A 55,115-nucleotide genomic window follows, 5' to 3' on the forward strand; every position below is an offset into this window, starting at 1 on the left:
GGCTTTGCCGGCCGAATGCTCCGATTCACGCCGATTCACGAATGCGATTCACGGGTGAATCACGCGCAAAAGAATCATCGGACCCGTCGATCGGATGGGGATTCGGCGCGCTTTCCTCGTCCCGCCCTCGCGCGCGCATACGCGCGTACGCGAGAAGTGATGTATCGGCGAAGGTCTAAACGGCCTGGATATATTCGCGCATCGCCTCGGCCTCGGCGGCCATATTGTCGATGCGATACTGGACGAGGTCGCCGATCGAGACGATGCCGACCAGCTCTCCGTCGTCGACCACGGGCAGGTGGCGGATCTTGCGCCGCGACATCAGCGCGAGCGCGGGCAGCACCTGGTTTTCGCTCGAGACCGTCACCGCGGGAGAGCTCATGATCCTTGCTGCCGTGCAGCCGAGCAGGTCGTCCTCGCGGCAGATATTGGCGATCACGTCGCGTTCGGACAGGATGCCCGCAATCTCGCCGCCATGATCGAGCACGACGACCGCGCCGATCTTCCGGTCGGCGAGCAGGGTCACCACTTCCTTGACGCTACTGGTGCTCGCGACGGTCACCACGTCGCGGCCCTTCTTGTCGAGGATTGCTGCGATGGTCATCGCGCCTCTCCTTCTTCCCCGTTTAGGCCTTGATGCTGTCACAACGCGCGGCCAAAGGGAAGCGATGCGTGAACCCAAGCCCGAAACCGAAGTGCGCGCGGCGCGCCTGATGGCCGCCCGGCGCATGATGAAACGGATGGCGCTGCTGGCGCTGGTCGCCGCCATCATCGCGGTCGTGCTGGTGGCGCGTGGCAGCGAAAGTCCGTCGATCCACATCTTGATCGCGACCGCGATCGGGGTCGGCGGGACGGTGCTGATGGGCACTGCGCTGATGACCCTGACCTTCTTCTCGTCCAGCTCCGGCCACGATGCCGAGGCGGGCGAAAAACTTCATGAAAGCGACGACGACCAATGAATCTCGAGGGTATGGACCCGATCCTGCGCGTGATGCCGCGCCCCGCCGACATCAATGCCAACGGCCACATCTTCGGCGGTTGGGTATTGAGCCAGATGGACATTGCCGGCGGCATCGTCGCCGCGCGGCGCGCGCAGGGCCAGGTCGCGACCGTCGCAATCGACGCGATGGAGTTCATCGCCCCGATCCTGCTCCACGACCTGATCAGCGTCTATGCGCGCATCGAAAAGGTCGGCACCAGCTCGATGAAGATTCGCATCGAAGTCGTCGCCACGCGCGACGGGGGCAAGACCAACGTCAAGGTTACCGAGGCGATCTTCACCTTCGTGGCGATTGACGACGAAGCGCGTCCCCGCCCTGTCGACCAGCCATAAGGAAAAGGGCCCCGCTCTTTCGAGCGAGGCCCCACGGACGTCCCGGCAAAGCTTCGGGACGCGCGATTAGAAGTCGATCTGACCGCGCAGCCCGATGACGTCGACCGAATAGCTGTCGTCGCCATCGACGGTCACGATCGCCGCGTCGTCATAGACCATGTGGCCATAGTTGAGGCCGAACAGGACATAGTCGACCGGCTTCCACAGGATCGAGGCCTGGTAGCCATTCTGCGTGCCGCCGATGATTCCGGCATCGTTGAGGTCGAGATAGTCGTAGCGCGCGTTGAACTGGAGCGAACCCCAGCCGCCTTCGCCGACCGGATTGTTGGGCTTCACGCGGTCGAACTTGCCACCCTTGTAGCCGCGCTTGTCCTCGGTCAGGAATACGCCCGCTTCGACATAGCCGCCCGCAAAGGTCGGATCGGGCTCGCCGATCATATTGGCGGTCAGGCGGTGTGCTTCACCCGCGACGTGGAAGCGGCCCAAGATGGCGGCGGCTTCGATGCCGTAGCTGGTTTCGCTGGTCGCATCGAAACGACCCGTGTTGATGAACCGCGTATCGGAGATGTGGATCGCCGGACGCTGGCGGTACCGGACCGACTGCACGCCGTCGCCAAGGTCGCGATAGTGGATCGAAGCTCCCAGGTGGACCAGCGCGTCGCCCATCTTCGGGGCGAAGACGAGGCGCGCATCGGCGCCGCGGGCATTGTTACCGTCGTCGTTGAGGTCATCGATCGACGACGTGAAGGCGCCGCCCTGCGCGATGAAATCGCCGGCCTTGTACTGCACCCGGACGCCGACGCGACGTTCGAACCCGAACGCGTCGGTAAAGGCGGCGCGCTCGATGAAGCTGGTGTTGAGCGAGCTGGTCAGTTCTTCCAGCGACTGGAAGTTGTTCATCTGGCCGATCATAATCTCCGCGTCGCCCAGTTCCTTGCTCAGGAAGGCGTCGGTGATCGCGACGTCATTGTCGGCGAAATCGATCTCGAACTTGTAGCCGAAGCCACCCGGGATATCGCCCGAAACGCCGATCCGGCCGCGACGCAGCTCGCTGGCGAAACCGAGGCCCGCATCGGTGATGCCGTCGGGCGAGCTGACCGAGCCCACGTCATACATGAGGCGGCCGCGCGGCTTGAAGCTCCAGCCATCTTCCTCGAGCTGCGGCGCGCCTTTCCAGCTCGCATCGAGCCCGGGCGTTTCCTGCGCTTCGAGCGTGGCGACGGTTTCGGCCTGGGCCTCCTGCACCGCCTTCATCGCGGCGACTTCGGCACGCAGCGCTTCGACCTCGGCGAGCAGCGCGTCGATGCGCGGGTCGCTGTCCTGCGCCATCGCGGGGGTGGCGGCCATCATCGCCGTGCCGAGCAGCGCGGTGCGAACAATCGTCTTCATCCTGTCCTCCAAGAGCAGATGAGCCGGATTCCCCCAATGGGCCGGTCCTCATCGCGTGTTGGAGTTTGCGCTAGGGGCGCCACATGACATGTTCGTTGATCGAATATGACAGCTGCGTGACGTTGCGCAGGTGCACCATCGCTGCAAACGAAGAAGGCGGCCCGAACGGACCGCCTTCTTCATTTCGCAGGATGACGTAGCCTAGGCGGCTTCGTCTTCCTCGTCGCCGCCGATGGCGGGCGGGAGCGCGTCGGCGATCGCTTCGCCGCCGTCATTCTCATCCTTCTTCGGCTTGCGGGTCGCGCGCTTAGGCTTGTCCTGCTGGCCGTCCTCGGCCTGCTCGTCCTTGCGCTTGCGCGGCTGGCGCTTGGGTTTGTCCTGCTGCTGGTCGTTCGACTGGTTGTCGTCGCCCTGCTGCTGCTTACCCTTGGGAGAGCCGCCGCGCTGTTGCTGCTGCTCTTCCTTCTTGGCGTTGAACTCTTCGAGTACGCGGAAATAATGGTCGGCGAACTGGAGGTAATATTCCTGCTGCACGCGATCACCGGACATCTGCGCATCGCGCGCGAGGCCCTTATACTTGTCGAGCAGCTGCGCCGCATTGCCCTTGTTGGGAGTATTGGGTCGATTCCCGCCGCGATTGCCCCCACGACGTCGGCGGTTCTGACTTCTACTGATCAAAATCTCGTCCTCACATGGACGCCGGCCTCCCGGCGCCGGACATGGCCAGAATTAAGTATTTCCGGCCGGTCGCACTTCCCGTTTTTGGCTATTTTGCGCGCCTGAAGAAGCGCACGAGACCAGCGTTCAATCGGGAAAAGGAAGGTTGGGAGCCGGCATTGCCCATGGCGGCAGCCCTCTTCCACCTCCATGCTTAGCGGGTCGAATCGATGATTCCAAGCTTTTTCAAGCTTCTGGGACGAGAAGAAGCGCCCGCGGACGGCCGGCCAGATCTCTCCGTAGCATGCTCGAAAGACCGGCTTTTCGCATAATCGCCAAGACCGTCTCGGCCTGGTCGTGCCCGATCTCGAGCGCGACGAGCCCCTCGGGGCGCACAAGTCGGGCGAGTTGGGGCGCCAGGTCACGATACTCTTCCAGCCCGTCCTCGCCGGCAAAAAGGGCCTCGTGGGGTTCGTACTCGGCTACGCCGGTGCCCAGATCGGGGGAATTGGCGGCGACATAGGGCGGATTGCACAGCACGAGATCGAAACGCTCGTCGATGTCCTCACCCCAGTCGCCGAGCCGGAACGCCGCGCGGTCGGCCATGCCAAGCCTGGTCGCGTTGCGCCGCGCATAGTCGAGCGCCACTTCGGAGGCGTCCACGCCCAGCCCGGTCGCCTCGGGCCACTGGTCGAGCGCGGCAAGCAGAAGGCTGCCGGGTCCGGTGCCAAGATCGAGGATCCGGCGCGGCGGGCTGGTTTCGAAATGGTCGAGCGCCCCTTCGACCAGCGCTTCGCTATCGGGGCGTGGAATGAGCACGCCGGGGCCGACCTCCAGCTCGATGGTCCAGAAGTCCCTGCGACCCAAAATGTAGGCAACCGGCTCGCCGGCCTCGCGGCGCCTCACCAATTCCTCGAACTCTCGGGGCACATCTTTGGGCGGGTCGAGCAGCAATCGGTTGCGCGTGATGCCGCAGGCGTCGGCCAGCAGCAATTCGGCATCGAGGCGCGGCGTATCGCTGACCTTGTCGAGCCGCGCGGTCGCGTCGCGCAGCGCGGCGGCAATCGGGCTCACGCCTCTTCGAGGCTGGCGAGCCGCTCGGCCTCGTCCTCGGAGATTAGGGCTTCGACCAGTTCGCCAAGACCCGGGCCTTCGAGGATCGCATCGAGCTTGTGCAGCGTCACGTTAATGCGGTGATCGGTCACGCGCCCTTGCGGGAAATTATAGGTGCGAATGCGCTCGGACCGGTCGCCCGAGCCGACCATCGACTTGCGCGCGCCCGAACGTTCGGCATCCGCGATCGCGCGCTCGTGTTCGTAGAGGCGCGTGCGCAACACCTTCATCGCCTTGGCCTTGTTCTTGTGCTGCGACTTCTCGTCCTGCTGCGACACGACGATGCCGGTCGGAACGTGCGTGATGCGCACCGCGCTGTCGGTCGTGTTGACCGACTGGCCGCCCGGCCCCGACGCGCGGAAAACGTCGATGCGCAAATCCTTCTCGTCGATCTGGACGTCGACTTCCTCGGCCTCCGGAAGCACCGCGACCGTCGCTGCCGAAGTATGAATGCGCCCGCCACTCTCGGTCGCGGGGACGCGCTGGACGCGGTGCACGCCGCTTTCGAATTTCAGCTTGGCGAACACGCCCTTGCCCTGCACCGAGGCGACGGCCTCCTTGTATCCGCCTTGGTCGGACTGCGAGGCGGAGATCAGTTCGACCTTCCACCCCTGCTCTTCAGCAAACCGCTGGTACATCCGCAGCAAATCGCCCGCGAACAGCGCGGCTTCGTCGCCGCCCGTCCCGGCACGGACTTCGAGCATGGCCGGCTTGTCGTCGGCATCGTCCTTGGGCAGCAGCCGAACGGCGAGGTCACGCTCGGCCTTGGGGAGCTGCTTTTCGATCGCGTGCAATTCTTCCTCCGCCATCGCGCGCATTTCGGCGTCGTTGTCGGCGGCCATTTCCTTGAGGCTGGCTTTCTCGTCGCGCAAGCGGCGCACTTCGGCAGCAGCCTCGGCGATGGGCTCGATTTCGGCATATTCCTTCGACAGGCGCACGAAGTCCTGCGGGTCGAGATCGGCGGACGCCATCGCGGTGCCAAGATCTTCCTTCTTGGCGAGAATGGCGGCGATCCGCTCGTCGGGAATCTGGCTCACTGCTGGTCTCCCATCATAGCCTCGATATCCTCCATCGCCTCGCGCCCGAGAATCTCGGTCAGCGGCGCGACGACCTCTTCGAGCTTCATCGCGGTCTGCTCGCCGGTGGCGAGGTCCTTGTACTGCACGACGCCGTTGGCGATCTCGTCGTCGCCGATAACGATGGCAGCGCGCGCCCCCGCCTCGTCGGCGCGGCCCATCCGCTTGCCGATCTTTCCGGTCGCGTAGATTTCGGCGGCAAAGCCTGCGCCGCGCAGATAGGCCGCCGCTTCGATCGCCTTGGCCAGCGCCGCCTCACCCATCGGCAAGATCGCGGCTTCGATCTTGTCGGTCACATTGTCGTCGACGAGCATCGCGAGGCGTTCGATGCCTGCGGCCCAGCCGACCGCGGGAGTGGGCGACCCGCCCAGCGCCTCGATCAGCCCGTCATAGCGCCCGCCCGCGAGCACCGTGCCCTGTGCGCCCAATTGGTCGGTCACGAATTCGAACGCGGTGTGGCGGTAATAGTCGAGCCCGCGCACGAGATGCGGGTCAAGCTCGTAGGCGATGCCGGCGGCGTCTAGCCCTTCGCGGACCTTGACGAAGAAGGCTTCGGCTTCGTCCGTCAGCACCATCTTGGGCGCGTCGGCGACGAAGGCCTGGTCGCGCGGATCCTTGCTATCGAGAATGCGCAGCGGGTTCTTTTCGAGCCGATCCTGACTGTCTTCGCTGAGCTCAGCCTTGTGGGCAGAGAAATAGTCGACCAGCGCACCCCGCCAATTCTCGCGGCTTTCCTGGTCCCCGAGCGTGTTGAGCTTGAGCGTCACACCCTCGATCCCGAGCGCCGCGAGCAAATGCGCACCGAACGCCAGCAGTTCGACGTCGGCGAGCGGGTCGGCGCTGCCGATGATCTCGGCGTCCAACTGGTGAAACTGGCGGTAGCGACCCTTTTGCGGGCGCTCATAGCGGAAGGCGGGGCCGTGGGTCGCGACCTTCATCGGTGCGTGCTGCTGCCATCCTTCGGACAGGAAGGCGCGGCTGATGCCCGCCGTGAATTCGGGGCGCATGGTCACGCTGCCTTCGCTGCGGCTTTCGAACGACCACATTTCCTTGCTGACGACGTCGGTCGTCTCGCCCATCGTGCGGGCGAAGACCGCGGTCTGTTCGAGCACGGGGACTTCGACTCGCTTGAAATTGTAGAGGCGGCGCACTTCCTCGAACGTTTCGACCACGTGGGCGAACCGGTCGGCATCCTCGCCGTAGAGACTCTGCATGCCCTTCACGGGGCGGATCTTGGCATTTCCATTCATCGTCTTGGCGCTTAGCGGGGCCGGTCGCCGCTTGGAAGGCCGCATTTGGCCGCGAAAGGGCTTTTCCTTGGGCGCTCAAGGGCCTAAGGGCGCGCCATCATGAATCTCGATCTCATCCCGCCCGGCACGAACCCGCCGGAAAGCATCAACGTGTTCATCGAAGTGCCGATCGGTGGCGAACCCGTGAAATACGAGTTCGACAAGGAAGCCGGCGTCATCAAGGTCGACCGCATCCTGCACACGCCGATGCGCTACCCGACCAACTATGGCTTCATCCCGCAGACGCTGTGCGACGACGGCGATCCATTGGACTGTTTGGTGATGACGCGCTGGTCGCTCTTGCCCGGCACGGTGATCGAAGCGCGCCCGGTCGGCGTGCTCTATCTGGAAGACGAGGCCGGCGGCGACGAGAAGTTGCTCGCGGTGCCGACCACCAAGATCTCACCCTATTACAAGGACGTCGTGAACTACACCGATCTGCCGCCCATCGTGCTGCAGCAGATCGAGCACTTCTTCACCCACTATAAGGACCTCGAGGCCGAAAAGTGGGTGCGGATCGGCACGTGGGGCGACCGCGAGGCCGCCTATGACGTGGTGCGCCAGTCGATCGAAAAGGCGAACAAGTAACGCCTATCTGCCGGTCCGGCGCCTGATCTCGTCGCGAATGAAGCGGCGGGGAACGATCAGCTTGCGGATCGACAGCGAGATGGTGCGGCCTTCCGGCTCGAGATAAGCGGGCTGGTAGGTGAAGGGCACGCTGCCGTCGGCAGCAGTCACCTTCGGGCGCGCGTCGAAGATATTGTCGATGCCGACGCGCACGCGCATGCCGCGCATCCACGGATTGTCCGCGATCAGGCCCGGCTTCTCGGCAAGATTATACCACAGGCGCAAGTCGAACTTGGCATAGTCGTCGAACCGGATCGGCCCCGCGGCGCTGTCGACGGTGGTCGCCGAACGCCAGTCGGCGGAGAGGCGCAGGCCGAGTCCGTTATTGTAGCGGAAGGCGCGCGCCTCGATTTCATGACGCGGTGTGCCGCCGAAGCGTCCGACCGCTTCGCCATCGAGATAGTCGAGCAGCGGCAGGCCCTCGGCAATCTCCACCTCGTTGGAGAAATTGACCGTGTGGAAGATGTTGACGCCGAGCCGCCCGCCATTGCGGCCGCGCCCAATGAAACCGCCCGGGCCTCTGCCGCCGCGGCGACGCTGCTGACCCTGCGGCGGACCCTCGCGTTCGGCCTGCTGCTGTCCCTCGGCTTGAGGCTGGGGCGGTGTCGGCGGTCCTTCGCCCTGCGGCTGTTGTTGCGCGCGCTCGCGCTGGCGCTCCTGGCGCATCTGGCGGAACCGTTCGCGCAGCTTCGCACGCGTCTCCGCGCTTGGCGGCTTGGTCTCGAGCGTCTTGCCCCAGCTCAATCCCCAGCGCAGCGAATCGCGGCTCTGGCGGGCATAGTTGACGGGGGTCAGGTCGACACCGACCAGCGTCCCGTCACCGTCGCGGAAAAAGCGGTCGGGGAACGCGGCCTCGAGCGCGGCGCTCGCGGCCGGGAAGCTGCCGATCGGGTTGTCGATGCGCTCGGTGATATATTCGGCGGTGAGGCGCAAGTCGTCCTTGGTGGGCAGCTGCCAGTTGCCGGAGATTTTCAGGACCTCGCGCGTGTCGGCAACGAGGTCGGGATTGCCGCCCGTGATCGCGTCGACCAGCACGGTCTCGCCATTGGTGAAGTCGAAAAAGCTGACCAGCGGCTCGACCACGCGCGCCTCGCCCAGCTGGGTCAGCGACGGCGATCCTTCCTCGCGGTCGAAGCTGGCAAGAAAGGAGAGTTTGCGCGTCGGGCGCCAGTTCACGCCCGCTCCGTAGCTGAACAATTCGCCGAAGTCGGACAGCGATTCGGCGACGCCGTTGGCGTTGAAGGACAGCTGGCCGATCGCGCTGTCGCGGTCGAGGACGGGCAGGTCGATCGTCGCGCGGCCGAGGAGGCGTCGGCGGGTGAGGTCGCTGTCGGGATCGGCGATTCCGAAGGTCGTGCCCTCGCTCTGGAAATTGGACCAGGTCAGTTGCGAGCGGAGCGAGAGGCCGATGGGTCCAGCGCCCGTCTCGCCCAGCTGGCCCGAGACCAGCCCGTCGACTTCGCCGCGGACCGAGCGGGAGCGCGAGATGTCCTGCGGGTAATCGCCAAGGGTCAATGAGCCGAACGGATCGAATGAGGGATCGAGCGCGTCGAGACCCAGCTGGAAAGCGTCGACGTCGGGGCCGCGGTCGCTGCGCGTGCGGCTGTTGGCGACATTGATGCTGCCGGTGGTCGACCAGCGCCAGTCGCCCCCGCCATTGAGCGCGGTGGCCAATTCCGCGGTCCGGCTGCGGCGGCTCCGGCCGAGCGCGTCGCCCGCGACGAGGCGCGACACCTCGCCCTCTTCACCGGGCGGGTCGGCGAACGGGCTTGCAGCGGGAATGTCGAAGCTCGCGATCGGTGCGCCGAAGCGCGAACGCGAAGTGCTCTGGTCGAGACCGAGCGTTGCGGTGAGCGATTTTTCGCCCAACGGACGGCTGTGCGAGACATTGAGCTGATAGTCTTCGGTAGCGGGGAGCAGCGTCCGGTAAGGGCGCGGATCGACCGGGTCGGGGAAGGCTTCGACAGGCTGGATCAGCACATCGCGCTCGTCCTCGGTCAGCGCGCTCTTGGCTTCCGCTTCGAAGGCGAAGGTGGTGCGCGTGCCGTTGCGGATCATCAGTCGGTCGAGCTCGATCTCGCCGCCCATGCGGCCGCCGCGCGTCGCGAATTCACCCTCCAGCTCGATGCCGGTGGAGTTGAAGGCCTCGCGCAGCACGAAATTCACGACGCGCTGGTCGGCGGCATAGCCATATTGGACCGCGACTTCCTCGGGCAGAATGTCGACGCGTTCGATCGCCTCGGTGGGTAGGTCGCGCAGTTCGCGCCAACCCGAGACGCGTTTGCCCTCGATGAGGATGATCGGGCGACCGCCGCCGCCGCGCCCGCCGCGCCCGCGTCCCGAGCCGATTTGCGGGCTCAACGCGTCGAGCAATTCGGCAACCGACGTCGCACCGGTCGCGAGAATATCGCGCGAATCAAGCACCTCCTCGGGCGGGATGTCTCCCGCGACCGAGCCGCGCGGGGCGGTGACGACGATTGCGGCATCGTCGCTGTCGTCCGCCTCGAAGGCGTCGTCCTGCGGCATGCGCGTCGCGGCATCCTGCGCGAGCGCGGGGGCGCCATGAAGAAGCAGGGCAAAGCTGCTGGCAGCAGTAAGCAGACGGGCGTGACGCATGAGACTGGCGATCCTTGGTTGAGGGTCTTCGCTAGGGACTTTCGCGCCGCACTAGCAACGACTAGCGTGTCGCAAATTGTCTTTCGATGAATGGAAGGGAAAATCGATGCGGACCTTCGCCCCTATGCTTCTCGCCTGTGTTGCAGCGATCCCGAGCGCCCACGCGCAGGACCGGATCGCCGGCCCCGCCGAACGCGCGACGATCGAAGCGCTCGAGCGGATCGAGACCATCGATCCCAAGATCAACTCGGTGCTGGCGGTCGATCCGACGGCGCTGGACCAGGCGCGGCACGTCGACCGGATCCGCCGCGCACCCACGGCGCTGACCGGCGTCCCCGTCCTTCTGAAAGACAATATCGAGGCGAAGGGGCCGCTGCCGACCACAGCAGGGAGCTTGGCGCTCAGGAACAATGTCACCGATCGCGACAGCCCGCTGGTCGCAGGACTTCGTTCGGCGGGCGCGGTGATCCTTGGCAAGACCAACCTCAGCGAATGGGCGAACTTCCGGTCCGAAAGCAGCAATAGCGGCTGGAGCGCGCTGGGCGGCCAGACCTACAACCCCTATGCGCTCGACCGCAGCCCCTGCGGCAGCTCGTCCGGATCGGGCGCTGCCGTAGCAGCGGGTATCGTCGACATTGCTATCGGAACCGAGACCAACGGATCGGTCACCTGTCCGGCAGCGATGAACGGGATTGTGGGGCTCAAGCCCACCGTCGGCATGGTCAGCCGCACGCACATCGTCCCGATCAGCGTGACGCAGGACACGGCAGGTCCGATGACGCGCACAGTCTTCCAGGCGGCGGCCGTCATGGATGCGATCGCGGGCAGCGACCCGGCCGACCCGGCGACCGCCGATGCCGACCGCTATGCCGGCACGTTCCTCACGGCGCTCGACGGCGCTAGCCTCGAGGGCGTGCGGCTGGGCGTGCTGGAATTTGCGACCGGCTTCGGCACCGACGAAGCCTTCGCGGCGGCCAAAGCGCAACTCGAGCGGCAGGGTGCGATCCTCGTCCCGATCAAGGAAATCGGGGCCGAGCCGCTCGAAGGCGGGATCAGCTACAATATCCTGCTCACCGAGTTCAAAGACGGGATCAACGATTATCTCGCAACGACGCCCGACGCCGTGACGGCGCGGACGCTTGCCGACCTGATCGAATTCAACAAAGCCTCGGACCGCGAACTGGCGGTGTTCGACCAGTCGATCTTCATCAAATCGCAAGAGACCGATATCGAGGATCCCGACTATGTCGAAGGGGTGAAGGCCAACGTGCAATGGTCGGGTCCCGACGGCATCGACCGGATGCTGGAAGAGCATGACGTGGTCGCGCTGATCTTCCCGACGGCGGCGCCTTCAATGCTGATCGACCACGTCCATGGAGACAGCTGGCATGGCGGCGGCGCGGGGTACCTCGCCGCCTGGTCTGGCTACCCGCACCTGACCGTGCCGATGGGTATGGCCAAGGGACTTCCCGTGGGGCTCAGCTTTGTCGGGACCAAATGGGACGATGCGCGGCTACTCGCGCTCGGCCACGCTTACGAAGAGGCGCGCCCCGCGCTTCCGGCGCCGCAATTTTACGACAGCGTGATGGATACTCCCGAGCTCGCGCCGCTGCTGGCCAAGGCCGACTAGGCGGTCAGCTTCAGCCCTGCGATGCAGGCGACGATGCCGAGGATGAGGAGCAAGCGCACTGTCGTCCCCGGCTCGTCGAAGAAGGCGATGCCGACGATCACCGTGCCGATGGCGCCAATCCCGCCCCACACCGCATAAGCGGTACCCATCGGGATGGTGCGCGCGGCATATTCGAGTAGCGCCATGCTGATCGCGACCGAGACGAGGAAGGCGAGCGTCCAGGGCAGGTTGCGAAATCCGTCGACGAAGCGCAGCGAAGTGGTGAATCCGACCTCGAACAGGCCACCGAGAATGAGCCAGAACCATGCCATGTCAGGCCGCCTCCATCGGATGTTCGATCACTTCGGGCCGGACCGCGATCCAGCAGCCGATGACGATGGCGACGGCGCCCGCCATCGTCCAGAGCGACGGCACCTCGCCGAATACGAGAAATCCGAACAGGGCCGCCCACAGGAAGCCCGAATATTCGCTGGTCGAGAGATAGGCGGCGGTCGCGCGGGCATAGGCCCAAGCCAGCCCAAGCATGCCGGCGATCGACAGGCCGGTCGCGACCAGTAGCGCCTGCACTTCGTCAGCCGGGAAAGGAGGAATCCCGACGACCAGCGAGACCAACCAGAAGCCGACACCGGCCACCGCGAAATAGAAAAAGGCGATTTCGACCGGGCCCGAGCCCTGCGACTGCTTGCGCATCAACAGCATGTTGAAGGCATAGAGCATGGCCGAGCCGAGGATCGAGATACTGCCCAGCAGCGCCTCTCGCCCGAGGTCCATCTGCGACTGGCCGAAGAGAATGGTGCTGACGCCGACGAAGGCGAGCGCCGAGCCGCCGAGAATTCGCTTGCCGACCTCTTCACCAAGGATCGGGCCCGCCAGGATGGCGGCGAGCAGCGGCGCGATGAACGCCAGCGCGATCGCCTGCGCCATCGGCACGTAGGTAAGGCCCCAAAAGAAGGTGAAGCTCATCGGCACCATCAGCGCGCCACGGATCAGGTGCAGCCGCATCGCCTGACGATCGGGCCAGGTCTTGCGGGTGAGCAAATAGGCCGCGCCCACGATCGGCGCCGCGATCAACGCCCGCCATGCCAGTGCGGACAGGGCGCCATAGTCGATGCTCACCGCCTTCATCGCCGCGTCCATCGCCGACAGGAAGCCGATCGCGAAAATCGCGCCGGCATAGGCCTTGATCGGAGTGTCGGTCGCATCGGACATGGGGATGCCATAGCCGCGCGTGCCGCCCCGACCTAGCCCCCTTCGTTGGCCAGTTGTACCAGCCGCATGAGGTTCGCGAATGCCGGCTGCGATGCGGCGCGCATGCGGCCAAGGATCGCCATCTTCTGCGTATCGTCCTGCGAAATCGACTTCATGGTCTCGCCGAACCCGTCGAGCCGCGCGGTCGAAAGCCATCTGCGCACGACTTCGTTTTCGGTCCAGGCGCGCTGGTTGAGCAGGTCGACCATCTTCACGAGCGGATAGCCTTCGAGCCCGTCGGGCAGCGGGATCGGGCGTGCGAGCGAATTCTTCTCCTCGTCGCTGTCGAAGCGGGCCTCGAGGAAGGCGGTCAGTGCGGCGCTGAAGGCGGGCTGTGGAATGCGCACCATCTGGAGCGTGATGCGGTCATCCTCGAATAGCGGCCGGGTGGGGCGACGGGTGACGGCGGGCGCCGTGCAATCCACGAACAGCGTATCGTCGGCGACTGCGACTTCACCGTCATCGAAGCGCATCACGCCGGCGGTGATCGAGCGAACGTGACCCTTTCGGACAACGTTCTTCACGCTCCCCGAAAGCGTGACTTCTGCAGGCGCGGCCGTCGCGAAATGGAACATGGTCGGAGTGACCTCAGGGTCGATGCGGAGCATCGCGCCGGCCTTTTCGTAGCGCGCGAACAGGTCGTGCACGTCGCTTGCCGCCGCGCGCGCCTCCATCATCGCCGCCTGCGCCCCAAAGGTTGTCTCGAAATGCGCGATGCCCGGCTGGACGGTTGCGCGGTTGATCCACCAAGCATCGCGTGGCCGGACCCAGGTGATGGAGTCGGGAGCAACGCCCTGTCCGAGCAGGAAGTTGACGCTGTCCATCGCCGTCTTGCCACCCCCGAGAACGGCGTAATGGCTTGGCACCCCATCCTTCCACAGGAAGGGCAGCTCGTTCGGGGGGACCAGCCGCTCGCCCTCCTCGACTTCGAACTTGGGCGTGTGGGTCGAGGGGACGGTGGTGCCGTAGTAGGTGGAGTCCACCGTCTTGCGACGAACGTCGATCACCTGCTCGTCGCCGGTCAACACCGAGCGGATGCGGTCGTCGCCGACATATTCGTGGCTGGGGTAGTAGGTGACCCGGCCGCTGGGCAGCAGGACTTTTTCCATCACCCGCTCGAAATAGGCCGAGACTTCCGCGCCGGTGGCGAGTTCGAGAAATCCCTTGTTGAGCCCGTCCGTATCGGTCGTCCCGCGGCTGAGCTCGACCGAGTTCACACCATAGAAAGTGGAAGGCTGGTGGAGCCGCACGAAACTGTAGGCATCATTCCAGTGCCCGCCCGGGCGCGCATGTTTGTCGACGATGGCGATGGCGGCATCAGGGTCTTCGGCGAGCAGCGTGTCGGCGAAGGCGAGACCCGAAGTACCGGCGCCGACGACCAGATAGTCGACAGCGCCTGCCACCTATTCGGCGGCCTGCGGGGTGCCCGCGTCGGTCATGTCGGCCTCGATCTCGGCGGCCTTCTTTTCGACCAGCGCGACGACATGGTCGATCATGTCGGCATCCTGCACATGATGGTCCTTGAGCCCCGACAGGTAGACCATATGGCTGCCATTGCCGCCGCCGGTCACACCGATGTCGGTCTCGCGCGCTTCACCCGGCCCGTTGACCACGCAGCCCAGCACCGAGAGGCTCATCGGCGTCTTGATGTGCTGCAGCCGCTCCTCCAGCGTCTGGACGGTGCGGATCACGTCGAACCCCTGCCGCGCACAGGACGGGCAGCTGACCACCCGAACGCCGCGCGAGCGCAGGCCCAGCGCTTTGAGGATTTCGAACCCGACGCGGACTTCCTCTTCCGGCTCGGCCGACAGGGAGACGCGGATCGTGTCGCCGATCCCGGCCCAGAGCAGCGAACCGATCCCGATCGCGCTCTTCACCGTCCCACCGATCAGCCCGCCGGCCTCCGTAATGCCGAGATGGAGCGGGCAATCGACCTGGTTGGCAAGGTCCGAATAGGCCGCGACCGCGAGAAACGTGTCCGACGCCTTCACCGCAACCTTGTAGTCGTGAAAATCATGGTCCTGCAGGATCTTGATATGGTCCATTGCGCTTTCGACCAGTGCATCGGGACAGGGCTCGCCATATTTCTCGAGCAGGTCCTTTTCGAGGCTGCCGGCATTGACGCCGATGCGGATTGCGCAGCCATTCGCTTTGGCCGCGGCGATCACTTCCTTCACGCGGTCGTCGCTGCCGATATTGCCCGGGTTGATGCGCAGGCAGGCGGCGCCGGCGTCCGCGGCCTCGAGCGCGCGCTTGTAGTGAAAGTGGATGTCGGCGACAATCGGAATGGTCGCGGCGCGCACGATCTCGGGCATCGCCGCAGTGCTGTCCGTGTCGGGACAGGACACGCGGATGATGTCCGCGCCCGCCTCTTCGCAGCGACGGATCTGGTCGATTGTCGCCTTCGCGTCCGAGGTCGGCGTGTTGGTCATCGTCTGCACGGTGATGGGCGCATCGCCCCCGACCGGCACGTTACCGACCATGATCTGGCGAGACTTGCGGCGCTCAATGGTGCGCCAGGGGCGAATTTCCGACATGCCAAGCCATATAGGCGCGTTGGGTGACGAACTAAAGGCAGTGCTCGAACATTGGGGAGGAAAGGAGATTTGCATGCCCACCATCGTCATCACCGGAGCGAGCCGCGGGATCGGCAAGGGATTGGCTAAGGCCTATGCTGCCGACGGCTGGACCGTCATCGCCACCGCGCGCCGCAAGGCCGACCTTGAGGAACTGTCCACGATCGACGGGGTGGAAGCGCTGCCCCTCGACGTCGCCGATGCGGGGTCGCGCGACGCGTTCGTCGTCAAGGTCGGCGACCGCCCGGTCGACGTCCTGCTCAACAATGCCGGCATTCTCGACGGCGGTCCCGGCAATGTCGACGACTGGCAGCAAAGCTTCCTTGTCAATACGATCGCACCCTATTTGCTCAGCCGCGCGCTGGCCAACAATGTCGCGGCCTCGGACAAGAAGGTGATCGCGCTCATGTCCTCGAAGGTCGGCTCGATCGACGACAATAGCGGCGGCGGGATTGTCATGTATCGAAGCTCCAAGACCGCTGCGAACATGGCGTTCCGCTGCCTGGAGATCGATCTGGCCGACCGCGGCATTTCGACCGTCATCCTCCACCCCGGCTGGGTCCAGACCGATATGGGCGGCGAGAATGCGTTGATCGATGTCGCGACCAGCGTCGCCGGCCTGCGCGAACGTATCGCGGAAACGAACAGCGACAATAGCGGGCGCTTCGTTGCCTATGACGGCCAACCCATCGCCTGGTAGCGTTTCGCGCGCCAGCAGCTAGAAGAGCCCCATGCCGAATACGTTCAAGATCGCCTTCGCCGCGATCGCAGCCCTCGCCGTCTTCGTCGCCGCGCCGCTCAAGGCCTATTGGGAATATGGCCATGAAACGGTCGCCAAGATCGCCTTCGCGAGCGTCCAGCCCGAGACGCGCGCCGAGCTTCGCCGCCTCATGCGGCAGGACGCGCTGCTTCAGACTCCCGATTGCCGCGCCAATACGATCGAGGCCGCGTCTTACTGGCCCGACTGCGTCAAGCCTTATGGCGACCGCTACGCCTACGCCTTCCGCTGGCATTTCCAGAATGTCGACATCTGCAAGGAATTCGACCTGTCGGGCCCGTGCGCCAACGGCGATTGCGTCGCCGCGCAGATCGAGCGCCACGCGCGCATGCTCGCCGATCGCGACCTTCCCGACCGCGTGCGGCTCGAAAGCCTCACCTTTCTCGTCCATTTCGTCGGCGACCTTCACCAGCCGCTCCATGCCGGTGACAATGACGATCTTGGCGGCAACCGCGTATCTGCCAATTACGGACTAATCGGCGGGCGCACCAATCTTCACAGCATCTGGGATGGCTTCCTCGCCGAGCGTGCCATCTCCACCCCGCCGCGCGGGATCGATGGCTGGCTTTCGGGCCTGGACGCGGGCGAAATCGACCGGATCAAATCGGGCGATGTCGTCGACTGGAGCCGCGAGATGTGGGAGCAGTCGCGCGACGTCGCTTACCCCACGCTGATCGACGCTGACCCTTGCGACGGCAAGGTCGAGGGCCGGCCGACGCTGACCGAGGAAGACGTGCAGCGCCTCATCCCCATCGCACGGCAGAATGTGGTGCATGGCGGGCTGCGCCTCGCCCGCCTGCTCGACGATGCGATCCTGCGTGGCGAGGCGCCCGAATATCGCCGCTTCTAACGCTCGGCGTTGATATAGCCGGCGATCATCTCCGCGACGCGCGGATCGATCGCGAGCCCTTCGTCGCCATAACTTGCGACATTGGCGGCCATTTCACCCGGTTCGACGGGTTTGAGCGCATGATTGACGCGATCGAGCAGGACCAGCGTCGACTCGGGCGCTGCGGCGTGAAGCTTCTCTGCTTCTGAAACCGCGACCTGGAGATCTTCTTCGCCCTGGACGATGATGACGGGCAGATCGACGTTCGACAGCAGCCCGACAGGGTCGAGCGTGTAGCCCGAGATCATGAAGCGCTGGAGATCTTCACCGAACATGGCGTGCAACGGCCCGGGAAGGATTTCCGGGTCGAACGTCCGCCCCGCTTTCAATTCCGCGAATGCCGTGTCGATCGACTCGAGCATCGCGGGAGGCAGCTGCCGCGCGAGCTGGCCGCGCATGATGTCCAAAATGGCGCTGCCCGCGCCCGAAATAAGCACGAGGCCGCAAATGCCGGTCGCATCCTGCGCAGCAAGCAAGGCGACGGTGCTGCCCTCGCTATGCCCGGCGAGCCACACGCACTCAGCGCCGCGTTCCTCGAGCAGGCCCATCCACCCACGCACATCGGTGACATAGTCGCCGAACGTCACGGCATTGGCATTGGGAACGGCGTCTGCCGATCCGAACATGCCGCGCTTGTCGATGAGCAGGGTCGAGATGCCCTGTGCCGCCAGCCCGTCGGCGAGCTGGCGATACATCTTGCCTTTGACCCCCATCGGGTTGTCGCCGTTGCGGTCGGTCGGGCCCGATCCCGGGATGAGGATCATCGCCGGACCGTCTTCGTCGGGTTGGACGAGCGTGCCCGCCAAGTCGCCTTCGGGGCCGGGGATCGTGACCTCGATCGGGTCGAGGGTCGAGGCGGCTAGAGAGAGGAGAATTGTCGAGATCATAATGTGTCCTTGTCCTTGCCGGAGCGCCATTTCCAGCCGCCCTTGGTGGTGCGCCAGATGATGACGATGAAGATGGGTACGATGGTGACGGTGATGGCGGTGAACACTGCAGGCTGGTCTTCGAACAGCACGGCATTGCCGATCATCAGTCCGAGGAACAGCGCGAGCACGACCCAGCCCTGCCAGCTACACGGAAGGCTCGCGCCATAGCCGTAGCGCTTTGCGTAGAACCACTCGGCCATCAGCTGGCGAGCGTCACTAGTAGCGCCGAGCCGATCGCGACAAAGCCGCTTAGAACAACAAACATTGTCCATTTGGCCTGCGGCGACGCGTTTTTCATCATGTGGTGCATGGTCGTTTCCTTAGTCCTTCTTGGGCGGTCGTCCGCGCTTGGGCGGTGGCCCAGGCGGGTCCAGCTTTATGCCGCGTGCCTTGAGCGCCTCGCGCAGCAGGATTTCCACCTCCGCGTTGGCCGAGCGGAGCTCGGTCGCCGCCAGCCGCTCGACAGCGGACCACAGGTCCGGGTCGACGCGGAGGGGAAATGCTTTTCGCTTGGTGGCCATGAAATGGCTCCTTGGGCGTCAGGCTCAGGTGTACAGGCTGCCGGCGTTGACGACGGGCTGGGTGTCGCGTTCGCCGCACAGGACGACCATCAGGTTCGAGACCATCGCCGCGCGCCGCTCGTCATCGAGTTCGACCACGTCGCGCTTCGACAGGTCGGCAAGCGCCTGCTCGACCATCCCGACCGCGCCTTCGACCAGCGTCTGGCGCGCGGCGACGACCGCCTGGGCCTGCTGGCGACGAAGCATCGCACCCGCGATTTCGTGGGCATAGGCAAGATGGGTGAAGCCGCATTCGTCGACGGTGATCCCGGCAACGACCAGTCGCTCGCGAAGCTCGGCGAGCAATTCCACGCCGACCTCATCGATGTGACCGCGCAGCGTGATGTCGTCGCTTTCGAAGTCGTCATAGGGGTAGCGCGCACCGATGGTACGGATCGCCGCCTCGACCTGCACGCGGACAAATTCCTTGAAGTCGTCGACGTCGAAGGTCGCCTGCGCGGTATCAACCACGCGCCACACGATCTGTGCCGCCATTTCGATCGGGTTGCCGCGCAAATCGTTCACCTTGATCTTGTCTGAGATGAAGTTGTGTGCGCGCACCGACACCTTGTGCCGCATCAGCCACGGCAACACCCAGCGCAGACCGTCCTTGCGGTCGGTGCCCTTGTAGCTGCCGAACAGGGTGATCACCGCCGCCTGGTTGGGCTGCAGCATGTAGAAGCCGACGATCACGAACAGGAACGCGACCGGGATCAGGATCACCGGGGCTACTGTCAGGAAGGACGGCTCGACGATGTCGCGCGCAAGACGGCTGACCAGCCAGACCTGCGCCGCGATCAGGATGAGCGCCACCAGCAACATCGGATATCCGCTGTTGGTAGAGGCCTGGCGCTCGTCGCTCGCAATCAGCGTGACGCCACGTTCGTTCATGTCGATTCTCCTTTTATCTGATATCACTTTAATATCGATGTGATGTAGGAGTCAATTGGAATCGGTTGCTGGCCACGCGAGGTCATGGGCGCTAGGGCAAGCGCCATGAGCTGGACCCTGATGATTCATGGCGGTGCGGGATCGATGCGCCGCGGCAAACTCGACCCCGGGCAGGAAACAGCGGCGCGCGCCGGCCTCTCCGATGCGCTCGCGGCGGGCGAAGAGCTGCTCGCCAAGGGCGCAAGCGCGCTCGACGCGGTCGAAGCGGCCGCGCGCGTGCTCGAGGAAGATCCGGCCTTCAATGCCGGGCGCGGCAGCGTGCTCGCGCATGACGGTCATGTCGAATGCGATGCCGCGATCATGGAGGGCAAGGACCGCCGCGCCGGCGCGGTCGCGGGCCTTCGCACCACGCGCGCGCCAATCACCGCCGCGCGGCGCGTGCTCGACAGCAGCCCGCACGTCCTCATGGGTCGCGGCGGGGCGGAAGAATTCGCGCTCGAGCAAGGACTTGAGCAGGTCCCCAACACCTGGTTCGTCACGCCCGAGCGCCGTCGCCAGCTCGACGAATTGCTCGCCAAGGGCAGCGACGCGTTCGATGCCGAGATCAAATATGGCACGATCGGCGCGGTCGCGGTCGACAGCGACGGCCACGTCGCCGCCGCCACTTCGACAGGTGGGCTCACTGCCAAGCGCTGGGGGCGGATCGGCGACAGCCCGCTGATCGGCGCGGGCACCTATGCCGACGATCGCGCGGCTGCCGTCTCGGCAACAGGTCTGGGCGAGATCTTCATCCGCGCCGCCGCCGCGCACGAGGTTTGCGCGCGCCTGCGTTTTTGCGGCGATGACCTGCAGCAGACGCTCGATAAAGTCCTTGCCGATATCGGTGACATGGGCGGCACCGGCGGCATGATCGCCGTTCGCCCCGACGGCACGGCTGCGTGGAGCTATACGACCCCGGCCATGTATCGCGGGCGGGTGGGCGCCGATGGCGAGCGGACCGTGTCGGTGTTCGGGGACGAAGATTAGCGCTTGAAGGGCAGCTTGCTCTCGAACCAGGCAGCTTCGGCAGCGACCGCCTGCCGCTCTCCGACAAGATACTTGGCCACTGCCTCCCGGAAGCCGGTGTCGGGTATGAAGTGTGCCGATTTTGTGATGACCGGCCGATAGCCGCGCGCGACCTTGTGCTCGCCTTGTGCGCCCGCCTGGACGGTCGACAGCCCGTGCTCGATCGCAAAATCGATAGCGCGATAGTAGCTCAGCTCGAAGTGGAGGAAGGGCACGTCTTCGTTGCACCCCCAGTAGCGGCCGTAAAGCGTGTCCTCGCCGACGATATTTAGTGCGCCCGCGATCGGTGTGCCGTCGCGGCGCGCGAGAAACAGGAGGAGGCGGTCGCCGAGCGCTTCGACCATGCCGTCGAAGAACGCGCGGGTGAGGTAGGGCATGCCCCACTTGCGGCTGCCCGTGTCCTGGTAGAAACCCCACATCGCCTCGACCGCTTCGGCATCGATTTGGGCGCCGCGCAGCGTTGCGATCTCCAGCCCCTCGGCCGCCTGCGCCCGTTCGCGGCGCATGGTCTTGCGCTTGCGGCTCGAACAGGCGGCGAGAAAATCGTCGAAGCTGTCGTAGCCGTCATTGCGCCAATGGAACTGCAGCCCGTCGCGGATCAGCCAGCCGCGCGCTTCGGCTGCCTCGAGATCGTCGCCCTCGATGAAATTGATATGCGCGCTCGACAGGCCGTTCTGGCTGGTCACCGCTTCGATCGCGGCGAGCATCGCGTTCTTGTCGGGGCCGAGAAGGCGCGGGCCGGGGCATGGGGTGAAGGGGACCGCAACGAGGAGCTTGGGGTAGTAGCGACCGCCCGCCCGCTCGAACGCATCGGCCCAGCTATGGTCGAAGATGTATTCGCCCTGGCTGTGGCTTTTGAGGTAGGCGGGCACAGCGTCGGTTTGCTGATCGGCCTGTTCGATGAGGATGGGTGTAGGAGACCAGCCGGTGCCTTCGCCCACGCTGCCCGAGCTTTCCAACAGCGAGAGGAAGGCGTGGCTGGTGAGCGGGTCGCTCGTGAGGGCGTCCCACGCCGCGGCGTCGACGGAGGAGACGCCGGGCGCGATCTTGGCGAGCAATTCAGGGTCGGGGTCGGCCATCGCCTTCCCATATGGGGGCGTCGGCGCACTTCGCCACCTTCGCTGCATCGGCAGGCGTGCGCGCGGTCCAGCTGTACAGCGGCATCCGTCCGCGCAAAGCGCGTGCCCACGCCTTGTGGATGACGGTGACCTTGGCGGCGATGAAGTCGGGCTGCGCGCGCTGCAGCTTGTCGAAACGGCGCAGCGCGACGTCGCGGCCCGAGAAGACCAAGCCGCGGCGCACGTCAGGCGCGGTCTTGCGCACGAAGCGCATCGCGCGGGCGGAAAAGCTCATCACGCCGACGGGGCCGTCATAGCCGTGAAGCGCGGCGAGCGTGGCGGCGGCGATGCGCTCGCCATTGCGATGCTCCTCCTTCATCTCGAGCAGCAGCGGCACGCGCCCGGCGACGAGGTCGAGCATGTCGGCGAGCGTGTGGGGCGCCTGGTCGGTGCCCTTCAGCCGCCAATCGCGCATCGTCGCGACATCGCTGTCGCCAACGGCGGCACGCTGGCCGCACAGCCGCTGTCCGTCGCGGTCGTGGAAGACCATCGCAGTGCCGCAGCCCGACAGCTGGAGATCGCTTTCGATCCCCGCGCCGAGCGCCATCGCGGCCTCGAATGACGCGAGGCTGTTTTCGGGAATGCGGTCGTCATGGAGCCCGCGATGCGCGAACCCCATGGGACCGGGATCGAGCGGGTCAGTCGCGGACCTTGACGATCGCATCGACTTCGACCGCGACGCCGAGCGGGAGCGTGTTGACGCCGACCGCCGAACGGGCGTGACGCCCCGCCTCGCCGAACGCTTCGAACATCAGGTCCGAGGCGCCGTTGACCACCTTGGGCTGGTCGACGAAGTCGGCGCTCGAATTGACGAACCCGCCCAGCTTCACAACCCGCTCGACGCGATCGAGCGAGCCCAGTGCAGCCTTCATCTGCGCAAGCAGCATGATGCCGCAACGGCGCGCGGCGTCCTGGCCCGCCTCGACATTGAGGTCTTCGCCCAGCGTGCCGGTGATCAGGCTCTTGTCCTCGCGCATCGAGATCTGGCCCGAAATGTGGAGGAAGCCCCCGGCCTCGACGGCGGGAAGATAGGATGCGACCGGCGCAGCGGCCTCGGGAAGGATGATGCCTTTTTCGGCAAGTTTTTCTTCGATGCTCATGACTGCCCCCTAGCCTAGTCGCGGTGGACGGTGAAGCCTGCGAAGCTCTGGCTGGTCGGCATGAGTTCGAGGCGATTGATGTTGAGGTGGGGCGGCAGGCTGGCGACCCAGTGGATCGCGCCCGCAATATCGTCGGCGGTCATCGGGTTCATGTCCTCATACAGCTTGTCCGAGGCCTTCTGGTCACCCTCGTTACGCACCAGCGTGAATTCGGTCTCGACCATGCCGGGCTCGATCGAGGTGACCCGCACACCGCTGCCCGACAGGTCGGAACGGAGCGAAAGCGAGAATTGGGTGAGGAACGCCTTGGTCGCGCCGTAGACCGCGCCGCCGCGATAGGGATAGCTGCCCGCGACCGAAGCGAGATTGATGATCGCGCCTTTGCGCTCGATCAGCGTCGGCAGGAGGTGGCGGGTGATCGCGATCAGCCCGTCCATGTTGGTCCGCATCGCGTTCAATTGCTTGTCTAGATCGGCATCCTGGAAATCGTCCATCGGCGGGGCGAGCCCGGCATTGTTCACGAGCAGGTCGATGCCCTGCCACTCCTCGGGCAGCTGGCGCACCACGCGGCCGAGATCGTCAATGTCGCGCATGTCGGAAACGATGGGGAGAAGCTTGTCGCCCCATTTATCCGCGAGCGCGTCGAGCCGGTCCTTGCGACGCCCGGTCCCGATCACGCGCCAGCCATCGTCGATCAGCTTTTGCGCAGTGGCCTGCCCGATCCCGGCGGTGACGCCGGTGATGAAGGCGGTTTTCATCATGAAAGCTCCAGTCGTTCGAGGATCCAGGGGGTCGCGGCGTCCCACTCGTCAATACGCGCATGCGCGTCTTTGGCGGTCGGGACGGCGGGCGCGAGGCGGGGTTCGGCAACCATGTGGAGGCGGTGGGTGTCGGGCGCATGTTTGCGCACCGAGCCGTGATGGACAGGCAGGTCATCGACGAACACGGTCGACGGATTGCCGTGACGTTCGATGATCTTTTTCGCCGGGCGCCCCTTGCCGCCGCGATTGCACACGACTTCGTGGCGGATGCCGTGGGCTTCGAGCTGCTTAACCCGCCAAGGGTGCGCCTGGTCACCGATATTGGTGAGGATGACGATGTCGGCCATCTCGCCGATCGTCCCCAGCGCCTCGACCGCACCGGGCACGGCTGTCTGGCGATGCATCTCACCGCGGAAAAATTCCTCGAGCATCGGCCAGACCTTGTCCTCGGGCACCGGCTCGCCGGTCGCGTGATAGGTCATCGAGCCGCCGAAACTGCCGGTTTCGAACGCGAAGTCGATGCCGTGCGCCTCGCGCAGCCAGGCGTCGAAATGGGCGACCATGTGCAACAGCACTTCGTCGCAATCGGTAATGAGGAGCGGGCGCGTCATGCTTCTAGAGAACGGCGCGCGGCGACGATCGTTTCCGGGCTCGTCGCCATCAGCTCCGCCACCGCGAGAAGGTCGGGCTCGTGCGATTCCAGGAAATCGAGGCAGGCGACGAGCAAGGACGGGTCGCCGAGCCGTCCGCGCAGCTCGTCGGGCGTTATTCCGGTCAGCGCCAGCAACCGCTCGGCGCGCTTTTCATCGGCGAGCGTGGCGGCCAGCGCCTGGAGCGCGAGCGCCTCCGCATCGATTGTGTCGCGTGGCTCCATCGCCTATTGCTGCTCCATCGGGGACGAAAAGGGGGCCTTTCCACTTGGCCAGGATCATGGTTGTCGAGGACAATGCGCTGAACATCAAGCTGTTCTGCGACCTGCTCGATGCGCACGGACACGAGACGCGTCCGGTCATCGACAGTCGCGAGGCGATCGATACCGCGCGCGCATTCGACCCCGACCTGGTCGTGACCGATATCCAGTTGCCGCATATCGACGGAATGGAGCTGATGCGGCTGATCCGCGACGAGGAGCCGCCGCTATGCCGCATCCCGATCATGGCGGTCACCGCCTATGCCGGCGAGGGCGATGACGAGCGCATCCGCAAGGCAGGCGCGCAGGCCTATGTCTCGAAACCGATTTCGGTGATCCGCTTCGTCGAGGCGGTCGAGAAATTGCTTGCCGAGGGACCGATCCCCGAACGGTGCGAAGGCGAAGCGGACAGCGTGCCCGTGCACGACGCGCATGTCGGACAAGACGAAAGCGGCCCCGAGAACGGAGCCGCTTCACAAGACAACCAACAAGAAGAGGCCGATCCGGGTCCGGACCAGCCGCCGCTTATTTGATCTTGGCTTCCTTGAACTCGACGTGCTTGCGCGCGACGGGGTCATACTTGCGCATGACCATCTTTTCGGTCGTGTTGCGCGGATTCTTCTTCGTCACGTAGAAAAAGCCGGTGTCGGCGGTGCTGACGAGCTTGATCTTGACGGTTGCCGGCTTGGCCATCGTTTTTATCCCGAATCACAAAATGAAAAGGCGGCGCATCGAGGCCCGCCCCAAACTGGCGCGCTCAATGACGAGCGGGGGCGCTTTTGTCAAGCGGATGAGGGTGTTGCCAGCGATCCGATCAGTCTGAACGCTATTATTCGATAAACCGATCAATTCTTCGTGCGTTATTCAGGCAAACGATCAATCGAAGGGCAATGACCATGACGAACGAACAACTCGCCACCCCCACCGACCTCAAGGCGAACCAGACGAAGGATGTCGCGACCGCGCTCAACGGCGTGCTCGCCGACAGCTATGCGCTCTACCTGAAGACCAAGAATTTCCATTGGCACGTGTCGGGGCCGCATTTTCGCGACTACCACCTGATGTTCGACGAGCAGGCGGCGGAAATCCTCGGGACGACTGACGCGATCGCCGAACGCGTGCGCAAATTGGGCAAGACCACGCTGCGCTCGATCGGCGATATCTCGCGGCACCAGAGCCTGAAGGACAATGACAAGGACTTCGTGTCGGCCGCCGACATGCTCAAGGAGTTGCGCGACGACAACCTTGCTTTGGTCGAGGCGTTTCGCGAACTGAAGGACCTGGCCGACGAGGCCAAGGACAATGCGACCAGCGCGATCGTCGACGAATGGACCGATGCCGCCGAACAGCGCGCTTGGTTCCTGTTCGAAACCGCGCAGGGCGCGTGACGCGCGGGAGCCTTCACCGCTGCTGATCGGTTGGGTCGTCGATGCGTGCCTTTTCACAACTGCTCGACGACCTCACTTATACGCGCTCGCGCAACGCGAAGCTGCGGCTGATCGGCGACTATCTCAAGGCGGCGCCCGATCCCGATCGCGGGATCGCGCTGGCGGCGCTGACGGGTGAGATCGACATTCCCTCGGTGAAGCCGTCGGTGATCCGTGCGCTCGCGGAAGAGCGGATCGACCCGGTGCTCTATAGGCTCTCGCGCGATTTTGTCGGCGATTCGGCGGAGACGCTCTCCCTGTTGTGGGACGATGCGCCCGACGGGCGGCCGATGATCGACGATGGCGAATATCGGCTGGGCGAGGCGGTGGCGACACTGCAGGCGGCGAGCCGGAGCGATGCGCCCGCGATCCTGGCCGAGATGCTGAGCCATCTCGATCCGTCGGGTCGCTATGCGCTGATCAAGGTGGCGACGGGGGCGCTGCGCGTGGGCGTATCGGCGCGGCTGGCGAAACAGGCACTGGCCGACGCGTTCGGGCTGGAGGTCGATGCGGTCGAGGAAGTGTGGCACGCGCTCTCGCCGCCCTACGAAGAGCTGTTCGCCTGGGCCGAGGGACGCAGCGAGCCGCCCGACGTCGCCAACATGCCGGTGTTTCGCCCGTTCATGCTCGCCCACCCGCTCGAGGACGACAAGAAGATCGACCTCTCCCAATATGCCGCCGAATGGAAATGGGACGGGATCCGCGTGCAGCTAGTACGTGCGGGCGGCGAGACGCGGCTCTATTCGCGCACCGGCGACGATATCGGGGCGAGCTTCCCCGACGTGCTCGAAGCGTTCGAACATGACGGGGTGATCGACGGCGAATTGCTGGTGCGCGGGCAGGAGCAGGGCGGGCGCGCGGGCAGTTTCAACGCGCTGCAGCAGCGGCTGGGGCGCAAGGTGGTGAGCAAGAAATTACGTGAGAGCAATCCGGCGTTCGTGCGGCTTTACGACCTGCTGATCGAGGGCAAGGAGGACTTGCGCGAGCTGGGCTGGGAGGAGCGGCGCGCGCGGTTGGAGAAGTTCATCGGGCGGCTGCCTGAAGACCGGTTCGACCTCTCCGACATCGTCGAGGCGGACAGTCTCGATGCGCTCGATGCGCTGCGCGAGGAGGCGCGCGACACAGGGGTCGAGGGGCTGATGCTCAAGCGGCGCGACAGTCGCTATGTCGCCGGGCGACGCGTGGGGCTGTGGTACAAATGGAAGCGCGATCCGCTCAACGCCGACTGCGTGCTGATGTATGCGCAACGCGGGTCGGGCAAGCGGTCGAGCTATTTTTCCGATTACACGTTCGGCTGCTGGACCGAGGAGGGTGAGCTGTTGCCTGTGGGCAAGGCCTATTTCGGATTTACCGACGAGGAGCTGAAATGGCTCGACCGATTCGTGCGGCGCAACACGATCAACCGCTTCGGGCCGGTGCGCGAGGTGGAGAAGGCGCTGGTGCTGGAGGTGGCGTTCGATTCGATCCACGAATCGAAGCGGCACAAGTCCGGGCTGGCGATGCGCTTTCCGCGGATCAGCCGGATTCGCGAGGACAAGCCGGTCGAGGAGGCCGACACGATCGCGGCACTGCGCAAGCTGACTAGCTGAGCGGTTTTTCGAGGACGATGAATTCGAGGTCGTCGCGCTTGGGATCGCCGAAGCGCGGGTCGCCATAGGGGAAGGGACGCGTCTCGCCGGTGCGGGCGTAGCCGCGGCGCTCGTACCAGGCGATCAGCTCTTCGCGCTGCTTGATGACCTGCGCTTCCATGCGGACCGCGCCCAATGAGACGACGTGGCGTTCGGCGGCCTCGAGCATGAGCGAGCCGAGCCGCTGGCCCTGTCGCTCAGGGTCGATGGTGAGCATGCCGAAATAGAAGAGGCCGTCGCCCTTGTCGGTGAGCGCGATGCACGCGGCGATGTCGCCGTCGATGCGACCGATCAGGACGGTCTGCGTCGGATCGTCGAGGAGGATCGCCAGTTCGTTGGGATCGGTGCGCTGGCCGCCGAGCAGGTCGGCCTCGTGCGTCCAGCCACCGCGCGCGCTGTCGCCGCGATAGGCCGACTCGATCAGGCGGTGGAGCACTGGGATGTGCTCCACCGTCGCTGATTCGATTTTCATGCGGGTGTTATTCGCCCTGGGCCGGGGCCGAGCGAAGGTTGACCGCCGCATACTTGCCGCGCTGGTCGACCTCGAGGTCGAATTCAAACCGGTCGCCCTCGTTGATCGTGGGGATGCCGGCGCGTTCGACCGCGCTGATATGCACGAAGGCATCGGGCTGGCCGTCATCGCGCTGGATGAAGCCGAAGCCCTTCATCGAGTTGAAGAACTTGACCGTACCGGTCGCGCTTTCACCCGTGAGCTCGCGCTTGTTGAAGCCACCGCCGCGTTCGCCGCCGGCGCCACCGCCGCGTTCGACCGCCAACGGCTCGCCGTCGATTTCGAGGTTCGTCGCCGAGACACGGCCGCCGCGATCGACGAGCGTGTAATTGAGCGGCTGACCGTCGGCGAGGTCGGTAAGACCCGCCTGCTCGACCGCGCTGATATGCACGAAGACGTCTTCGCCGCCATCGTCCTGGACGATAAAGCCGAAGCCCTTCTGCGGGTTGAAGAATTTGACGACGCCCTTGCCTTCGCCGACAACCTGCGGGGGCATGCCGCCACCGCCACGGAAGCCACCGCCTCCGCCGCCGCGATAGCCACCGCCACCGCCACCACCGCGATAGCCGCCACGGTCTCCACCGCCGCCACCGCCGTAGCCGCCGCCACGGTCCTGGTAGCCGCCACCGCCGCCGCCATAGCCGCCGCGATCACCGCCACCATAGCCACCGCCACGGTCCTGAAAACCACCGCCGCGATCGCCATATTGTTCTTCGCCGATGAAATCTCGCTTGTCGCGTCCGCGTCCACCGCGATCGCCCTTACGCCCTCGGTCGTAACCCATGCTTATCCAAACTCTTCCAGCCCCAACAATATCGACCGCGAACACGGGAACCTAGTCGCGCAAACGGCCATGCGCCCCACGATGAGGGGGCGCACACGGCGACTCAATACAGCAAAATCCCCGAATTACCTAATGATTTGGCCAAATGGCCTCTTCGCGACTGGCACAGCGCTCCTCTAGCGACTAAGGAGCGGTCGAGACGAGAGTAAAGAAGCGAGCCCAGATGGCAGTCCATTTCTACGAAGAAGACCTTCCTTCCACCGACCTGTTCGGCGACGGCCCGATCGCCGTCGACACCGAAGCGATGGGGCTTCGGCCCGGGCGCGACCGGCTGTGCCTGGTCCAGCTATCGGACGGCAGCGGCGACGAGCATCTCGTGCGATTCGGCCCCGACAGCGACTATGCGGCGCCCAACCTCAAGGCGCTGCTCGGCGACCCCAACCGCCTCAAGCTCTATCATTTCGCGCGCTTCGACATCGCGATCATGCAGGCCTATCTCGGCATCATGGCCGCGCCGGTCTATTGCACGCGCACCGCGAGCCGGCTGGTCCGCACCTATACCGACCGCCACGGCCTCAAGGAGTTGGTCAAGGAGCTTTTGAACGGCGACATCTCGAAGCAACAGCAGTCGAGCGACTGGGGCGGCCCGGAGCTCAATGACGCGCAGCGCGAATATGCCGCGAGCGACGTACGCTTCCTCCACCGACTCAAGGAAGAGCTCGACAGGCGCCTCGCCCGCGAGGGCCGCACCGAGCTTGCCCAATCCTGTTTCGACTTCCTTCCCGCCCGCGCGAGGCTCGACCTGGCGGGTTGGGACGAAGTCGACATTTTCGCGCATAGCTGATCCATGAGCGAAGCCGCCCGACGCGAACGCGCCGTCAAGCGGCAATGGGCGCTTCCCGACTCGCGCCACGACCGCGTCGTGCGGTTCATGCAAATCGGCCTGCCGATCATCGGCGTGCTCGTCATTATCGCGCTGCTCTTCGCGCCTTTGTCGAAAGAAGGCGAAGTCAGCTTCATCCTCGAGCCCGACGATGTCGACCAGGCCGAGGAACGGATGCGGGTCGAGCGCGCGCGCTACACCGGCGAGGATAATCGCGGGCGCCCCTTCACCATCGTCGCCAATCGCGCGGTGCAGGAAACCAGCGCGGTTCCGATCGTCGAGATTCGCGGCATGGCAGCGCGGCTGGACATGGAAGAAGGGCCGCTCACCATCCTCGCCCCGCACGGACGCTACGCGATCGAGGACAAGCAGGTTTTTATCGACGGGGCCGTGACGCTCGAAGGCCCCGAAGGCGCGATGCTCGAGGTCAACGACGTGCTCGTCGATATCGGCGAGAGGCGACTCGAAAGCGACGGCGCAGTCTCGGGACGGATGCGGCTCGGCAGCTTCACCGCGGGCAAATTGTCCGCCGACCTCGCCAGCCGCACGATTACACTTTCCGAAGGTGCAAGGTTGAAAATCGAGCAAGGTGCCGTCAGATGAGCAATATGCGTGCCAACCGCTTCATTCCGATGCTGATCGCCGGCGCCCTTGTCGCCGCGCTTCCCGCCGCTTCGGGCGCGCAGGACGCATCGATGCTGGGCGGGCACGATATCAACGCACCGGTCGATGTCGCCGCCGACCGGATCGAGGTCCAGGATCGCGCCGACCGCGCGGTGTTCATCGGCAATGTCGAAGTGCGCCAGGGCGGGCTGACCATGAACACGTCGCGCCTGCGCATCGCCTATGTGTCTGGTGGCGGGATTGACATCAAGCGGCTCGATGCGTCCGGCGGCGTGACCGTCGGAAGCGGTAGCGACACCGCGCGCGGTGACTTCGCCGTCTACGACCTCGACCGCAAGATCATCACGATGATGGGCAATGTCCGCCTCGCCCAGGGGCCCAACGAACTGTTCGGATCGCGCCTTACCATCGACCTCGACAGTGGTCGCGCGGTGATGGACGGCGGCCCCGCAGGCGTCGACCAGACGGGCGGGCGCGTGACGGGCCGCTTCACGGTGCCAACCCGCAACTGATGGCCGACTTCGACGAACTGGAGCGTACCGACCTCTCCGAAGTCCCCGACGTCGGAGATCACGGGCTGCAGGTCGTCTCGATCGCCAAGAGCTATGACAAGAAGGTCGTGCTGAGCGACGTGTCGATGTCGGTTGCGCGCGGCGAAGTGGTCGGGCTGCTCGGCCCCAACGGCGCGGGCAAGACGACCAGCTTCTACTCGGTCATGGGGCTGGTGAAGCCCGATGCCGGGCGCATCATCCTCGACAATCGCGACATTACCGGCCTGCCTATGTATCGCCGCGCGATCCTCGGGCTCGGCTATCTGCCGCAGGAGACCTCGATCTTTCGCGGGCTGACGGTCGAGCAGAATATCCTCTCGGTGCTCGAAGTGGTCGAACCCGACCGCGACGCGCGCGAAGAGCGGCTTGAGCAACTGCTCGACGAGTTCGGGCTGACCCGCTTGCGCAGTTCGAACGCGATGGCGCTGTCGGGGGGCGAACGTCGGCGCTGCGAGATTGCGCGCGCGCTGGCGGCGGACCCGTCCATCATGCTGCTCGACGAGCCGTTCGCGGGCATCGACCCCATTTCGATCTCCGACATTCGCGATCTCGTGAAGGACCTCAAGCAGCGCGACATCGGCGTGCTGATCACCGACCATAATGTGCGCGAGACGCTCGATATCGTCGACCGGGCCTGCATCATCTATGACGGCAAGGTCCTGTTCCAGGGCACGCCTCAGGCGCTGGTCGCCGACCCCGAAGTTCGCCGTCTCTACCTCGGCGAGAGCTTCGCGCTCTAGGGGGCTGGAATGGCGTTAGGGCCCGGACTCCAACTCCGCCAAAACCAGTCGCTGGTCATGACCCAGCAGCTGCAGCAGGCGATCAAGCTGCTCGCGCTGTCGACCACCGAGGTCGAGCAGGTCATCGCCGAAGAGCTGGCAAAGAACCCGCTACTCGAGGTCAAGCGCGACGATCGCGGCGAGCAGCAGAACGAAGACCGCGAATATGAGGCCGACGAGGGCGGCGACGATTATGCCGACACGCCCGACAGCGCGGAGGCGATCGGAGCGGGCGATGACGGCGTGCTCGATTATGACAGCACTGCCGCAGCGGCAGACAATGACAGTTTTTCCGACCTTGGCCTCCCCGCCGATCCGGGAGCCGAGGCGTTCGACTTCGACCGGCTGGAATATAAGGAGCACTCGCTCGCCGAGCATTTGCTTGCCCAGCTTCACGGGGCGAGCGGGCCGGTCGCGCAAGGGGCCGAAGCGATCATCCTCGCGCTCAAGGACACCGGCTATCTGGAAGTCGAGCTCGACCTATTGCTCGCGCATCTGATGCTCAGCTGCGAAGAGCAGGAGGAGGCGCTGGCGCTGGTCCAGTCGCTCGATCCGCCGGGGGTGGGTGCGCGCAGCCTTGCCGAATGTCTCGCGCTGCAGGCCAAGGCAGCCGACCGCTACGACCCGTGCATGGAACGGTTGATCCAGAATCTCGACCTGGTGGCGAAGGGGCGGACCAAGGATCTGATGCGCATCTGCAATGTCGACGAGGAGGACCTTGCCGACATGATCCGCGAGCTGCGCAGCTACGACCCCAAACCCGGCTGCACCTATGCCGAGGCGCCCGCCGAAGCGATCACCCCCGACGTGGTGGTGACCCGGACCAAGGATGGCTGGGACGTGCAGCTCAACCCCGATGCGCTGCCCCGCGTGCTGGTCAATCGCGACTATCACGCGCAGCTGAAGGCGGGGCCGCAGGACAAGGCGTCGAAGGCGTGGCTGTCGGACAATCTGGCGAACGCCAACTGGCTGGTAAAGGCGCTCGACCAGCGCGCGCAGACGATCACCAAGGTGGCGATGGAGATCGTCAAGCAGCAACAGGGATTCTTCGAAAAGGGCGTGTCGGCGTTGAAGCCGATGACGCTGTCGAAAGTGGCCGAGGCGGTCGAGGTGCACGAGAGCACGGTCAGCCGCGTGACGACGGCGAAATATCTGATCTGCGAGCGCGGAACGTTCGAGCTCAAATATTTCTTCGGGTCGGGCGTAGGCTTGGCCGACAGCGATGAGGGCGTCGCGGCGGAGGCGGTGAAGGCGGCGATCAAAAAGCTGATCGACGAGGAGGACAAGATCCTGTCGGACGATGCGCTGGTCAAATTGCTCAAGGCGCAGGGTTTCGATCTCGCCCGGCGCACGGTTGCGAAATATCGCGAGGCGATGGGGATCGGGAGCAGCGTCCAACGGCGACGCCAGCGCAAGCTGGAAGGGCGTTAGAAGTTCAGGCGGGCCCAGACCGGCAGGTGGTCGCTGGCTTTCTTGGCGGTATGGCTGGCGTGGACGCCGGCTTCGACGACCTCGATGCCGCGGTCGATGAGGATGCGGTCGAGATTGGCGACGGGGCGGCGGCTGTGGAAGCTCGGGCCGCAGGCGACCGCAGAGAAACGCTCTCCGAAATGGTCGAGGCAGCCGCCCTCGCGCCACTCGTTGGTGTCGCCCATCAGGACGGTCGGCATCGCGTCGTGGCGGGCCTCGACATGGGCGAGGATGCGGCGCGCCTGTCGCTTGCGCCACATGCCGGTGAGGTCGAGATGCATGCCGATGACGCGCAGCTGTCGCCCGTCGTCGAACTCGAGCTCGGCCATCACCGCACCGCGCGGCTCGAGCGTGGGCAGGTCGAGCGCGGCGCGGTCGAGCACCTTGGTCCCGCGCTTTACGAGGATGGCGTTGCCGTGCCAGCCGAGATTGCGCGTATCGAGCCGCTCCATGAAGTTGCGGGTCACCGGATGATCGGGCACGCGGTCGAGCAGTTTGGGATGCGACACGTCGAAATCGATCGCGTCGAACAGGCCGTGATCGTCAATCAGTCCGTGGGGGATCGCCGACGCACGGGTGCCCACGCGCTTGTCCGCCTCCTGCAAGGCAACGACGTGCGGGTCGATCTCGGCCAGCACGTCGAGCACCCGATCGGGCCGCCGCTTGCGGTCGGTCCCGATCGCCTTGCGGATGTTGAAGGAGGCAACGGTGAGGGTCATCCCTGAGCCAACCCGCCGCCTCTCCTGCCGTTCCGCCTAGACGTCGAGGTTGGCGACGTTGAGCGCGTTGTCCTGGATGAATTCGCGGCGGGGTTCGACGACGTCGCCCATGAGGCGGGTGAAGATCTCGTCCGCGACGTCGGCCTGGTCGACTTCGACCTGCAGGAGCGAGCGGTTTTCCTTGTCGAGCGTGGTTTCCCACAGCTGGTCCGCATTCATCTCGCCCAGCCCCTTGTAGCGCTGGATCGAGAGGCCCTTGCGGCCCGCGGCGAGCACGGCGTCGAGCAGGCTGGTGGGTCCGGTGACCATTACCGCCTTCCTGTTCTCGGCCTCCTCGCCATCGGCGCGGAGCGACTTCAACGTGCCCGGCGTCGCGTAGGACGAGGCCTGTTCGCTCGCCAGCTTGTGGAGCTTGCGCGCTTCGGCGGAGACGATGAAATTGGGGCCGACCAGCATGGCGTCGGTGACCCCGCGCCATTCGCGGCGGAAGACGTAGCCGCCATCCTCACCCACTTCGCCCGACCATTTGGCTTCGAGATCGTCGAGCCCCATCCACTTGGCGGTCTTCTCGGCGGCGGCAGCCTTGCCCTTGGCGTCGAGCTCGGGATCGAGCGCGCCGTTGAGCGCGAGCGCCTCGACCAGCGCAGGATCATATTTCTTGGGCGCGTAGGCCATCAGCGAGCGGAAACGACGCGCATGCTCGATCAGCGAGCGCAGGTCGGCGCCGGTGCGCTCGCCCTCGGCACTGTCGAGCAACAGGCCGTCGAGCCCGGCATCGATGAGATATTCGTCGAGCGCGGCGTCGTCCTTGAGATAGACTTCGCTGCGACCGCGCGCGACTTTGTAGAGCGGCGGCTGCGCGATGTAGAGATGGCCGGCTTCGACCAGCTCGGGCATCTGGCGATAGAAAAAGGTGAGCAGCAGGGTGCGGATGTGCGCGCCGTCGACGTCGGCGTCGGTCATGATCACGATCTTGTGATAGCGCAGCTTCTCGAGGTCGAATTCCTCACGCCCGATCCCGGTGCCGAGCGCCTGGATCATAGTCCCGATTTCCTTCGACGACAGCATGCGATCGAAGCGCGCGCGTTCGACGTTCAAGATTTTACCCTTGAGCGGCAGGATCGCTTGCGTCTTGCGGTCGCGGCCCTGCTTGGCCGAGCCGCCGGCCGAGTCACCCTCGACCAGGAAGAGTTCGGCCTTGCTCGGATCGCGTTCCTGGCAATCGGCGAGCTTGCCCGGCAGCGAAGCGACGGTCATCGCGCCCTTGCGGGTCATCTCACGCGCCTTGCGCGCCGCCTCACGCGCGGCAGCAGCGTCGATGATCTTCTGGACGATCTGCTTGGCCTCGCCCGGATTTTCCTCGAGCCACTCGTTGAGCTTGTCGGCGATCAGGCTTTCCAGCGGCTGGCGCACTTCGGAGCTGACCAGCTTGTCCTTGGTTTGCGAGCTGAACTTGGGGTCGGGCAGCTTGACGCTGACGATGGCGGTCAGGCCTTCGCGCATGTCGTCGCCGGTGAGCGAGACCTTCTGCTTTTTCAGCAGCCCACTCTTCTCCGCATAAGCATTGAGCGTACGCGTCAGCGCCGAGCGGAAGGCCGACATGTGCGTGCCGCCGTCGCGCTGCGGGATGTTGTTGGTGAAGGCGAGGACGTTCTCGTAATAGCTGTCGTTCCACTCCAGCGCGACCTCGATGCCGATATCGTCGCGCTGCCCGGTGATCGCGATCGGATCGGGCATCAGCGCGGTCTTGGCGCGGTCGAGATATTGCACGAAGGCGGCAATCCCGCCCTCGTAATACATTTCGGTCTCGACCGGCTCGTCATGACGCGCGTCGACCAGGATGATGCGCACGCCCGAGTTTAGAAAGGCGAGTTCGCGGAAGCGGTGCTCGAGCCGCTCGAAATCGAATTCGACCGTCTTGAAGGTCTCGGCGCTGGGCATGAAGGTCACCTTGGTGCCCTTGCGCCCTTCGGCATCGCCGACGACGCGCAGCGATTCCACGGCATTGCCGTGCTCGAAGCGCATCCAATGTTCCTTGCCGTCGCGCCAAATGGTCAGCTCAAGCCACTCGGACAGCGCGTTGACGACCGACACGCCCACACCGTGGAGGCCGCCCGACACCTTGTAGGCGTTTTCGTCCGACGTGTTTTCGAATTTCCCACCCGCATGGAGCTGGGTCATGATGACCTCGGCCGCGCTGACGCCCTCTTCCTTGTGCATGTCGACAGGAATGCCGCGGCCATTATCCTCGACGCTGCACGAACCGTCGGCATTGAGCGTGATCAGCACGCGGTCGCAATGGCCCGCGAGCGCCTCGTCGATGGCGTTGTCGGACACTTCGAACACCATGTGGTGGAGGCCCGATCCGTCGTCGGTATCGCCGATATACATGCCTGGCCGCTTGCGCACCGCGTCGAGGCCCTTGAGGACCTTGATGCTGTCGGCGCCGTATTGGTTCTTGTTCGCTTCTTCTGCCATCGAGTTTTTGCTTATTTTTCCGTGGGTTGATGGAATGTTCGCTGTCAGGAGAGCGCGCGCGCAAGCCCCGGGATCGGGGCAGCGGCGGGGACGGCGATTTTCATGCTGATTTTATGGCATTTTTGGCCCCCGAAACCAAGCATTTTGGCCCATTTTTTTGGCCTTTCTTCCGACGCCCCGCGGGTCCTTTTGCAGGCCTCCCGCGTTGGGCGGGAAAATCACGGAAAAAGGAGGCTGGATGCCGCGCTGGCAATGGATGTTGAGAGAGGTGTTTTCGCGCATCTGGTTTCGTGCGGCCCTGATCGCACTGCTCTCGGTTGTGCTGGCCCTCGCCGCCGCCGGGATCGCGCCGATCATCCCCTACGAGCTCAGCCTCAAGATCGGCGCCAATGCCGCGGACAATATCCTCACCATCCTTGCGTCCTCGATGCTGGCGGTCACGACCTTTTCGCTGACCGCAATGGTCACAGCCTTTTCGGGCGCCGCGCAGTTGGGGACGCCGCGTGCGACGGAGTTGCTGATCGAGGACAAGACGGCGCAGAACGCGCTCTCAACCTTCCTCGGCGGCTTCCTGTTCGCAATCGTCGGGATCATCGCGCTTTCGACCGGGCTCTACGGCGAGCAGGGGCGCGCGATCCTGTTGATCGGTACCATCCTCATGATCGCGTGGATCGTGCTCACTTTGCTACGCTGGATCGGAAAGCTCGCGCATTTCGGACGGCTGGGCGACACGATCACGCGGGTCGAGGACAAGGCCGCGACCGCGCTCGAAAACTATCCGGGACCGCGCATCGTGGCGGGGCGCTCCGACTTCGAAGTGCCTACCAAGGCGACCTTCGTGACCGCGCACGAAACGGGCTATGTCGCGCATGTCGACCGGAAAACGCTGTCCGAGATCGCGCAGGCCGCAGAGACGACGCTGACGCTGGCGGGGTCGGCGGGGCACCTTGCCGGCTCGGGCCAGCCGCTGGCCTGGGCGAGCGAGGGTGCCGAAATCGACAAGGCAGAGGTCCGCAGGCAATTCTTCATCCGCCGTGCGCGCGACCTCGACCAGGATCCGCGTTTCGGCATGGTCGTTCTCTCGGAAATCGCGTCGCGCGCGCTGTCGCGCGCGGTCAACGACCCCGGGACGGCAATCGCGGTCCTGATCTCCGCCGAACGCGTCCTCGATCGCTTTCTCGACCAGCAGGGCGAGTATGAACCGCTCGAAGGGCTGGTCGACCACCCTCTGTCGCTGGAGGAACTGGTCGAAGACATCGTCCTGCCCATCTCGCGCGATGGCGCGGGGCTGGTCGAGGTCGGCATCCATTTGCAGAAAATGCTCGGCGGGCTTGCGCGCAAGTTTCCGGGCGCGCGTCACGCCATGGCAAAAATCGCCGCGGAAGCCCGTGACCGGGCCGCCGCAGCGATTTCATCCGACTATGATCGTGACCGGCTGGACAAGGCGCATCGCAGCGCCTTCCCCAAACCGGCCTAGCCGCGCGCCGCGTTGGGCTTGCGCCGATTGAAGCGGCGCTTGGGCTGACCGCCTGGCTTGCCGCCCTTTTTCGGACCCTGGCCGCGATGACCGGTCTGCTTGATCGCGTGCGCCGGCTTCTTGCGGCGGCGCGGCGGGCGCGGACCACGACGATCGTCACGACCGTCCTTGCGGCTGTCTTCGCGGATTTCGGGCATCGCGGCGATCGCCTGCACCGAGGCATTGAAATTCTCGGGCAGCGGCGCGACGCCGATGCGCTGCTTGATCAGCTTCTCGATGTCCTTGAGGTAAGGCCGTTCGTCCTGGTCGCAGAAGCTGTAGGCCACCCCTTCGCGGCCAGCACGCGCGGTCCGGCCGATGCGGTGGACATATTGCTCGGGCACGTTGGGCAGGTCGAAATTGACGACGTGGCTGACGCCCGGAATGTCGATCCCGCGCGCCGCGATGTCGGTCGCGACGAGGATGCGGATGTCGCCGCGGCGGAAGGCCTCGAGCGCACGCGTGCGCTGCGCCTGGCTCTTGTTGCCGTGGATGGCGACGGCCTCGATCCCCGCACCCTTGAGGCGACGGACGATGCGGTCGCAGCCATGCTTGGTGCGCGAGAAGACGAGGCTGAGGTCGATCTGCTCGTGCTGGAAGAAGAGGGTCAGCAGCGCCTGCTTTTCCTTCTGGTTGACGAAGGTGACGGCCTGGCTGACCTTTTCCGCGGTCGAGGAAACCGGGGTTACCGAAATCTCGACCGGGCGCGTGCAGAAACGATCCGCGAGCTGGCGGATGTTGCGCGGCATGGTGGCCGAGAAGAACAGCGTCTGGCGCTTTTCGGGGACAATTTTCACGACCCGTTTGAGGTCGTGGATAAAGCCGAGGTCGAGCATCTGGTCGGCCTCGTCGAGGACGAGGATTTCGACGCCCGAGAGGTCGAGCGCGCGCTGGTCGACGAGGTCGAGCAGGCGGCCCGGGGTCGCGACGAGAATGTCGAGACCGCGGCTGACTTCACGGATCGAGCGGGGCACCGGAATGCCGCCGAAGACGACACCAACGCGCACGTGCTGGCCCTGCGCATAGGCGCGGGCGCTGTCGGCGATCTGCGAGGCGAGTTCGCGCGTCGGCGCGAGCACTAGCATGCGGGCGCGGCCGGGCACGAGGCGCTGCGGCGCGCTGTCGACAAGGCGCTGGATCGAGGGCAGTACGAACGCTGCGGTCTTGCCGGTCCCGGTCTGGGCAATGCCGAGCAGGTCCTTGCCTTCAAGCACCGGCGGAATGGCCTGTGCCTGGATCGGCGTCGGCGTGTCATAATCGCGCGCATCAAGCGCGGCGAGCAGGGGCAGCGAAAGCCCCAGGTCTGCGAATTTCATGTGAATAATATCCTGTAGCGGGCGGCGCGGACACTCCGCGTCGCCTGAAATTTCGTGGGGATTTGAACCCCGCGTGATGAGAGGGCCAGTGATTGGCGGGGGCGCGCTGGGCGCTCCTCTTGGGAGCATCACGCCGCTGGTCGGCGCGCCGATGTTGCAGTGCGATATAGGGCAAAACTCATGAATTACCAGTGAATTCGCGGATTTGCCCTTCTCTGAGGTGGAAATGGACGCCCGAAACGCCCTCGAACAGTGCCGGTTCGGTACCGGTCATCCACACCTGTCCGCGGCCTTCGAGACGGCGGTAGAGCGCCGTGCGGCGCGCGGGATCGAGATGCGCGGCGACCTCGTCGAGCAGCAGGATCGGGGCGAGGCCGCGACGCTCGGCCACCAGCTCGCCGTGGGCGAGAACGAGGCCGAGGAGCAGCGCTTTCTGTTCGCCGGTGGAGGAGAGGTTGGCGGGCTGGTTCTTCTCGAGATGGGTAACGTCGAGATCCTGTCGGTGGGGACCGACGAGCGTGCGCCCTGCCCGTCCGTCGCGGCCGCGTGAGGCACGTAGCTGTCCAGCCAAGTCTCCGTCCTCGTAGCCGGTAAGGGCGAGGCCGGCTTTGGGGAAGTTGCCGTCGGGCGAACCTGCGATGGCCTCGGTGAGCGCATCGACCGTGCGCAGGCGCGCGTCGTGGAGCGCTTCGCCATGCTCGGCCATCGCCTTTTCGAGGCTACCGAGCCATTCGGCATCGGCGGTTTCCGGCTCTGCAAGCAGCTTGTTGCGCGAGCGCATCGCCGCTTCGTAGCGAGTGGCGTGGTGGCCGTGGCCCGGCTCCAGCGCAAGCGCCAGCCGGTCGAGAAACGCCCGCCGCGCCGCCTTGCTGTCGGCGAACAGGCGATCCATCGCCGGGGTCAGCCAGAGGATAGCGAGCCGTTCGCCCAGTTCCGAGAGCGGGGCCGTCGCGCCTTCGATCCGGAGCTGCCGTCGATCGGGCGCGGCCGCAAACGTGCCGGTGCCGATGTCGGTGCCGTCCTCGAGCCGCGCAGCGACCGCAAACCCGCCCGGCCCTGCCTGCCTCGCCATATCCCGCAGCGCAGCGCGGCGCAGGCCACGGCCTGGCGCCATCAGCGAGACGGCTTCGAGAATGTTGGTTTTCCCCGCCCCGTTCTCACCCGACAGCATGACGAACCCCGGCGCGAGGTCGAGCGACAGGTCGGCATGATTGCGAAAATCGGTGAGCGAAAGGCGAGCGAGCGAGGTCACGAAACGTGACTAGCGCGGCTGTAGTGCGGTGGGAAGCGCGGTGGGTGCAAGGGCGGCCTTGCACGGTGTTGCTACGCAACGCCTTCGGCTCCAGACGGGTTCGCTGCGCGACCCGCTGGCCGGTCTGCGCCATCTCTTCGCCTAAGCTGCGCTCGCTTTGCTCCGCTTCGCTTACGCTCGGTGGCTTAGACCCTCATGGGCATCAAGACATAAAGAGCCTGGCTCTGATCGTTCTCACGCAGGAGCGTCGGGGCGGCGGCGTCCGCGAGGTGGACCTCGACGCTGTCGCCTTCGATCTCGTGGAGGATGTCCATGAGGTAGCGGGCGTTGAATCCGATTTCGAGTTGGTCGCTGCCGTAGCTGGCGGGGACTTCCTCTACCGCGAGGCCGTTCTCGGGGCTGGTCACCGACAGGGTGATCTTGTCCGCATCGACCGCCATCTTGACCGCCCGGGTCTTTTCGCTGGCGATGGTGGCGACGCGATCGACGCCGTCCATGAAGCTCTTCGGGTCGACCTTCAGGAGCTTGTCGTTGCCGGTCGGGATGACGCGGTTATAGTCGGGGAAGGTGCCGTCGATCAGCTTGCTGGTCAGCACCGCCGAACCGAGCCCGAAGCGGACTTTGGCGCCTGATAGCGAGACCTCGACCGTGCCCTCGACCTCGTCGAGCAGCTTGCGCAGCTCGCCGACGCATTTCTTCGGCACGATGATGTCAGGCATGCCGTCTGCGCCCTCGGGCTTCTCCACCGTGACGCGCGCGAGGCGGTGACCGTCGGTCGCCGCAGCCTTCAATTTGTCGTCGGCGACGTGGAAGAAAATGCCCATCAAATAGTAGCGCGTTTCCTCGCTCGAGATGGCGAAGCGCGTCTTGTCGATGATCTGGCGCAGCGTGGCGGCGGGCAATTCGAAGCGGGTCGGCAGCTCGCCCTCGGCGATGACCGGGAAATCGTCGCGCGGGAGCGTCTGGAGATTGAAGCGCGCGCGGCCCGCGACGACTTCCATCTTGCCCTCTGCGGCGCTCAGCTGGACCTGGCTGCCCTCGGGGAGCTTGCGGACGATGTCGAAGAAAGTGTGTGCGGGGACGGTGGTGGCGCCCGCCTGGCTGACGTCGGCCTCGACGCGCTCGTCGACCTGAAGGTCGAGGTCGGTGGCCATGAGACGGAGCGATCCGTCCTCGCCCGCTTCGAGAAGCACGTTGGAGAGGATGGGAATGGTGTTGCGCCGCTCGACGACCGACTGGACATGGCCCAGGCTCTTGAGGAGCACCGCCCGTTCAAGTGTCGCTTTCATTTTGCTCTTCGCCCCCGACTAAAAGGTTGTGTGTTCACCCATCGTTATAACGAGGCGACGGGAGAGGGGAAGGCAAAAGCGACGGTCGAACGAAGAGAATTGGGCAGGTGGCAACCAACCGCCGTCGCCGCGACTGAAAGCCGAGAAAAGGCTTGGGTCAGCCGTGCGCGGACCGGCGCGCGCTATCGTCGTCGAGCGCGACGATTGCCTTGCGCGTCCGGGCCGCTGTCGCGCACAGGCGCTGTGCGACGGCCTGCAGCTAGACGTCCTTTGCTTCGAACTGCTCGGCAAGAGCGGCGACGGCGAGGGCTCCTGCGCTCCCGGCTGCACCCTTGAGGCTGTGTGCCAGTCGCAAGGCGCCGTCGCGGTCGCCCGCCTTGACGAGCGCGGCGATCTCGTCGGGCCTGGTCGCCAGTTCGGCGTCGAGAAGCGCGAACATTTCCGACAGGCGTTTCTGGCCGACCGCCTCGCGCAACTCGCCGAGCCGCTCGTTGTCGAACAAGGCGGGAAGTCTTTCCGCATCGTCATTCTTGGCATTGTCCGAAGGTGGCGCTTTTCCTGTCTTCGTCCTGCCATCGACCGAGCCGAGGCCCGCGATCGCTCGGATCTGGTCCAGCAAAATTTCCTGGTCGATTGGCTTGGTCAGGAAGGCCGAGAGCCCTGCGCCGTCGTAGAAGCGCCGTCGGTCGGGGCTCGAATCGGCGGTCAGTGCGATGATGGGAATCGCAGCGCATGGGCCATCCGACCCGCGGATCGCACGGGTTGCGGCCAGTCCGTCCATCTCGGGCATCTGCATGTCCATGACGATGGCATCGTATTGCTCGCGCGCGGCACGCTCGACCGCCAATCGGCCATTTTCGACGACCGCCACGCGGTGACCGTCGGCGCGCAGCATCGCGCTGATCAGCATCTGGTTCACCGGATTGTCCTCGGCGACCAGGATCGAAAGCGACGGATACTCGCGGCGTGGAGCGTCAGGTAGTGCGGCGTAGGCCTCTACCGGATCGTCGACATTCTCGATCGACCCCGTCGGGAGCGTCAGCTTGACCGAGAAAGTCGCGCCTTCGCCAGGCGCGCTTGCGACCGAAATCTGCCCGCCCATTGCCTCGACAAGGCGTCGGCAGATGGCGAGGCCCAGGCCGGTGCCACCGAAGCGGCGCGACGTGCTGGCATCGGCCTGGGTAAAAGGTTCGAAGAGGCGATCCTGCTTGTTCTGGGCAATCCCGATCCCGCTATCGGCGACCGCGATATGCACCTCGGTATCATCGCCTGCGGCCTGCGTCGCGAGCCGGAGGCGGATTTCGCCCTGCTCGGTAAACTTGATCGAATTGGAAAGAAGGTTGGCGAGGATCTGTCGCAGTCGCATGGGATCGCCGCGAACGGTCGCCGACTCTCCGTCATGGACGAAACAGAGCTGGATGCCCTTTTCTGCCGCTTGCCGCTCGAACAGCGCCGCCGATTCCTCGACCAGTCGATCGACGACGAAGTCGCGTCGCTCGAGCGCCACCTGACCGCTGTCGATCTTGGAAAAGTCCAGTATGTCGTCGAGCACCGCCATGAGCAGGTCGGCGGACGTTTCGAGCATGTCGAGATAGCGCGCGCGGTCGCCCTCGTCGGGATTGGCCTTCAACAGGTCGATCATTCCTAGCACGCCGGTCATCGGCGTGCGGATCTCGTGGCTCATCGTCGCAAGAAAATGGGATTTTGCGCGCGCTGCGGCATTGGCCGTGTCGCGCGCCTGAACGAGTTCGTCGCGCGCGTGATGCTCGACGGTCACATCGCGCAGGACACCTACCAGCCCGTCGAGCTTCCCTTCGGGCGTGCGATCGGCCTGGATGACGACGCGCAGGTGGCGAAGCTCACCGGCCGGCGTCTTGATCTTGATTTCGCATTCGCACGAGCGTTCGGCCCGCCGTGCGCGCGCCATGGTCGATAAAAGGGTGTCGCGATCCTCCGGTGCTACCAGGCGTAAGGCGTCGCGGGCACTGAAGGGCTCGTTGCGCGGGACGTTACAGATCGCATTGGCCTGGGGGCTGTAATCGAACTCTCCGCCATTCAGGTCGAGGCGCCAATGCGCAGTGCGCGCCAGGCACTCGGCGAGCGAGATGAGGCGATGGCTTTCGCGCAACTTGGCGGCGCTCTCGGCAACGACCTGCTCTGTGCGCCGCCGCCTCGTAATGTCGCGGATCGACGCCACCAATTCGATCGGCTCGCCGCTCTTGGCGTCGAAGACGGGCCGGAAACTGCCTTCGACCCAGCGGAACGTGCCGTCGGCACAGCGGTGGCGATAGCGCAATTCGGGGCGGGCGCGGCCGCCGGTTAGCAAATCCGTGAACGCGCTGCGAAACTCCTTCCAGTCCTCGCCGTGGATGAGATCGCGAATCGGGCGGCCGACCAGATCGTCGGGGGCATGCCCGAGCATCCGCTGCGCCGCCGCCGACACGTAAAGCATCGATCCGTCCAGCCCGAGACGAATCACGATGTCGCTGACATTCTCGGTGACCAGTCGATAGAGGCGCTCGCTGTCGGCAAGTTTCTCCTCGGCCGCCCGGCGCTCGGTCACGTCGCTCAAGCGGACGACAAAACCGGTAAGGTCGCCCGAGGCGCTCCGCTCGGGATGGATGGAAAGCGCGACCCAACCGCAGTCACGGTCCTCGCACGCTGCGGGAAACTCGCCGGAAACCGGCTCGAGCGTCGCGCGCGCTTTGGTCCACATGGTCAACAATTCCGACCGCGCTTCGGGAGCGATGGCTTCGACCCAATTGCGATGCTTGCCACGGCGAAACTCCTGCCCGGTCATTTCGGTCCAGCGATTATTCGCCCAGGTCGCTTCGCCGTTTAGGTCGAGATGGAGGATTCCCGCGAGCGAGGCTTCCGCGATGCGCAGGAATTTGCGCTCGGTCCTCTCCATGGCGACGCCCATCCTGTCACGCTCGACGATCAGGGCCCGAACCGGAAGGACGAGCGCGATCATCGAGGCGATCAACGACTGGAGAGCGTAAATTCGCATAATCTCCTCGCCCGCAAAGCGCGCCATCGGGCCAAGCCCCATGCCGGTCGCGACTATCGCCACCGCCGAGGACGCAAGGATCGTGAAGCACGCCATCGCCAACGACAGGCGAAAGGCCGACAGCACGAGGAGCGGGCCGAGCAGGAAGATGAGCGGCGCACGTTCTTGCAGGAAAAGGACGAGCGTGGTCGCGACCACGGCAGTCACGAGCGCGCCCGTCTCGAACCGACGCGCTAGCGAGCGCGCGGCACGCGGCTGGACCCACTCAGCGAGGCGCGGCGGCAGCGAGAGAAGTAGCGGCGCGGTGATCAATAGACCGAGCGCATCAGCGACAAACCAGTGCTGGGCAACAGCAAGGAATTGGCCGTTTTCAAGCAGCGTCAAAGCGCTCGCCGCAAACAGGCCGGCGACTAAAGCGGCGACCAACGCCGAGGCCATGAACCGGCCGATGACCGGACCGCTTTCAAACGACTGGTCGGGCCGGAGCGCGCCACGCATCATCAGCGTGATGATGCCGATCTCGATCAGGTTGGCGCAGGCGAGCGCCATCGCGCGCGCGACAGGGTCGGCATGAAGAAAATTGGCCATCAGATTGCCGGCAAAAACGCTCGCAAACAGCAGCGGCCAGTGTGCGCGCGGATTGCGCAGGATGATCGCGACGGCGATCCCGTTGGCCAGCCAGACCGCCGCGATCCGCCCGGATTCACGGGTCAGCAGAATGCCGAAATAGGCGAGCAGAAAGAAGGTCGTGCCGATCCCCAAGGCCATCATCCAGGCAAAGGGCGTGCGCGGGAGGAAGCGAGCCCATCGCCCACCTGTCCCGTGCACACCCCCGTCGGGGCCTGGCATCGAAGCCTGGCCGGCGTCGGCACGCCATTCCTCACCGGAGGCGCTTTCGTGACCATCACGCGATTCTTCAGGCGCAACGCCCTTGTCGTCGGCGAGCGCAAGATACGGAAGCCAGGGCTTGGACATGACACACCTCCTCTTTCTGATAAGAGAAGTGCGCCTTTGCAGGAGTGGGTGCGAGGACTACTCGGCCCGTTCCAGACCAAGCCACGCAATTGCGCGGAAACTTAGTCCGAAACGGGCCGGAATAGCAGGGTTTTCTGCCCTACTCGGGCATCAGGACCGCATCGAGATGATGCACGACTCCGTTGGAAAGCCCGTCGCTGGTCGAGGTGACTCGGGCCTGGTTGCCGCCGGCATCGGTCAGCACCACGGTCTCGCCATCCATCCGCGCGGTCAGCGTGGCGCCGCCCATGGTCGGCAGCTCGGTCGACCCTTCGCCCATCTCGATCGCATTGGCGATATCCTCGCCCAGGATCGTGCCGGGCAGGATGTGATAGGTCAGGATGCCGCCCAGCTGTTCCTTGCCCTCCTCGGCAAGCAGGCTGTCGAGCGTGCCCTCGGGCAAGGCGGCGAAGGCCTCGTCGCTAGGTGCGAGAACGGTGTAGGGGCCCGGGCCCGCCAGCACGTCGGCGAGGCCCGCTGCTTCGACGGCTTTGCCAAGAGTGGAGTCCGCGCCGATCGCCCCTGCGAGGCTTTGATCGTCTTCGGCCGCCGTCTCGATCGTGCCGTCGCCTTCCGGCTCGTTCCCGCACGCGGCAAGCGGGAGCGCGGCAGCGAGGATCAGCGCCAGCGGCGCGTTCGCGAAGTTGTTCATGACTGTCCGTCCTTCTGTCAGATGATAGCCTTGATCACTTCGGTGATCAGCATGGTCGTGGGGTCGACCCGATAGACGTAGCCGTCATTGTAACGGTAATAATTGTCCGGCGTGTCGTAATAGGTCGAGCGATATTGCAGCGGCAAATTGTAGACGTTGTAGGCCGAGGGCAGCGTCTGCCCCACCGACAGGTCACCCGCCAAAAGCGCTACCACCGACTGGATCAGCTGCGTCTCGGGGTCGACCCGATAGATCGCCCCGTCGCCGTAGCGGTAATAGGGATCACTATAATAGTCGCGATACTGGCGCGGCACGTTGTAGAAGTCGTAAGCCTCCGGATAGCGGGTGCCGACCGGGTAATAATAGCCGCGACGGTCGAAAAGCGGGATCAGCCCCGCGACCAGCCCGTTCGTGCCGATGCGATAGATATAGTCGTCGCCCATCCGGTAGCGATAATCGTCATCGTCACGATACCAGTCGCGATAGGGGCCCATCAAGCGACGGTCGCGATACTCGTCGCGAATCTGCTGGCCCCAGAGCTGCTTGGCCTGACCCGGTGGCAGGCAGCCGTTATTCTTCTTCGCAAGACCCGGCGGGCAGCCGTTGACCAGCCCGCGTCCACGGGCATCGCCGTAGCGATAGCGATAGGGGTCGTAGTCGCGGACATCGCCGCGGCGGCGGTCGACGCGACGGTCGACTTCACGGCGAATGTCACGACGGATGCGGTCGCCCCTGCGATCCTCGGCGCGGTCGCGAGCGTCCTCCCGAGCGTCGCGCGCCCGGTCGCGGGCATCTTCACGGCGATCACGAGCGCGGTCACGCGCGTCCTCGCGGCGATCCCGCGCATCTTCGCGACGGTCCTGGCGAGCCTCGCGCCGTTCCTCGGCTCGTTCGCGCTTCGCTTCGCGGCGGTCCTCGGCGCGATCAGCGCGGTCTTCCTTCTTGTCGTTGCCGCGACCCTGACCCTGGTCGGCCATTACGGGGGCGGAAATGGCAAGCGCAGCAACGCCTGCGGAAAGCATCAAAAGTCGCATGGTCCTTCCTCCATTCGGAGGCAAAAACCATCGGAGGGCGGCGACTGTTCCGGAAGCGTCAGGTTTCGACCACGTCCCTGTGGAGGCGGCGTGCGGCCAATGCCATCAACAGTGCGGCGAACAGATAGACCGAGGTGGTCACCATCGCCGAGTAACGTAGCGCCTCGTCGCCATAGACGGGGGTCAGCGCGTCGCTAATCTCGCCGATCAGCGGCGAACCGAGCCCGAGGCCCATCAGGTTGTTGATGAACAGGAACAGCGCCGACGCGGTCGCGCGCATGTTGGCGGGGACCAGTTTGGTGATCGCGGTTACGATCGGACCAAGCCACATCAGCGAAAGCGCAGTCGCCGCCATGAACAGAAAGAAGCTGGCCCACAAATTCGTGCTCTGGAAGGCGAGCAGGTAGATAGGCAGCGTGACAGCGAAAGCGATGGCGATGATTTTCGCGTAGTTGCCCGCGCTCTTGCTCCCCAGGCGGTCGCCCAGCACGCCGCCGCCGTAAATGCCGATCGCGCCGCCGATGCCGACCATTCCGGCCATGATCCAGCTGCGGTCAACCAGACCCAGCTCGTAGCTGCGCGCAAGGAAGCTCGGGATCCAGAAGGCGAAGCCGTAGCCCGCCATGCTGGCAAGGCCCGCGCCGAAGCCGAGCAACCAGAAGCTGGGCTTGGCCGCGACGGCGCGAAACACCTGGCCGACCGACGGCGCGCCGTCGCCGAGCGCTGCGGGGGCCGCCGGCGCGGGAGCCGCTTCACCGCCTTCGAGACCATGGCCCGGGTCGCGTACGAAATATTTGAAGATCGGGGCAAAGACGACGCCTGCCAGTCCGACCGCGATGAAGGCCGCGCGCCAGTCGATCGAGGCCGCGAGCAGCCCGCCGAACAGGACGCCCAGCGCCGAGCCCAGCGGAATGCCGAGCGAGAAGATCGCCAGCGCCCGTGCGCGCGCCTTGGGCGGGTAGAGATCGCTGATCAACGAGTAAGCCGGCGCGACCCCTGCCGCCTCGCCGACGCCCACGCTCATGCGCGCAAGGAATAGCTGCCAGAAATTCTGCGCCAGCCCGCACAGCGCGGTCGCCGCGCTCCAAAGGGTGAGGCCGATGGCGATGATCCAGCTGCGGTTCTTGCGATCTGCGAGCAGCGCGATCGGGATGGCGAGCAGGGTATAAAACAGCGCGAAGGCCGTGCCGCCCATCCACCCGAGCTGCCCGTCGGTGAGACCGAGGTCGAGCTTGATCGGTTCAGCCAGGATGCCAATGATCTGCCGGTCGATGAAATTGAGCGTGTAGGCGATGACCAGCATCACCATCATGGTCGTGCGCCCGGACATCGGACGCGGCGCGTCAGCAACGGCAGCGGTCATGAAAGCTCTTTCAAGTGAGCGACGAGCGCATCGACGTCGTCGGGGTCGTGGTAGAGGCCGAAGCCGAAGCGGATCACCCGCCCGCGCACGTCGGTAATGACGTTTCGTGCCTTGAGCGTCGTGCACCAGTCGGCAGCGCAGTCGTGGCGGAAGGCGAGAAAGCGCGCGCCGGGATTGTCGCCCGGAGAATTGAGCAATTTCGCCTGGCCAAGCACGGTGCCCTCGATCGCGCCGACGAAGCGCTGCTGGATGGCCTGCACGTGCGCGGAGATACTCGCCGTATCGAGATCTTGGTCAGCCAGCATTCGGCGGATGTGGTTGAAGCGATACAGCGACGAAGCATCGAACGTCGCCCCCATGAAGCGCATCGCGTCGGGCGCGTAGCCGACCATGCCGGGCGGGAGCGTAAGATCGTCGAATTCCGCATACCAGCCGGTCAGCGGGGGTCGCGGGCCGAAGCCGGGCGGGCAGGCCATGAAGCCCATCCCCTCGCCCGCCATGGCATATTTGTAGCCGCCGCCGAGAAAGAAGGCCTTGTCCGAGAGCGTTTTCGCAAAGGGCTCGGGGATCGCCATGAAGCTGTGATAGCCGTCGACCACGACCCACGGACCCTCGGGATCGGCAAGATCGACGATCGGCTCGAGCGGTGCGAGCGCCCGCCCCGCCCCGAACAGCATCTGGCTCACGAAGATGAGGTCATGCTCGCCGGTCCTTGCAGCATCGAGCACGCGTTCGCCGAGCGTCTCGAAGGGTTCTGCCGCCACCACGTCGAGCGCGATGCGGCCTTCCTCGACCCAGCGCGCAAACTGGCGCCGAGCGCTGTGGAATTCTCCGTCAGTGGTGAGGATGCGAAGCGGTCCTTCGCCTTTTCTCGGGCAGGCGGCGACGAGCCGGATGATTAAGTCGTGCGTGTTGGCCGAAAAGACGAGCCGATCTGCCGGCACGCCGCCCAGCTCGTTCCCGACATGGCGCTGCGCCTCGGGCCAGACCTCGCCCATGATGCGGTCCCACTTGCGGTCCGCCAGCCGCGCGGCATCCTCCCAACATTCGATCTGACCATCATAGCTCGCGTCGGGCCACAGATGGTGGCTGTGCGCAGCGACGTGCAACCGGTCGGGATCGGCAGCGAGGCTCTTTGAGAAAAGCGGCTTGAAGCTCATATCTCGGTGCGCAAATTCCAGAGCACAGGGAAGGCGCGCTTGGTCAGCGTCTCGCGCAGATAGGGCGCGCCCGCCGAGCCGCCCGTGCCGGTCTTCATCCCGATCACACGTTCGACCATCAGCACGTGGCGATGGCGCCATGCGGCCATGGCTTCGTCGAGATCGACCAGTTTCTCGGCGAGCCCGTAAAGCGCGAGATTGTCCTCGGCATTGCGATAGACGGTCAGCCAGCTGTGCGCGATCTGTTCCTCGCTCGACACGTCGAATCCATGGCGGGCCAGCGCCGCAGTCGCTTCGTCGGCCAGGCTCGGCTCCTCAAGCGCGCGCTCCATGCGCTGGCGCACCTCGCTGCCTTCCTCGTAATTTTTGAGATAGACCGGGTTCTTGATTCCGAGCCGATATTCGAACTCGCGAAACTGTGCCGACTGGAAGCCCGAGCTGGTCCCCAGCACATGACGAAATTTCATATAGTCGACCGGGGTCAGCGTCGTGAGCACGTCCCACGACAGGGTCATCACCGCCTGGATCCGGTGGACCCGGCTAAGCGTCTTGTGGACCAGCGTGAAATTGTCCTCGCGCAGCAGCTCGATCGCGTAGGCCAGCTCATGGAGCAGCTGCTTGAGCCACAATTCCTTGTTCTGGTGGATGATGATGAACAGCATCTCGTCGTGCAGCTCCGAATGCGGAGCTTGCGCACCGAGAATGGTGTCGAGGTCGAGATAATCGGCGTAGCTGATGCCGGCGGGTTTGACGGTCATGCAGGTGGCTTAGGCCCCTGCGTCGTCCCCCGCAAGCCGGTGGCTAGGGACCGCCCTGCTCGGTGCCGAACAGCCCGGTCTGGCCGACCTGGCCGATATTGCCGAACAACTCTTCGAAGAAGCTCTTTTCGCGGCCCAGCGTCGGCGTTTCGTCGCCCGACGGATTGATCTTGACCGCCAGCGTCTCGTCCGCCTCGTTAATCGAGGTGACGTTGCCCGCCGCATCGAACTGGATGTGGAGGATGGTCGCATCCTTCAGCTGCGGGCGACGGAATGCAAACTGGCTCGTCATCTGGTTAACGTAATACCAGTTATTCTCGTCGAATTGGCCGGTGAAGGTCGGGCGGCCCAGCGTGCGCTGTACCGAATCCTTATTGTCGATCCCGACCTCGATCGAATCAGTCAATTCGGCGAGCGCGATATAGCCCGACTGGTCGCGAATACCCTGGCATCCGGCGAGCGCGAGCGCCGCCGTAGCGGGGAGAAGGAGCTTGTACATGGTTGCCATCGTTGGACGCTTTCGCCTGACCGTTATGTGAACCGCACCCTTGCGGCCTGTCTCGCCGCCCAATATGCGGGCGACGCGGGCCAACGCAAGGCCCGAGACTCGATACGAGGCGCATCATGCGATCGCTGCTCAACATGTTCGCACGGCCCAAGGCCGAATATCACTCGCTCTACGAAGGCGTCGTCGCGGCGGCGCGGGAGGCGGATTGGTATCGCGGCGGGAAGGTCCCCGACACGCTGGACGGGCGCTTCGCGGTGCTTTCGACGCTGCTGGCGCTCACGATCCTGCGCATGGAACAGGGCGAGGAAGAGACGGTGCGCGCATCGGTCCACCTGACCGAAGCCTTCATCGCCGACATGGACGCGCAGATGCGCGAAGAAGGGTTCGGCGACCCCTCGCTCGGCAAGCAGGTGCGCTCGCTGGTCGGCGCGCTCGCCGCGCGGGTCGATCGCTGGCGGCCGCTTGCCGAGAGCGACCGGCTCGAACCGGGCGAAGCACTGACCGACGCGGTTCGCTTCAGCCTCTACCGCTACGATCCGCCCGAAGAAGCGGCGGAGACGCTCGTAACCGAAAAGCTGCGCCGCTTCCACGAAGGGCTGGGCGGAGCCAGCGACCGCAAGATCATGGCAGGCCAGCTCGCGTGACCGATTTCACGACGCCGCTGAAGCTCAACGCCATCCGCGACGGCGACCGAATGTCGCTGCAGGCGACCGATGACGAACGCGGGGCCATCGCCGACCGACTGCGCCTGACCTCGCTCGACCGGCTCGAGGCCGATGTCGTGCTGCGCAAGGACGGCGACACGGTCGAGGCGGAAGGCCGCGTGCGGGCAAAGGTCGAACAAGCCTGCATCGCGACGGGCGAACCGGTGCCCGCCTCGATCGACGAGCCAATCGCGCTTCGCTTCGTCCCCGAGCCGAAAAGCGGCAATCCCGACGAGGAGATCGAGCTGGGCGAAGACGAGCTCGACACCATCTTTCATGACGGCCAGCAGATCGCACTCGGCGATGCGCTCGCCGATACGCTGAGCCTAGCGCTCGACCCCTATCCACGCAGCCCCGACGCCGACGAGGCATTGCGCGCCGCAGGCGTGATCAGCGAAGAGGAAGCCGGACCCTTTGGCGGGCTCGCCGCGCTCAAGGAGAAAATGGAAAAGGGCGGCAACTAGGCCGCCCCTCTTCGTTTCGCTCAGGCGTCCGCCTGAACCCTAGAACGGGACATCGTCGTCGAGGTCGGTGTCGAACGCCGCCGGCTGCGGACGCGACTGCTGTTGCTGGCCGCCACCACCGCCGCCATAGCCACCGCCCTGCTGGCCGTAACCGCCACCGCCGCCACCGCCTTCGCGCGGGTCGAGCAGGACAAGTTCGCCGCGGAAGCGCTGCAGCACGACTTCGGTCGAATAGCGGTCGGCGCCATTCTGGTCCTGCCACTTGCGGGTCTGCAGCTGGCCCTCGAGATAGACCTTCGAGCCCTTCTTCAGATAATTTTTCGCGACGCGGCCGAGATTCTCGTTCCAGATCACGACCTGGTGCCATTCGGTGCGTTCCTGGCGGTTGCCGTCGCGGTCCTTCCAGGTCTCGCTGGTCGCGACGCGCAGGTTGACCACCTCGCCGCCATTGTTGAGCGACCGCGCCTCGGGATCCGCCCCCAGATTGCCGACCAAAATCACCTTGTTGACGCCCGCCATGTGCTGCTTCCTCGTAGTTCGTTGAATGACTTGTCCTTGGGATAGGCGGGGCGATTGCCCCTGTCCACAATCGAGCACGCGACAGGACAGAAAGAAGCCGTTAGAAGGCCGCCCGAACAAGGGAATGGCGGTCATGGCGTGGCGTAAATATTGGAGCACGACAGCGGGCATTGCGCTCATGGCTTGCGCGCTCCCCGAAGCCGTCCATGCCCAGGATGCTGCCGACGCGCGCACGACGCGCAGCTTCTCGGCCGCCGACTTCGAACGATTCGCGCCGCGCGCCGCGCTCGACATGGTGCGACAGATACCGGGCTTCTCGATCAAGGGCGGGTCGGATGGCGACGGCTTCTTCGGGGGCGGCGATGCCGATCGCGGGCTCGGCCAGGCCACCCAGAATATCCTGCTCAACGGGCAGCGCGTGTCGGGCAAGGCCAACGATGCCGCCGCAACGCTCAGCCGTATCGACGCCGCCGACGTCATTCGCATCGAAGTGGTCGACGGCGCGACGCTCGACATCCCCGGCCTGACCGGCGAAGTCGCCAACATCGTCTACCGCGCCAGCGCGATCGGCGGGACCTTTTCGTGGGAGCCCTTCTTCCGCAAGCGGATCGGCCATTCCATCCTTGTGGGCGAAGCCGCCATCGGCGGGCGCAGCGGCAAGACCGAATGGAATGCCAGCATCAAGTCCGACCGCTCCTTCCGCGGCAATTTCGGCCCCGAATGGGTGCTTTTGCCCGATGGCGAGCGGTTCCTGCTGCGCGACGAATTCTCGCGCTTCAAGATCAACCGCCCGAGCCTCGCCGCCTCGCTCTCGCACGAAGCGGATAACGGCAACATCTTCAACGCCAACCTTTCGGCAGGCCTGTCTTTCCTGAAGACGCGGCAGGAGGGTGAAATCTTCGACCCCGTCGACCCGATCGGCGAGGAGCTGTCGCTCTCCGACCGTCGCGGCTGGGAAGGCGAACTGGGTCTCGATTATGATCTCGCGCTGGGCGTCGGGCGGCTCAAACTCATCGGGCTCCAGCGCTTCGACAAGAATCCCTCGGAACGCACCTTCATCGACATCGACGGCTACACGAGCGAGTTTAACCAGACCACGCTGGCGAAAGAAAGCGTCGTGCGCAGCGAGTATCGCTGGGGCAGCGAGGTCGACTGGCAGGTCAGTGTCGAGGGCGCCTACAACATGCTCGACAGCGAGGCGGCGCTGTTCGTCACGCCCGAAGGCGGCGTGCGGTCCGAAATCCCGCTGCCCGGCGCCAACGCCCTCGTCACCGAGAAACGCGCCGAAGCGATCCTGAGCTATGGACGCCCGATCGCCGACGGCCTGACGCTGCAGCTCAACCTCGGCGGGGAATATTCGCGGCTTTCGGTTGACGGCGAAGCCGGGACAAGTGCGCGCAGCTACTGGCGCCCAAAAGGCTCGGCGCTGCTCGCCTGGCGCGTCTCGCCGTCCATGTCGGTCAATGCCGAGATCGAGCGCAAGGTCGACCAGCTCAGCTTCGGCGACATCCTTGCCACGGTCGATCTGGCCGAAAACACCAATCGAGCGACCAATATCGCGTTGGTGCCGTCGCAACGCTGGCGCGGCGCGCTCTCGCTGACCAAGTCGTTCGACGGCTGGGGCACGATCAGCCCCTATGCCGAGATCAACTTCATCGAAGATATCGTCGAGACGATCCCGATCTCGCCGACCGAAGAAGCGCTCGGCAATGTGCCTTCGGCAAGGACCTTCACGCTCGGCGGGCAAGCCACCCTCGAACTCGCCGCGCTCGGCTGGAACGGTGCTCGGCTCGAACTGGAAGGCGAATGGGTCGACAGCAGCATCGACGATCCGCTGCTTCTCGTCGCGCGGCCGATCAGCTCGCTGCGCGACTATCGCTTCGAAATCGCGCTGCGCCACGACATTCCCGCGACGAACTGGGCGTGGGGCGGCGAGATCGGCGCCAGCCGACGCAACGCCAACTACCGCCTCAACCAGGTGTCGTTCCGCTACGACGACGGCCTCGAGGGTCAGATCTTCATCGAGAACAAGGACGTCGCGGGGCTAACGGTGCGCGCGACCATCGACAATCTCTTCAACCGCAGGGACGCCGAGTGGCGCGACGTCTATGTCGACCGGCGCGACGGTCCGCTCGCCTTTCGCGAAG

General features: G+C 65.1%; 55 protein-coding genes and 1 pseudogene (1 of these 56 only partly in view). 19 read left to right on the top strand and 37 right to left on the bottom strand.

What is annotated here, in order from left to right; genetic code table 11:
- Positions 1-175 precede the first annotated feature (175 nt).
- On the bottom strand, positions 176-604 hold the full coding sequence (locus KTQ36_RS00785; protein WP_218631883.1) for a CBS domain-containing protein: 429 nt from the start codon (positions 602-604) through the stop codon (positions 176-178).
- Positions 605-668: 64 nt separating this feature from the next.
- On the opposite strand from KTQ36_RS00785, the gene KTQ36_RS00790 reads away from it, so the two are divergent.
- Positions 669-959 carry a hypothetical protein gene (locus tag KTQ36_RS00790; RefSeq protein ID WP_218631884.1) on the top strand — a complete coding sequence of 97 codons (291 nt, stop codon included), beginning with the start codon at positions 669-671 and terminating at the stop codon, positions 957-959.
- Positions 956-1,333, top strand: coding sequence for an acyl-CoA thioesterase (locus tag KTQ36_RS00795; protein ID WP_218631885.1), 378 nt, complete (start codon positions 956-958; stop codon positions 1,331-1,333). The genes KTQ36_RS00790 and KTQ36_RS00795 overlap by 4 nt, the downstream gene beginning before the upstream one ends.
- A gap of 66 nt (positions 1,334-1,399) precedes the next feature.
- On the opposite strand, the gene KTQ36_RS00800 is transcribed toward KTQ36_RS00795, so the two are convergent.
- The 5 genes from KTQ36_RS00800 to hisS form a co-directional block, all read right to left on the bottom strand.
- Positions 1,400-2,722 carry an OprO/OprP family phosphate-selective porin gene (locus KTQ36_RS00800; RefSeq protein ID WP_218631886.1) on the bottom strand — a complete coding sequence of 441 codons (1,323 nt, stop codon included), beginning with the start codon at positions 2,720-2,722 and terminating at the stop codon, positions 1,400-1,402.
- A 201-nt stretch (positions 2,723-2,923) separates the two neighbouring features.
- Complete coding sequence (locus KTQ36_RS00805) at positions 2,924-3,400, bottom strand: DUF4167 domain-containing protein (RefSeq protein WP_255553915.1); 477 nt, start codon at positions 3,398-3,400, stop codon at positions 2,924-2,926.
- A gap of 225 nt (positions 3,401-3,625) precedes the next feature.
- Entirely contained in the window at positions 3,626-4,453 is an 828-nt protein-coding gene (gene prmC, locus KTQ36_RS00810) for a peptide chain release factor N(5)-glutamine methyltransferase (RefSeq protein WP_218631887.1), read from the bottom strand.
- The gene (gene prfA, locus KTQ36_RS00815) at positions 4,450-5,529 is read right to left on the bottom strand and encodes a peptide chain release factor 1 (RefSeq protein ID WP_218631888.1); all 1,080 of its coding nucleotides are present in this window, start codon (positions 5,527-5,529) and stop codon (positions 4,450-4,452) included. Before prfA ends, prmC begins: the two co-directional genes overlap by 4 nt.
- A complete protein-coding gene (hisS, locus tag KTQ36_RS00820) occupies positions 5,526-6,818 on the bottom strand; it encodes a histidine--tRNA ligase (protein ID WP_218631889.1) in 1,293 nt (430 codons plus the stop codon). Before hisS ends, prfA begins: the two co-directional genes overlap by 4 nt.
- A 99-nt stretch (positions 6,819-6,917) precedes the next feature.
- Here hisS and ppa point away from each other — a divergent pair, with 99 nt between their 5' ends.
- A complete protein-coding gene (ppa, locus tag KTQ36_RS00825; protein WP_218631890.1) occupies positions 6,918-7,445 on the top strand; it encodes an inorganic diphosphatase in 528 nt (175 codons plus the stop codon).
- Positions 7,446-7,448: 3 nt separating this feature from the next.
- On the opposite strand, the gene KTQ36_RS00830 is transcribed toward ppa, so the two are convergent.
- Positions 7,449-10,100: a porin family protein gene (locus tag KTQ36_RS00830; protein ID WP_218631891.1), complete on the bottom strand. Its 2,652-nt coding sequence runs from the start codon at positions 10,098-10,100 to the stop codon at positions 7,449-7,451.
- Positions 10,101-10,206: 106 nt separating this feature from the next.
- On the opposite strand from KTQ36_RS00830, the gene KTQ36_RS00835 reads away from it, so the two are divergent.
- Entirely contained in the window at positions 10,207-11,730 is a 1,524-nt protein-coding gene (locus KTQ36_RS00835; RefSeq protein WP_218631892.1) for an amidase, read from the top strand.
- On the opposite strand, the gene KTQ36_RS00840 is transcribed toward KTQ36_RS00835, so the two are convergent.
- The 4 genes from KTQ36_RS00840 to ispG are packed head-to-tail and all read right to left on the bottom strand — an operon-like array spanning position 11,727 to position 15,515.
- Positions 11,727-12,041 carry a DMT family transporter gene (locus tag KTQ36_RS00840; protein WP_218631893.1) on the bottom strand — a complete coding sequence of 105 codons (315 nt, stop codon included), beginning with the start codon at positions 12,039-12,041 and terminating at the stop codon, positions 11,727-11,729. The genes KTQ36_RS00835 and KTQ36_RS00840 overlap by 4 nt on opposite strands.
- A 1-nt stretch (position 12,042) precedes the next feature.
- A complete protein-coding gene (locus tag KTQ36_RS00845) occupies positions 12,043-12,939 on the bottom strand; it encodes a DMT family transporter (RefSeq protein WP_218631894.1) in 897 nt (298 codons plus the stop codon).
- Positions 12,940-12,971: 32 nt separating this feature from the next.
- Positions 12,972-14,381 carry an NAD(P)-binding protein gene (locus tag KTQ36_RS00850; RefSeq protein WP_218631895.1) on the bottom strand — a complete coding sequence of 470 codons (1,410 nt, stop codon included), beginning with the start codon at positions 14,379-14,381 and terminating at the stop codon, positions 12,972-12,974.
- The gene (ispG, locus tag KTQ36_RS00855; protein ID WP_218631896.1) at positions 14,382-15,515 is read right to left on the bottom strand and encodes a flavodoxin-dependent (E)-4-hydroxy-3-methylbut-2-enyl-diphosphate synthase; all 1,134 of its coding nucleotides are present in this window, start codon (positions 15,513-15,515) and stop codon (positions 14,382-14,384) included.
- 73 nt (positions 15,516-15,588) lie between these two features.
- Here ispG and KTQ36_RS00860 point away from each other — a divergent pair, with 73 nt between their 5' ends.
- Complete coding sequence (locus KTQ36_RS00860; RefSeq protein WP_218631897.1) at positions 15,589-16,254, top strand: SDR family oxidoreductase; 666 nt, start codon at positions 15,589-15,591, stop codon at positions 16,252-16,254.
- Positions 16,255-16,285: 31 nt separating this feature from the next.
- Positions 16,286-17,182 carry a S1/P1 nuclease gene (locus KTQ36_RS00865; RefSeq protein ID WP_218631898.1) on the top strand — a complete coding sequence of 299 codons (897 nt, stop codon included), beginning with the start codon at positions 16,286-16,288 and terminating at the stop codon, positions 17,180-17,182.
- Here the strand turns inward: KTQ36_RS00865 and KTQ36_RS00870 are convergent.
- The 4 genes from KTQ36_RS00870 to KTQ36_RS00885 all read right to left on the bottom strand — a co-directional run bounded on the left by KTQ36_RS00870 (position 17,179) and on the right by KTQ36_RS00885 (position 19,601).
- Positions 17,179-18,108 carry an alpha/beta hydrolase gene (locus tag KTQ36_RS00870; RefSeq protein ID WP_218631899.1) on the bottom strand — a complete coding sequence of 310 codons (930 nt, stop codon included), beginning with the start codon at positions 18,106-18,108 and terminating at the stop codon, positions 17,179-17,181. The genes KTQ36_RS00865 and KTQ36_RS00870 overlap by 4 nt on opposite strands.
- Positions 18,105-18,350 (bottom strand): hypothetical protein, encoded by a 246-nt coding sequence (locus tag KTQ36_RS00875; RefSeq protein ID WP_218631900.1) that lies wholly within the window; start codon positions 18,348-18,350, stop codon positions 18,105-18,107. Before KTQ36_RS00875 ends, KTQ36_RS00870 begins: the two co-directional genes overlap by 4 nt.
- A gap of 120 nt (positions 18,351-18,470) precedes the next feature.
- Entirely contained in the window at positions 18,471-18,671 is a 201-nt protein-coding gene (locus KTQ36_RS00880) for a type II toxin-antitoxin system antitoxin (protein ID WP_218631901.1), read from the bottom strand.
- A 24-nt stretch (positions 18,672-18,695) separates the two neighbouring features.
- Positions 18,696-19,601, bottom strand: coding sequence for an SPFH domain-containing protein (locus KTQ36_RS00885; protein ID WP_218631902.1), 906 nt, complete (start codon positions 19,599-19,601; stop codon positions 18,696-18,698).
- A 105-nt stretch (positions 19,602-19,706) separates the two neighbouring features.
- Between KTQ36_RS00885 and KTQ36_RS00890 the strand changes: the two genes are divergently transcribed.
- Entirely contained in the window at positions 19,707-20,627 is a 921-nt protein-coding gene (locus tag KTQ36_RS00890; protein ID WP_218631903.1) for an isoaspartyl peptidase/L-asparaginase family protein, read from the top strand.
- On the opposite strand, the gene KTQ36_RS00895 is transcribed toward KTQ36_RS00890, so the two are convergent.
- From KTQ36_RS00895 to KTQ36_RS00920, 6 genes are read right to left on the bottom strand one after another with little or no spacing between them, the layout of a single operon-like run.
- Positions 20,624-21,745, bottom strand: a complete 1,122-nt coding sequence (locus tag KTQ36_RS00895; RefSeq protein ID WP_218631904.1) for a GNAT family N-acetyltransferase — start codon at positions 21,743-21,745, stop codon at positions 20,624-20,626. The genes KTQ36_RS00890 and KTQ36_RS00895 overlap by 4 nt on opposite strands.
- Positions 21,726-22,403 (bottom strand): glycerophosphodiester phosphodiesterase family protein, encoded by a 678-nt coding sequence (locus KTQ36_RS00900; protein ID WP_218631905.1) that lies wholly within the window; start codon positions 22,401-22,403, stop codon positions 21,726-21,728. Before KTQ36_RS00900 ends, KTQ36_RS00895 begins: the two co-directional genes overlap by 20 nt.
- Before the next feature lie 19 nt (positions 22,404-22,422).
- Positions 22,423-22,884: a RidA family protein gene (locus KTQ36_RS00905; protein WP_218631906.1), complete on the bottom strand. Its 462-nt coding sequence runs from the start codon at positions 22,882-22,884 to the stop codon at positions 22,423-22,425.
- Between the two features lie 14 nt (positions 22,885-22,898).
- On the bottom strand, positions 22,899-23,645 hold the full coding sequence (locus tag KTQ36_RS00910) for an SDR family NAD(P)-dependent oxidoreductase (RefSeq protein ID WP_218631907.1): 747 nt from the start codon (positions 23,643-23,645) through the stop codon (positions 22,899-22,901).
- A complete protein-coding gene (locus KTQ36_RS00915) occupies positions 23,642-24,256 on the bottom strand; it encodes an HAD family hydrolase (RefSeq protein WP_218631908.1) in 615 nt (204 codons plus the stop codon). Before KTQ36_RS00915 ends, KTQ36_RS00910 begins: the two co-directional genes overlap by 4 nt.
- Complete coding sequence (locus tag KTQ36_RS00920) at positions 24,253-24,519, bottom strand: DUF3572 family protein (protein WP_218631909.1); 267 nt, start codon at positions 24,517-24,519, stop codon at positions 24,253-24,255. The genes KTQ36_RS00915 and KTQ36_RS00920 overlap by 4 nt, the downstream gene beginning before the upstream one ends.
- A 56-nt stretch (positions 24,520-24,575) precedes the next feature.
- On the opposite strand from KTQ36_RS00920, the pseudogene KTQ36_RS00925 reads away from it, so the two are divergent.
- A pseudogene (locus tag KTQ36_RS00925) lies at positions 24,576-24,923 on the top strand (response regulator); the annotation flags it as partial.
- A 157-nt stretch (positions 24,924-25,080) separates the two neighbouring features.
- Here KTQ36_RS00925 and rpmG read toward each other — a convergent pair.
- Complete coding sequence (gene rpmG / locus KTQ36_RS00930) at positions 25,081-25,248, bottom strand: 50S ribosomal protein L33 (RefSeq protein ID WP_218631910.1); 168 nt, start codon at positions 25,246-25,248, stop codon at positions 25,081-25,083.
- 203 nt (positions 25,249-25,451) lie between these two features.
- On the opposite strand from rpmG, the gene KTQ36_RS00935 reads away from it, so the two are divergent.
- Together KTQ36_RS00935 and KTQ36_RS00940 are read left to right on the top strand one after the other, a co-directional pair.
- A complete protein-coding gene (locus KTQ36_RS00935; RefSeq protein WP_218631911.1) occupies positions 25,452-25,943 on the top strand; it encodes a Dps family protein in 492 nt (163 codons plus the stop codon).
- A 41-nt stretch (positions 25,944-25,984) separates the two neighbouring features.
- Positions 25,985-27,571, top strand: a complete 1,587-nt coding sequence (locus KTQ36_RS00940) for a cisplatin damage response ATP-dependent DNA ligase (RefSeq protein ID WP_218631912.1) — start codon at positions 25,985-25,987, stop codon at positions 27,569-27,571.
- On the opposite strand, the gene KTQ36_RS00945 is transcribed toward KTQ36_RS00940, so the two are convergent.
- Together KTQ36_RS00945 and KTQ36_RS00950 are read right to left on the bottom strand one after the other, a co-directional pair.
- Positions 27,564-28,082 (bottom strand): GNAT family N-acetyltransferase, encoded by a 519-nt coding sequence (locus tag KTQ36_RS00945; RefSeq protein ID WP_218631913.1) that lies wholly within the window; start codon positions 28,080-28,082, stop codon positions 27,564-27,566. The genes KTQ36_RS00940 and KTQ36_RS00945 overlap by 8 nt on opposite strands.
- A 7-nt stretch (positions 28,083-28,089) precedes the next feature.
- On the bottom strand, positions 28,090-28,905 hold the full coding sequence (locus KTQ36_RS00950) for a cold-shock protein (protein ID WP_218631914.1): 816 nt from the start codon (positions 28,903-28,905) through the stop codon (positions 28,090-28,092).
- A 223-nt stretch (positions 28,906-29,128) separates the two neighbouring features.
- On the opposite strand from KTQ36_RS00950, the gene KTQ36_RS00955 reads away from it, so the two are divergent.
- Genes KTQ36_RS00955 through rpoN form a run of 5 tightly spaced genes read left to right on the top strand, consistent with a single transcriptional unit; the run spans position 29,129 to position 33,173 of the window.
- A complete protein-coding gene (locus tag KTQ36_RS00955; protein ID WP_218631915.1) occupies positions 29,129-29,749 on the top strand; it encodes a ribonuclease D in 621 nt (206 codons plus the stop codon).
- Positions 29,750-29,752: 3 nt separating this feature from the next.
- Positions 29,753-30,391 carry an LPS export ABC transporter periplasmic protein LptC gene (gene lptC / locus KTQ36_RS00960; RefSeq protein WP_218631916.1) on the top strand — a complete coding sequence of 213 codons (639 nt, stop codon included), beginning with the start codon at positions 29,753-29,755 and terminating at the stop codon, positions 30,389-30,391.
- On the top strand, positions 30,388-30,924 hold the full coding sequence (locus tag KTQ36_RS00965; protein ID WP_345777644.1) for an LptA/OstA family protein: 537 nt from the start codon (positions 30,388-30,390) through the stop codon (positions 30,922-30,924). Before lptC ends, KTQ36_RS00965 begins: the two co-directional genes overlap by 4 nt.
- On the top strand, positions 30,924-31,703 hold the full coding sequence (gene lptB, locus KTQ36_RS00970; RefSeq protein ID WP_218631917.1) for an LPS export ABC transporter ATP-binding protein: 780 nt from the start codon (positions 30,924-30,926) through the stop codon (positions 31,701-31,703). Before KTQ36_RS00965 ends, lptB begins: the two co-directional genes overlap by 1 nt.
- Before the next feature lie 9 nt (positions 31,704-31,712).
- Complete coding sequence (gene rpoN / locus KTQ36_RS00975) at positions 31,713-33,173, top strand: RNA polymerase factor sigma-54 (protein WP_218631918.1); 1,461 nt, start codon at positions 31,713-31,715, stop codon at positions 33,171-33,173.
- Here rpoN and KTQ36_RS00980 read toward each other — a convergent pair.
- Entirely contained in the window at positions 33,170-33,931 is a 762-nt protein-coding gene (locus tag KTQ36_RS00980; RefSeq protein WP_218631919.1) for an endonuclease/exonuclease/phosphatase family protein, read from the bottom strand. The two genes, rpoN and KTQ36_RS00980, sit on opposite strands and share 4 nt — an antisense overlap.
- Before the next feature lie 36 nt (positions 33,932-33,967).
- Positions 33,968-36,409 (bottom strand): DNA topoisomerase (ATP-hydrolyzing) subunit B, encoded by a 2,442-nt coding sequence (gene gyrB, locus KTQ36_RS00985; protein ID WP_218631920.1) that lies wholly within the window; start codon positions 36,407-36,409, stop codon positions 33,968-33,970.
- 238 nt (positions 36,410-36,647) lie between these two features.
- On the opposite strand from gyrB, the gene KTQ36_RS00990 reads away from it, so the two are divergent.
- The gene (locus tag KTQ36_RS00990) at positions 36,648-37,886 is read left to right on the top strand and encodes a DUF2254 domain-containing protein (RefSeq protein ID WP_255553921.1); all 1,239 of its coding nucleotides are present in this window, start codon (positions 36,648-36,650) and stop codon (positions 37,884-37,886) included.
- Here KTQ36_RS00990 and KTQ36_RS00995 read toward each other — a convergent pair.
- From KTQ36_RS00995 to KTQ36_RS01040, 10 genes are all read right to left on the bottom strand, one after another.
- Positions 37,883-39,241, bottom strand: a complete 1,359-nt coding sequence (locus KTQ36_RS00995; protein ID WP_218631921.1) for a DEAD/DEAH box helicase — start codon at positions 39,239-39,241, stop codon at positions 37,883-37,885. The two genes, KTQ36_RS00990 and KTQ36_RS00995, sit on opposite strands and share 4 nt — an antisense overlap.
- A 178-nt stretch (positions 39,242-39,419) precedes the next feature.
- A complete protein-coding gene (gene recF / locus KTQ36_RS01000; protein ID WP_218631922.1) occupies positions 39,420-40,493 on the bottom strand; it encodes a DNA replication/repair protein RecF in 1,074 nt (357 codons plus the stop codon).
- Positions 40,494-40,678: 185 nt separating this feature from the next.
- Positions 40,679-41,782 (bottom strand): DNA polymerase III subunit beta, encoded by a 1,104-nt coding sequence (gene dnaN, locus KTQ36_RS01005; protein ID WP_218631923.1) that lies wholly within the window; start codon positions 41,780-41,782, stop codon positions 40,679-40,681.
- A gap of 259 nt (positions 41,783-42,041) precedes the next feature.
- Complete coding sequence (locus tag KTQ36_RS01010) at positions 42,042-45,767, bottom strand: PAS domain S-box protein (RefSeq protein ID WP_218631924.1); 3,726 nt, start codon at positions 45,765-45,767, stop codon at positions 42,042-42,044.
- Between the two features lie 139 nt (positions 45,768-45,906).
- Complete coding sequence (locus KTQ36_RS01015; protein ID WP_218631925.1) at positions 45,907-46,458, bottom strand: fasciclin domain-containing protein; 552 nt, start codon at positions 46,456-46,458, stop codon at positions 45,907-45,909.
- A 17-nt stretch (positions 46,459-46,475) separates the two neighbouring features.
- Positions 46,476-47,492, bottom strand: a complete 1,017-nt coding sequence (locus KTQ36_RS01020) for a hypothetical protein (RefSeq protein ID WP_218631926.1) — start codon at positions 47,490-47,492, stop codon at positions 46,476-46,478.
- A gap of 58 nt (positions 47,493-47,550) precedes the next feature.
- A complete protein-coding gene (locus tag KTQ36_RS01025; protein WP_255553924.1) occupies positions 47,551-48,855 on the bottom strand; it encodes a spinster family MFS transporter in 1,305 nt (434 codons plus the stop codon).
- Positions 48,852-50,015 (bottom strand): kynureninase/PvdN C-terminal domain-containing protein, encoded by a 1,164-nt coding sequence (locus KTQ36_RS01030; protein WP_218631927.1) that lies wholly within the window; start codon positions 50,013-50,015, stop codon positions 48,852-48,854. Before KTQ36_RS01030 ends, KTQ36_RS01025 begins: the two co-directional genes overlap by 4 nt.
- Positions 50,012-50,773, bottom strand: a complete 762-nt coding sequence (locus KTQ36_RS01035) for a tryptophan 2,3-dioxygenase (protein ID WP_218631928.1) — start codon at positions 50,771-50,773, stop codon at positions 50,012-50,014. Before KTQ36_RS01035 ends, KTQ36_RS01030 begins: the two co-directional genes overlap by 4 nt.
- A gap of 43 nt (positions 50,774-50,816) precedes the next feature.
- Complete coding sequence (locus KTQ36_RS01040) at positions 50,817-51,272, bottom strand: outer membrane protein assembly factor BamE (protein WP_218631929.1); 456 nt, start codon at positions 51,270-51,272, stop codon at positions 50,817-50,819.
- Positions 51,273-51,397: 125 nt separating this feature from the next.
- Between KTQ36_RS01040 and KTQ36_RS01045 the strand changes: the two genes are divergently transcribed.
- Together KTQ36_RS01045 and KTQ36_RS01050 are read left to right on the top strand one after the other, a co-directional pair.
- On the top strand, positions 51,398-51,925 hold the full coding sequence (locus KTQ36_RS01045; protein WP_218631930.1) for a ubiquinol-cytochrome C chaperone family protein: 528 nt from the start codon (positions 51,398-51,400) through the stop codon (positions 51,923-51,925).
- Positions 51,922-52,449: a YceD family protein gene (locus tag KTQ36_RS01050; protein ID WP_345777645.1), complete on the top strand. Its 528-nt coding sequence runs from the start codon at positions 51,922-51,924 to the stop codon at positions 52,447-52,449. Before KTQ36_RS01045 ends, KTQ36_RS01050 begins: the two co-directional genes overlap by 4 nt.
- A 39-nt stretch (positions 52,450-52,488) precedes the next feature.
- Here KTQ36_RS01050 and ssb read toward each other — a convergent pair whose 3' ends face one another.
- Positions 52,489-52,968, bottom strand: coding sequence for a single-stranded DNA-binding protein (gene ssb, locus KTQ36_RS01055; protein ID WP_218631931.1), 480 nt, complete (start codon positions 52,966-52,968; stop codon positions 52,489-52,491).
- A gap of 133 nt (positions 52,969-53,101) precedes the next feature.
- Here ssb and KTQ36_RS01060 point away from each other — a divergent pair, with 133 nt between their 5' ends.
- Positions 53,102-55,115, top strand: partial view of a TonB-dependent receptor plug domain-containing protein gene (locus tag KTQ36_RS01060; RefSeq protein ID WP_218631932.1) — the 5' portion only. 56 nt of this gene lie beyond the right edge of the window; the window shows 2,014 of its 2,070 coding nt (coding positions 1-2,014); the start codon lies at positions 53,102-53,104; its stop codon lies off the right edge, out of view.

The sequence above is a fragment of the Sphingomicrobium clamense genome (assembly GCF_019264355.1).
GTDB classification, from domain to species: domain Bacteria; phylum Pseudomonadota; class Alphaproteobacteria; order Sphingomonadales; family Sphingomonadaceae; genus Sphingomicrobium; species Sphingomicrobium clamense.

Bases quoted from the DNA above. Each gene is read 5' to 3' on its own strand.
- KTQ36_RS00920 (WP_218631909.1), bottom strand. From the start codon at position 24,519: ATGGAGCCACGCGACACAATCGATGCGGAGGCGCTCGCGCTCCAGGCG.
- KTQ36_RS00790 (WP_218631884.1), top strand. From the start codon at position 669: ATGCGTGAACCCAAGCCCGAAACCGAAGTGCGCGCGGCGCGCCTGATG.
- lptB (WP_218631917.1), top strand. From the start codon at position 30,924: ATGGCCGACTTCGACGAACTGGAGCGTACCGACCTCTCCGAAGTCCCC.
- KTQ36_RS00910 (WP_218631907.1), bottom strand. From the start codon at position 23,645: ATGATGAAAACCGCCTTCATCACCGGCGTCACCGCCGGGATCGGGCAG.
- KTQ36_RS00830 (WP_218631891.1), bottom strand. From the start codon at position 10,100: ATGCGTCACGCCCGTCTGCTTACTGCTGCCAGCAGCTTTGCCCTGCTT.
- rpoN (WP_218631918.1), top strand. From the start codon at position 31,713: ATGGCGTTAGGGCCCGGACTCCAACTCCGCCAAAACCAGTCGCTGGTC.
- KTQ36_RS00875 (WP_218631900.1), bottom strand. From the start codon at position 18,350: ATGGCCGAGTGGTTCTACGCAAAGCGCTACGGCTATGGCGCGAGCCTT.
- rpmG (WP_218631910.1), bottom strand. From the start codon at position 25,248: ATGGCCAAGCCGGCAACCGTCAAGATCAAGCTCGTCAGCACCGCCGAC.
- dnaN (WP_218631923.1), bottom strand. From the start codon at position 41,782: ATGAAAGCGACACTTGAACGGGCGGTGCTCCTCAAGAGCCTGGGCCAT.
- KTQ36_RS00955 (WP_218631915.1), top strand. From the start codon at position 29,129: ATGGCAGTCCATTTCTACGAAGAAGACCTTCCTTCCACCGACCTGTTC.
- KTQ36_RS00940 (WP_218631912.1), top strand. From the start codon at position 25,985: ATGCGTGCCTTTTCACAACTGCTCGACGACCTCACTTATACGCGCTCG.
- KTQ36_RS01025 (WP_255553924.1), bottom strand. From the start codon at position 48,855: ATGACCGCTGCCGTTGCTGACGCGCCGCGTCCGATGTCCGGGCGCACG.
- KTQ36_RS00785 (WP_218631883.1), bottom strand. From the start codon at position 604: ATGACCATCGCAGCAATCCTCGACAAGAAGGGCCGCGACGTGGTGACC.
- KTQ36_RS00845 (WP_218631894.1), bottom strand. From the start codon at position 12,939: ATGTCCGATGCGACCGACACTCCGATCAAGGCCTATGCCGGCGCGATT.
- KTQ36_RS00800 (WP_218631886.1), bottom strand. From the start codon at position 2,722: ATGAAGACGATTGTTCGCACCGCGCTGCTCGGCACGGCGATGATGGCC.
- KTQ36_RS00890 (WP_218631903.1), top strand. From the start codon at position 19,707: ATGAGCTGGACCCTGATGATTCATGGCGGTGCGGGATCGATGCGCCGC.
- KTQ36_RS00900 (WP_218631905.1), bottom strand. From the start codon at position 22,403: ATGGGGTTCGCGCATCGCGGGCTCCATGACGACCGCATTCCCGAAAAC.
- KTQ36_RS00965 (WP_345777644.1), top strand. From the start codon at position 30,388: ATGAGCAATATGCGTGCCAACCGCTTCATTCCGATGCTGATCGCCGGC.
- KTQ36_RS00915 (WP_218631908.1), bottom strand. From the start codon at position 24,256: ATGACGCGCCCGCTCCTCATTACCGATTGCGACGAAGTGCTGTTGCAC.
- KTQ36_RS00895 (WP_218631904.1), bottom strand. From the start codon at position 21,745: ATGGCCGACCCCGACCCTGAATTGCTCGCCAAGATCGCGCCCGGCGTC.
- KTQ36_RS00835 (WP_218631892.1), top strand. From the start codon at position 10,207: ATGCGGACCTTCGCCCCTATGCTTCTCGCCTGTGTTGCAGCGATCCCG.
- KTQ36_RS00840 (WP_218631893.1), bottom strand. From the start codon at position 12,041: ATGGCATGGTTCTGGCTCATTCTCGGTGGCCTGTTCGAGGTCGGATTC.
- KTQ36_RS01040 (WP_218631929.1), bottom strand. From the start codon at position 51,272: ATGTACAAGCTCCTTCTCCCCGCTACGGCGGCGCTCGCGCTCGCCGGA.
- KTQ36_RS00795 (WP_218631885.1), top strand. From the start codon at position 956: ATGAATCTCGAGGGTATGGACCCGATCCTGCGCGTGATGCCGCGCCCC.
- KTQ36_RS01010 (WP_218631924.1), bottom strand. From the start codon at position 45,767: ATGTCCAAGCCCTGGCTTCCGTATCTTGCGCTCGCCGACGACAAGGGC.
- KTQ36_RS01035 (WP_218631928.1), bottom strand. From the start codon at position 50,773: ATGACCGTCAAACCCGCCGGCATCAGCTACGCCGATTATCTCGACCTC.
- KTQ36_RS00865 (WP_218631898.1), top strand. From the start codon at position 16,286: ATGCCGAATACGTTCAAGATCGCCTTCGCCGCGATCGCAGCCCTCGCC.
- ispG (WP_218631896.1), bottom strand. From the start codon at position 15,515: ATGTCGGAAATTCGCCCCTGGCGCACCATTGAGCGCCGCAAGTCTCGC.
- KTQ36_RS00950 (WP_218631914.1), bottom strand. From the start codon at position 28,905: ATGGGTTACGACCGAGGGCGTAAGGGCGATCGCGGTGGACGCGGACGC.
- KTQ36_RS01030 (WP_218631927.1), bottom strand. From the start codon at position 50,015: ATGAGCTTCAAGCCGCTTTTCTCAAAGAGCCTCGCTGCCGATCCCGAC.
- gyrB (WP_218631920.1), bottom strand. From the start codon at position 36,409: ATGGCAGAAGAAGCGAACAAGAACCAATACGGCGCCGACAGCATCAAG.
- ppa (WP_218631890.1), top strand. From the start codon at position 6,918: ATGAATCTCGATCTCATCCCGCCCGGCACGAACCCGCCGGAAAGCATC.
- hisS (WP_218631889.1), bottom strand. From the start codon at position 6,818: ATGAATGGAAATGCCAAGATCCGCCCCGTGAAGGGCATGCAGAGTCTC.
- KTQ36_RS00870 (WP_218631899.1), bottom strand. From the start codon at position 18,108: ATGATCTCGACAATTCTCCTCTCTCTAGCCGCCTCGACCCTCGACCCG.
- KTQ36_RS01045 (WP_218631930.1), top strand. From the start codon at position 51,398: ATGCGATCGCTGCTCAACATGTTCGCACGGCCCAAGGCCGAATATCAC.
- lptC (WP_218631916.1), top strand. From the start codon at position 29,753: ATGAGCGAAGCCGCCCGACGCGAACGCGCCGTCAAGCGGCAATGGGCG.
- KTQ36_RS00880 (WP_218631901.1), bottom strand. From the start codon at position 18,671: ATGGCCACCAAGCGAAAAGCATTTCCCCTCCGCGTCGACCCGGACCTG.
- ssb (WP_218631931.1), bottom strand. From the start codon at position 52,968: ATGGCGGGCGTCAACAAGGTGATTTTGGTCGGCAATCTGGGGGCGGAT.
- KTQ36_RS00885 (WP_218631902.1), bottom strand. From the start codon at position 19,601: ATGAACGAACGTGGCGTCACGCTGATTGCGAGCGACGAGCGCCAGGCC.
- KTQ36_RS00945 (WP_218631913.1), bottom strand. From the start codon at position 28,082: ATGAAAATCGAATCAGCGACGGTGGAGCACATCCCAGTGCTCCACCGC.
- KTQ36_RS00980 (WP_218631919.1), bottom strand. From the start codon at position 33,931: ATGACCCTCACCGTTGCCTCCTTCAACATCCGCAAGGCGATCGGGACC.
- KTQ36_RS00990 (WP_255553921.1), top strand. From the start codon at position 36,648: ATGCCGCGCTGGCAATGGATGTTGAGAGAGGTGTTTTCGCGCATCTGG.
- KTQ36_RS01020 (WP_218631926.1), bottom strand. From the start codon at position 47,492: ATGCGACTTTTGATGCTTTCCGCAGGCGTTGCTGCGCTTGCCATTTCC.
- KTQ36_RS00935 (WP_218631911.1), top strand. From the start codon at position 25,452: ATGACGAACGAACAACTCGCCACCCCCACCGACCTCAAGGCGAACCAG.
- KTQ36_RS00995 (WP_218631921.1), bottom strand. From the start codon at position 39,241: ATGAAATTCGCAGACCTGGGGCTTTCGCTGCCCCTGCTCGCCGCGCTT.
- KTQ36_RS01015 (WP_218631925.1), bottom strand. From the start codon at position 46,458: ATGAACAACTTCGCGAACGCGCCGCTGGCGCTGATCCTCGCTGCCGCG.
- KTQ36_RS00905 (WP_218631906.1), bottom strand. From the start codon at position 22,884: ATGAGCATCGAAGAAAAACTTGCCGAAAAAGGCATCATCCTTCCCGAG.
- KTQ36_RS00860 (WP_218631897.1), top strand. From the start codon at position 15,589: ATGCCCACCATCGTCATCACCGGAGCGAGCCGCGGGATCGGCAAGGGA.